At 39.6% G+C, this 49347-nt stretch carries 49 protein-coding genes and 3 pseudogenes; 29 read left to right on the plus strand and 23 right to left on the minus strand.

What is annotated here, in order from left to right:
- Positions 1-35 precede the first annotated feature (35 nt).
- The gene (locus HMPREF0027_RS03485) at positions 36-1490 is read right to left on the minus strand and encodes an aminoacyl-histidine dipeptidase (protein WP_005622311.1); all 1455 of its coding nucleotides are present in this window, start codon (positions 1488-1490) and stop codon (positions 36-38) included.
- A 176-nt stretch (positions 1491-1666) separates the two neighbouring features.
- Here HMPREF0027_RS03485 and gpt point away from each other — a divergent pair, with 176 nt between their 5' ends.
- The 3 genes from gpt (at position 1667) to tdeA (ending at position 4384) form a co-directional block, all read left to right on the plus strand.
- On the plus strand, positions 1667-2140 hold the full coding sequence (gpt, locus tag HMPREF0027_RS03490; protein ID WP_005622312.1) for a xanthine phosphoribosyltransferase: 474 nt from the start codon (positions 1667-1669) through the stop codon (positions 2138-2140).
- An 89-nt stretch (positions 2141-2229) separates the two neighbouring features.
- The gene (gene gmk / locus HMPREF0027_RS03495) at positions 2230-2853 is read left to right on the plus strand and encodes a guanylate kinase (RefSeq protein ID WP_005622313.1); all 624 of its coding nucleotides are present in this window, start codon (positions 2230-2232) and stop codon (positions 2851-2853) included.
- A 121-nt stretch (positions 2854-2974) separates the two neighbouring features.
- Positions 2975-4384 (plus strand): toxin/drug exporter TdeA, encoded by a 1410-nt coding sequence (tdeA, locus tag HMPREF0027_RS03500; RefSeq protein ID WP_005622314.1) that lies wholly within the window; start codon positions 2975-2977, stop codon positions 4382-4384.
- Between the two features lie 44 nt (positions 4385-4428).
- Here tdeA and HMPREF0027_RS03505 read toward each other — a convergent pair whose 3' ends face one another.
- The 13 genes and pseudogenes from HMPREF0027_RS03505 to HMPREF0027_RS03570 form a co-directional block, all read right to left on the minus strand.
- Complete coding sequence (locus tag HMPREF0027_RS03505; RefSeq protein WP_044024250.1) at positions 4429-4758, minus strand: RnfH family protein; 330 nt, start codon at positions 4756-4758, stop codon at positions 4429-4431.
- Positions 4718-5152: a type II toxin-antitoxin system RatA family toxin gene (locus HMPREF0027_RS03510; protein WP_005622316.1), complete on the minus strand. Its 435-nt coding sequence runs from the start codon at positions 5150-5152 to the stop codon at positions 4718-4720. Before HMPREF0027_RS03510 ends, HMPREF0027_RS03505 begins: the two co-directional genes overlap by 41 nt.
- Positions 5153-5200: 48 nt before the next feature.
- A complete protein-coding gene (modC, locus tag HMPREF0027_RS03515) occupies positions 5201-6256 on the minus strand; it encodes a molybdenum ABC transporter ATP-binding protein ModC (protein WP_005622318.1) in 1056 nt (351 codons plus the stop codon).
- Positions 6257-6259: 3 nt separating this feature from the next.
- Positions 6260-6949, minus strand: coding sequence for a molybdate ABC transporter permease subunit (gene modB, locus HMPREF0027_RS03520; protein ID WP_044024251.1), 690 nt, complete (start codon positions 6947-6949; stop codon positions 6260-6262).
- Between the two features lie 56 nt (positions 6950-7005).
- Positions 7006-7764 carry a molybdate ABC transporter substrate-binding protein gene (gene modA, locus HMPREF0027_RS03525; protein ID WP_044024253.1) on the minus strand — a complete coding sequence of 253 codons (759 nt, stop codon included), beginning with the start codon at positions 7762-7764 and terminating at the stop codon, positions 7006-7008.
- A gap of 76 nt (positions 7765-7840) precedes the next feature.
- Positions 7841-8602, minus strand: coding sequence for an ABC transporter permease (locus tag HMPREF0027_RS03530; protein WP_005622321.1), 762 nt, complete (start codon positions 8600-8602; stop codon positions 7841-7843).
- Between the two features lies 1 nt (position 8603).
- Positions 8604-9512 carry an ABC transporter ATP-binding protein gene (locus HMPREF0027_RS03535; protein WP_005622322.1) on the minus strand — a complete coding sequence of 303 codons (909 nt, stop codon included), beginning with the start codon at positions 9510-9512 and terminating at the stop codon, positions 8604-8606.
- A pseudogene (gene dnaX / locus HMPREF0027_RS11310) lies at positions 9512-11580 on the minus strand (DNA polymerase III subunit gamma/tau). Before dnaX ends, HMPREF0027_RS03535 begins: the two are co-directional and overlap by 1 nt.
- Before the next feature lie 45 nt (positions 11581-11625).
- On the minus strand, positions 11626-12165 hold the full coding sequence (gene apt / locus HMPREF0027_RS03550; RefSeq protein ID WP_005622325.1) for an adenine phosphoribosyltransferase: 540 nt from the start codon (positions 12163-12165) through the stop codon (positions 11626-11628).
- Positions 12166-12415: 250 nt separating this feature from the next.
- A complete protein-coding gene (locus HMPREF0027_RS03555) occupies positions 12416-13171 on the minus strand; it encodes a metal ABC transporter ATP-binding protein (RefSeq protein WP_044024254.1) in 756 nt (251 codons plus the stop codon).
- Between the two features lies 1 nt (position 13172).
- Positions 13173-14069 (minus strand): metal ABC transporter substrate-binding protein, encoded by an 897-nt coding sequence (locus HMPREF0027_RS03560; protein WP_005622327.1) that lies wholly within the window; start codon positions 14067-14069, stop codon positions 13173-13175.
- A gap of 67 nt (positions 14070-14136) precedes the next feature.
- Positions 14137-14472 (minus strand): TusE/DsrC/DsvC family sulfur relay protein, encoded by a 336-nt coding sequence (locus HMPREF0027_RS03565; protein ID WP_005622328.1) that lies wholly within the window; start codon positions 14470-14472, stop codon positions 14137-14139.
- Between the two features lie 55 nt (positions 14473-14527).
- Positions 14528-15193, minus strand: a complete 666-nt coding sequence (locus HMPREF0027_RS03570) for a Bax inhibitor-1 family protein (protein ID WP_044024255.1) — start codon at positions 15191-15193, stop codon at positions 14528-14530.
- A gap of 181 nt (positions 15194-15374) precedes the next feature.
- Here HMPREF0027_RS03570 and pgsA point away from each other — a divergent pair, with 181 nt between their 5' ends.
- From pgsA to uvrC, 4 genes are all read left to right on the plus strand, one after another.
- The gene (pgsA, locus tag HMPREF0027_RS03575; protein WP_005622330.1) at positions 15375-15926 is read left to right on the plus strand and encodes a CDP-diacylglycerol--glycerol-3-phosphate 3-phosphatidyltransferase; all 552 of its coding nucleotides are present in this window, start codon (positions 15375-15377) and stop codon (positions 15924-15926) included.
- Positions 15927-16047: 121 nt separating this feature from the next.
- The gene (locus tag HMPREF0027_RS12440; RefSeq protein WP_005622332.1) at positions 16048-16371 is read left to right on the plus strand and encodes a TonB-dependent receptor plug domain-containing protein; all 324 of its coding nucleotides are present in this window, start codon (positions 16048-16050) and stop codon (positions 16369-16371) included.
- Positions 16355-18031 (plus strand): TonB-dependent receptor domain-containing protein, encoded by a 1677-nt coding sequence (locus tag HMPREF0027_RS03580; RefSeq protein ID WP_244261834.1) that lies wholly within the window; start codon positions 16355-16357, stop codon positions 18029-18031. Before HMPREF0027_RS12440 ends, HMPREF0027_RS03580 begins: the two co-directional genes overlap by 17 nt.
- A gap of 157 nt (positions 18032-18188) precedes the next feature.
- On the plus strand, positions 18189-20021 hold the full coding sequence (gene uvrC / locus HMPREF0027_RS03585; protein WP_005622334.1) for an excinuclease ABC subunit UvrC: 1833 nt from the start codon (positions 18189-18191) through the stop codon (positions 20019-20021).
- Here the strand turns inward: uvrC and HMPREF0027_RS12080 are convergent.
- Complete coding sequence (locus HMPREF0027_RS12080) at positions 20018-20155, minus strand: hypothetical protein (RefSeq protein WP_005622335.1); 138 nt, start codon at positions 20153-20155, stop codon at positions 20018-20020. The two genes, uvrC and HMPREF0027_RS12080, sit on opposite strands and share 4 nt — an antisense overlap.
- A gap of 2 nt (positions 20156-20157) precedes the next feature.
- On the opposite strand from HMPREF0027_RS12080, the gene HMPREF0027_RS03590 reads away from it, so the two are divergent.
- The 17 genes and pseudogenes from HMPREF0027_RS03590 (at position 20158) to HMPREF0027_RS03670 (ending at position 34705) form a co-directional block, all read left to right on the plus strand.
- Positions 20158-21450 carry a nucleobase:cation symporter-2 family protein gene (locus HMPREF0027_RS03590; protein WP_005622336.1) on the plus strand — a complete coding sequence of 431 codons (1293 nt, stop codon included), beginning with the start codon at positions 20158-20160 and terminating at the stop codon, positions 21448-21450.
- 123 nt (positions 21451-21573) lie between these two features.
- Positions 21574-21891 (plus strand): thioredoxin, encoded by a 318-nt coding sequence (gene trxA / locus HMPREF0027_RS03595; RefSeq protein WP_005597935.1) that lies wholly within the window; start codon positions 21574-21576, stop codon positions 21889-21891.
- 189 nt (positions 21892-22080) lie between these two features.
- The gene (gene hflK, locus HMPREF0027_RS03600) at positions 22081-23265 is read left to right on the plus strand and encodes an FtsH protease activity modulator HflK (RefSeq protein WP_005622337.1); all 1185 of its coding nucleotides are present in this window, start codon (positions 22081-22083) and stop codon (positions 23263-23265) included.
- Between the two features lie 2 nt (positions 23266-23267).
- Positions 23268-24155: a protease modulator HflC gene (hflC, locus tag HMPREF0027_RS03605; protein ID WP_005622338.1), complete on the plus strand. Its 888-nt coding sequence runs from the start codon at positions 23268-23270 to the stop codon at positions 24153-24155.
- A gap of 190 nt (positions 24156-24345) precedes the next feature.
- Complete coding sequence (gene purA / locus HMPREF0027_RS03610; RefSeq protein WP_005622339.1) at positions 24346-25644, plus strand: adenylosuccinate synthase; 1299 nt, start codon at positions 24346-24348, stop codon at positions 25642-25644.
- A 186-nt stretch (positions 25645-25830) separates the two neighbouring features.
- Positions 25831-27279, plus strand: coding sequence for a tRNA uracil 4-sulfurtransferase ThiI (gene thiI / locus HMPREF0027_RS03615; protein WP_005622340.1), 1449 nt, complete (start codon positions 25831-25833; stop codon positions 27277-27279).
- 178 nt (positions 27280-27457) lie between these two features.
- Positions 27458-28599 (plus strand): annotated as a pseudogene (locus HMPREF0027_RS13095) (NADH-dependent flavin oxidoreductase).
- A gap of 100 nt (positions 28600-28699) precedes the next feature.
- Complete coding sequence (locus HMPREF0027_RS03625) at positions 28700-29575, plus strand: hypothetical protein (protein ID WP_005622344.1); 876 nt, start codon at positions 28700-28702, stop codon at positions 29573-29575.
- Positions 29576-29696: 121 nt separating this feature from the next.
- Complete coding sequence (locus HMPREF0027_RS03630) at positions 29697-30824, plus strand: site-specific DNA-methyltransferase (RefSeq protein WP_005622346.1); 1128 nt, start codon at positions 29697-29699, stop codon at positions 30822-30824.
- Positions 30825-31216: 392 nt separating this feature from the next.
- Positions 31217-31798: an alpha/beta hydrolase gene (locus HMPREF0027_RS12215; RefSeq protein WP_005622347.1), complete on the plus strand. Its 582-nt coding sequence runs from the start codon at positions 31217-31219 to the stop codon at positions 31796-31798.
- A 12-nt stretch (positions 31799-31810) separates the two neighbouring features.
- Positions 31811-32074: a hypothetical protein gene (locus HMPREF0027_RS12445; protein ID WP_005622348.1), complete on the plus strand. Its 264-nt coding sequence runs from the start codon at positions 31811-31813 to the stop codon at positions 32072-32074.
- Positions 32074-32304: a tautomerase family protein gene (locus HMPREF0027_RS03645; protein WP_005622349.1), complete on the plus strand. Its 231-nt coding sequence runs from the start codon at positions 32074-32076 to the stop codon at positions 32302-32304. Before HMPREF0027_RS12445 ends, HMPREF0027_RS03645 begins: the two co-directional genes overlap by 1 nt.
- Positions 32305-32309: 5 nt before the next feature.
- Positions 32310-32417 carry a tautomerase family protein gene (locus HMPREF0027_RS13100; RefSeq protein ID WP_420834417.1) on the plus strand — a complete coding sequence of 36 codons (108 nt, stop codon included), beginning with the start codon at positions 32310-32312 and terminating at the stop codon, positions 32415-32417.
- A gap of 6 nt (positions 32418-32423) precedes the next feature.
- Positions 32424-33218 (plus strand): DsbA family protein, encoded by a 795-nt coding sequence (locus HMPREF0027_RS11610; RefSeq protein WP_005622350.1) that lies wholly within the window; start codon positions 32424-32426, stop codon positions 33216-33218.
- 112 nt (positions 33219-33330) lie between these two features.
- Positions 33331-33747: an ester cyclase gene (locus HMPREF0027_RS03660; protein WP_005622351.1), complete on the plus strand. Its 417-nt coding sequence runs from the start codon at positions 33331-33333 to the stop codon at positions 33745-33747.
- 63 nt (positions 33748-33810) lie between these two features.
- Positions 33811-34206 carry a LysR family transcriptional regulator gene (locus HMPREF0027_RS03665; protein ID WP_005622352.1) on the plus strand — a complete coding sequence of 132 codons (396 nt, stop codon included), beginning with the start codon at positions 33811-33813 and terminating at the stop codon, positions 34204-34206.
- The gene (locus HMPREF0027_RS03670; RefSeq protein WP_005622353.1) at positions 34199-34705 is read left to right on the plus strand and encodes a LysR substrate-binding domain-containing protein; all 507 of its coding nucleotides are present in this window, start codon (positions 34199-34201) and stop codon (positions 34703-34705) included. Before HMPREF0027_RS03665 ends, HMPREF0027_RS03670 begins: the two co-directional genes overlap by 8 nt.
- A gap of 109 nt (positions 34706-34814) precedes the next feature.
- Here the strand turns inward: HMPREF0027_RS03670 and HMPREF0027_RS03675 are convergent, their stop codons facing one another.
- The gene (locus tag HMPREF0027_RS03675; RefSeq protein WP_005622354.1) at positions 34815-35357 is read right to left on the minus strand and encodes a carboxymuconolactone decarboxylase family protein; all 543 of its coding nucleotides are present in this window, start codon (positions 35355-35357) and stop codon (positions 34815-34817) included.
- Positions 35358-35509: 152 nt separating this feature from the next.
- Here HMPREF0027_RS03675 and HMPREF0027_RS03680 point away from each other — a divergent pair.
- Positions 35510-36100: pseudogene (locus HMPREF0027_RS03680) on the plus strand (Maf family protein).
- Between the two features lie 54 nt (positions 36101-36154).
- Here the strand turns inward: HMPREF0027_RS03680 and HMPREF0027_RS03685 are convergent.
- The 6 genes from HMPREF0027_RS03685 to yajC all read right to left on the minus strand — a co-directional run bounded on the left by HMPREF0027_RS03685 (position 36155) and on the right by yajC (position 42021).
- Positions 36155-37456 carry an NCS2 family permease gene (locus tag HMPREF0027_RS03685; protein WP_005622357.1) on the minus strand — a complete coding sequence of 434 codons (1302 nt, stop codon included), beginning with the start codon at positions 37454-37456 and terminating at the stop codon, positions 36155-36157.
- Between the two features lie 249 nt (positions 37457-37705).
- Positions 37706-38203, minus strand: coding sequence for a non-heme ferritin (ftnA, locus tag HMPREF0027_RS03690; RefSeq protein ID WP_005622358.1), 498 nt, complete (start codon positions 38201-38203; stop codon positions 37706-37708).
- Positions 38203-38709 carry a non-heme ferritin gene (ftnA, locus tag HMPREF0027_RS03695; protein WP_005622359.1) on the minus strand — a complete coding sequence of 169 codons (507 nt, stop codon included), beginning with the start codon at positions 38707-38709 and terminating at the stop codon, positions 38203-38205. Before ftnA (HMPREF0027_RS03695) ends, ftnA (HMPREF0027_RS03690) begins: the two co-directional genes overlap by 1 nt.
- 158 nt (positions 38710-38867) lie before the next feature.
- A complete protein-coding gene (secF, locus tag HMPREF0027_RS03700) occupies positions 38868-39842 on the minus strand; it encodes a protein translocase subunit SecF (protein ID WP_005622360.1) in 975 nt (324 codons plus the stop codon).
- A 10-nt stretch (positions 39843-39852) separates the two neighbouring features.
- Complete coding sequence (gene secD, locus HMPREF0027_RS03705; RefSeq protein WP_081456953.1) at positions 39853-41700, minus strand: protein translocase subunit SecD; 1848 nt, start codon at positions 41698-41700, stop codon at positions 39853-39855.
- A gap of 24 nt (positions 41701-41724) precedes the next feature.
- A complete protein-coding gene (yajC, locus tag HMPREF0027_RS03710) occupies positions 41725-42021 on the minus strand; it encodes a preprotein translocase subunit YajC (protein WP_005597904.1) in 297 nt (98 codons plus the stop codon).
- 191 nt (positions 42022-42212) lie between these two features.
- Here yajC and HMPREF0027_RS03715 point away from each other — a divergent pair, with 191 nt between their 5' ends.
- On the plus strand, positions 42213-42773 hold the full coding sequence (locus HMPREF0027_RS03715; RefSeq protein ID WP_005622362.1) for a YtfJ family protein: 561 nt from the start codon (positions 42213-42215) through the stop codon (positions 42771-42773).
- A gap of 61 nt (positions 42774-42834) precedes the next feature.
- On the opposite strand, the gene ubiG is transcribed toward HMPREF0027_RS03715, so the two are convergent.
- Positions 42835-43545, minus strand: a complete 711-nt coding sequence (gene ubiG, locus HMPREF0027_RS03720) for a bifunctional 2-polyprenyl-6-hydroxyphenol methylase/3-demethylubiquinol 3-O-methyltransferase UbiG (protein WP_005622363.1) — start codon at positions 43543-43545, stop codon at positions 42835-42837.
- A gap of 193 nt (positions 43546-43738) precedes the next feature.
- On the opposite strand from ubiG, the gene gyrA reads away from it, so the two are divergent.
- The 3 genes from gyrA (at position 43739) to HMPREF0027_RS03735 (ending at position 49309) form a co-directional block, all read left to right on the plus strand.
- A complete protein-coding gene (gene gyrA, locus HMPREF0027_RS03725; protein ID WP_005622366.1) occupies positions 43739-46426 on the plus strand; it encodes a DNA topoisomerase (ATP-hydrolyzing) subunit A in 2688 nt (895 codons plus the stop codon).
- A gap of 96 nt (positions 46427-46522) precedes the next feature.
- Positions 46523-48064, plus strand: a complete 1542-nt coding sequence (locus HMPREF0027_RS03730; RefSeq protein WP_044024257.1) for a type I restriction-modification system subunit M — start codon at positions 46523-46525, stop codon at positions 48062-48064.
- Between the two features lie 84 nt (positions 48065-48148).
- Positions 48149-49309, plus strand: coding sequence for a restriction endonuclease subunit S (locus HMPREF0027_RS03735; RefSeq protein WP_005622368.1), 1161 nt, complete (start codon positions 48149-48151; stop codon positions 49307-49309).
- The last annotated feature ends 38 nt before the right edge of the window (positions 49310-49347 follow it).

The raw sequence follows: 49347 nt of genomic DNA on the forward strand, positions 1-49347 counted from the left end.
GAAATTGTTTCTAGCCGTTTTATTTACTTATTTCATTATTTTGCTGGTGCTTGAGCAAGCAGTTTGGTCAATAATTTCCAATAAATCTCAACTGCAGGGATATGTACTTTCTCATCCGGTGAATGAGCGTTACGGATAGTTGGTCCGATTGAGACTAGATCCATATTTGGATAAACTTTTTTAATTAATCCGCATTCGAGACCTGCATGAATGACTTTAATTTTTGCTTCATAGCCCAATACTTCATCATAAATTTTCTTGGTTAATGGTGTAATGAGAGATGAAGTATCAGGTTCCCAACCTGGGTAATCGCCGCTAAATTCAGCATGAGCACCGGTGAGTGTCGCTAAAGAATTAATTTTAGCTCGTACTTCAGCTTTTCCACTTTCAATGAGAGAGCGAGCAAGAATCGTTGCTACTAGTCCTTTATTTTCGACTGTTAATACCCCAATACTTAGAGATGTTTCAACAACATTTTTTACTACATCACTATTACGGATAATGCCGTTTGGCAAGAGATTAAGTAAATGAATTGCTTTTTGAGTTGATTCGTTTGTGAAAATTTGCACCGGAACATCAGTTTCTTCTATCAGTAAAGTGAGATTCGGCTCCGCAAGTTTTAGTTCTGAACTTAAAACATCGGTTAATTGTGCTAAGCAAGCGGTAATTTTTGCTTGATTATTTGCATGGAATACAATCGTTGCCGAAGCCTCTCGAGGAATGGCATTTCGTACTGAGCCGCCTTTGATGTCGGCTAATTGAAAATCCTCTTGAGAGAGGGTCTCTGCTAGAATTCTTGCTAACAATTTGATTGCATTCACTCGCGTTGTATGAATATCACATCCGGAATGTCCGCCTTGTAAACCTTTTAAGGTAATATTTAGGGCTTTATCAAATTGCGGATATTGATATTCAAGCGGGAGTGCTAAGTTGATGTTTTCTCCACCTGCGCAGCCGATATAAATTTCGCCATTATCTTCCGTATCGGTATTGATCATAATATTTGATGTTAACCAATTCGGACGTAAGCCTAATACGCCTTCCATACCGACTTCTTCGCTCATTGTAAGTAATACTTCGATTTCTGGGTGGGCAATATCATTTGCTTTTAATACAGCCATACAAGACGCAAGACCAATACCATTATCTGCGCCTAGTGTTGTTCCTTTTGCTTTAACCCATTCACCGTCAATATAAGGTTGGATAGGATCTTTTAGAAAGTCATGTTTTGTTGCGGCATTTGCTTGTGGAACCATATCTAAGTGGGCCTGTAAGGCGATAGATTGACGATTTTCCATGCCGGCAGTGGCTGGCTTACGAATTAATACGTTTCCGGCTTCATCTCGTTCTGCAAATAATTGTTTTGATTTAGCCCATTCTACCAGTGTGTTGGCGAGTTGTTCTTCATGGTATGAAGGGTGTGGAATTGAGCACACTTTATCAAACCATTGCCATAGTAGAGTAGGAGAAAGATTTGAAATTTCAGACATAATAACCTCGTGAAAATAATGATAGCGTTTAAGTTTTGGTAAAAAATTGCAAAAAATAGACCGCTATTGATGAAGAATAACGGAAATGATAGCACGAAAGCGCTTTTTAGGTTAAAATAACGTAATTTTTTTATTCGGTGCCTTGTCACCGCTTTTTTTTATCTAGGATATTTTGTATGAGCGAAAAATACACAAACGAAAAATATGTTGTAACTTGGGATATGTTCCACATGCATGCGCGTAAATTAGCCGAGCGTCTTTTACCTGCATCGCAATGGAAAGGCATTATTGCAGTAAGTCGCGGTGGTTTATTTCCGGCTGCGGTACTTGCACGTGAATTAAGTATTCGCCATGTTGAAACTGTATGTATCTCTAGTTATGATCATGATGAACAAGTTGAATTAAAAGTATTACACGCAGCTCAAACAGATGGAGAAGGCTTTATTGTTGTGGATGATTTAGTTGATACAGGTAATACCGCAAAAGAAATTCGTAAAATGTATCCAAAAGCAAAATTTGTCACTGTATTCGCTAAACCAGCCGGTGCTCCATTAGTGGATGATTACGTAGTTGATATCCCACAAGAAACATGGATCGAACAACCTTGGGATTTAGGTATTACATTTGTTCCACCTTTAGCACGTCAGTAATTAAGAACGTAATGAAAATGGATAATTGAGAATCTACAGCTCGGTTATCCATTTTTCCATTTTCTGTTGTCTATTATTAATTAAACATTATGAGTTTAGGTAATCTTTATATTCTTTCTGCACCTAGTGGTGCGGGTAAATCTTCATTAATCAATGCACTGTTAGCTGATCTACCTCGTTCGGAAGTTCAGCTTTCTATTTCCCATACTACGCGTAATCCTCGCCCAGGTGAAGAAAATGGAGTGCATTATTATTTTACAAGTCACGCGGAATTTGAAGCATTGATTGAGAAAGGGCATTTTTTAGAATGGGCTGAAGTGTTCGGTAATTATTACGGCACGTCTTTGCCTATGATTGAAAAAAGTTTAGCTCAAGGTATTGATGTCTTTTTAGACATTGATTGGCAAGGTGCTCGTCAAATTCGTCAGAAACTTCCAAATGTAAAGACTATATTCATTTTGCCACCTTCCCGAGCGGAGTTAGAAAAACGTTTGTTTGGTAGAGGGCAAGATTCTGCGGAGACCATTGCAAAACGAATGGGGGAGGCAATTTCAGAGATGTCTCACTATAATGAGTTTGATTATGTCATTGTGAATGATGATTTTCAGACTGCCTTAGGCGAATTAAAAAGCATTTTAACTGCAGAGCGTTTGAAGTTAGATACTCAGGCTCTCCGACATCAGCAGCTTATTGAGCAATTACTCTCAGCATAATAAATAGTCAATTTTTGTAAAAGATTTCAATAATGAATTGATCTTTATAGTAACTGGCAAGGAAAAAGAGATTTCTTTAAAATATTCATTTTTCTTATTGTCCTCGTTTCAAGGAAATTACATGAAACTTTCAAAATTAGCTTTAACACTTTCAGTTGCACTTGCTTTATCTGCTTGTTCAACGAATATGAGTAAAGACGGGTCTCTTGAGCAGGCACAAGCAACCTATCAACAATACCAAGAGATAACAAAACAATTTCAAATCAACGAACAATGGTGGAGAAGTTATAACGATAACCAACTTAACACCGTTATTGATCAAGCGATTGCAAATAACTTAGATTTAGCGAAAAGTGCCATTGCAGTAAATAAAGCGCTTTATAATGCAAATTTAGTTGGAGCGAATTTAGTTCCGACCTTTAGTGGCTCGGGCTCTGCTTCAGCAGCAAAAAAAATACATTCCACAGCTCAAAGCGGTATAGGGCTTGGTCAAGCTTCAACTGGTACATCTACTATTTCTAATACTGCAGCATTTAATTTAAGTTATACCTTGGATTTATGGCGTCGTTTAGCGGATACGGCAAGTGCCGCTGAATGGGAGCACAAAGCCACGATTGAGGATTTAAAATCTGCACGTCTTTCACTGATCAACTCAGTGGTGACAACATATTATCAAATCGCTTATTACAAAGATGCTATTAGCGTGATTGAACGTACAATTAAGAACTACGAACAGATTTCACGCATCTTAAATAATAAGTTAGCAGCTGGTGCAATCGACCGTTTAGCAGTAGAGCAAGCACAGCAAGCGACATTAAATGCTCGTAATAACTTAATTGCTTATCGTACGAATTTAAAAACAGCGGAACAAACACTACGTAATTTATTGAATCTAAAACCGAATCAATCACTACCTTCTCGTTATCCAAGTATTTTAGCGGTGAAATTACAAGGTGTAGATTTAAATGTACCGGTTTCTACAATTGCAAACCGTCCGGATGTAACTGCTCGTTTAAATCGTTTACGAAGCGCATTTAATAGTTTAACCGCTACAGAAAAAAGTTGGTTTCCAACCGTTACTCTAGGTGCATCAATTTCCGGTAATGCAGCAAAAGCATATAATGTGGCAGATAATCCAGTGGGTAATGGTGTTCTTTCATTTGACTTACCATTCTTAGATTGGAATCGAGTTAAGAATAATGTAAAAATTTCAGAGTCTGATTATATGACGGCGAAATTAAATTATGAGCAAACGTTAACAAGCGCATTGAATGAAATTGATACGCACTATTATACTTATGAGCAAGCTCGTAGCAGTTATGCAACTTTACAAAAAGCGTATGAACATGATAAGCGCATCAGCACTTATTATAAAAATCGTTATGAACAAGGTGCATCGGAATTCCGCGAGTGGATTGCAGCAATGAATACCGAGCTTAGTTCTCAGCTTTCGATTTTGAATCAAAAATATACGATTCTTTCAGGCGAGAATACGGTGTATCAATCAATGGCGGGTAAATATATTCGCTAAGAAAAATAAAGCACGAAGAGCAGTTTACTTTTCGTGCTTCTTTCTTATTTTTTGTTTTGTTCAGCCGCTCGCTTACGGCGGATTTCTTTCGGATCAGCAATTAATTGGCGGTAGATTTCAATTCGATCACCATTTTCCACAATATCGGTTAATTTTGCTGGACGACTAAAGATACCAACTTTATTGGTTCTCAAATCGATTTCGGTATATTTTTCTAAGATACCAGATTGCAAAATCACATTTTGAATTGTTGTTGTGCTATCAAGTGTCAGCTTTTTAAGAAAATAACGTTCAGGATAGGCGTAAGCAACTTCAACAATAATCTTTTCTGATTCAGACACCGTAAACCTCCTTGGCTCTCTGTTTAAACGCATTGACCATTTTTATGGTCATTTCGTTAAACACTTTCCCAAACACCATACCAACAACAGGATTTGAGAACTCGAATTCAAGTTGTAAGCTGATTTTACAGCTTTGTTCATCAAAGGGTTGGAATGTCCAAACACCTTGTAAATAACGAAAAGGACCTTTAATTAATTTCATTTCAATACGTTCATTCGGGCGCATTGTGTTATGTGTGCTGAAGGTTTGGCTAATACCTAATTTTTGAATATGTAGCTCTGCCTCTAGTTCTGTTTCACCACGACTAATGGTTTTAGAGCCTACGCAGCCGGATAAAAACTGTGGATACTTTTCATAATCGTTAACGAGCTGATACATTTGTTCTGCACTATAAGCGACAAGGGATGATTGGTTTACTACTGGCATGGTTTCTCTCTCAAATAAGCGGTCGTATTTTACTAAATTTTTGCATTTCTACAAAGAAACGCTTTTGACTTGTAAATAGATATATTGCCCTTCTTTTAATGCCAATTCATCAAATGACCATAAGCTAATGCTAGCCCATATTATGTCGTTATCAACTAAGACGGCAATATCCACTCGTTCACTTTGCTCAATAATCTGCATAATTTTGCCTTGTAAGATATTGCGAATAGAGCTTTGGCTCGGCTTTTCTAAACTGATAGACACATCTTTGCTGGCAATAGTAATGCGTAATTTATCACCGATTTGATGATGAGGTGTTTCGTTAATCCAAATTTGTTGCGTGCCAAGATTTAAACTAACCATTTTGTAAGTAGGTTGGTAGGAATGAATCGTTAATTCTAATAAGCCAACTTTTTGTGAATCTGGTTGCCAAGCCATAAAAGCAGGGTGGTGCCACACGTTAGTAACACTATCGAAAAGCATAACTTTACCTTGTTCGAGCAAAATAAGGTTATCCGCCAAACGAATAATCTCATCTAAGCTATGGCTGACATATAAAATCGGAATTTCAATTTGGGCGGCAAGTTTGCTCAAATAATTCATCAATTCGTGCTTGCGTGGCAAATCAAGCGCGGATAACGGTTCGTCCATTAGTAATAATTGCGGGTCGCTTAATAGCGCTCGACCGATCGCGACACGCTGTTTTTCGCCTCCAGAAAGGCTAGCCGGAAAACGAGTGAGTAAATGCTCAATACCAAGTAATTGTACGATTTGCAAAAAGTGAGCGGAATCCGACCGCTTGTAGCCGTATTTTAGGTTCTTTTCAACGGTGTAGTGTGGAAAAAGTCGGTGTTCTTGAAATACATAACCGATTTTTCGCTTTTCCGGAGCAAGGTTGAGTCCTTGCTCGCTATTGAATAAGGTTTGTTGATTAAGTCGGATATAGCCTTTTTGTGGTGTAGATAAACCTGCAATTAAATTGATTAGACTCGATTTACCCGCACCGGAACGTCCAAAAATAGCGGTAACGCCTTTATTCGGAATATCTAACTTTACCGCTAACTCAAGTTGTCCGAGTGTCTGATGTAGATTTAATTGAAGCATAAGTTAATTTAGTAAACGTTTCTGCTTTTCAGCAAACCATTCGGAAGCAAACAGTGCAATTAAGGAAATCATAATCGAAACGGCACATAAACGTGCGGCAGCCAGTTCGCCGCCTGGTGTCTCGATAAAAGTAAAGAGTGCGGACGGAATGGTTTGGGTTTGATTCGGAATATTGGAGACAAAGGTGATTGTTGCCCCAAATTCGCCCAATGAACGAGCAAAACCGAGTACGGTTCCGGCGATAATACCCGAATAAGAAAGCGGCAGAGTGAGTGTAAAAAAGACTTTTAACGGAGAAGCACCTAAGGTTCTGGCGGCTTGTTCCAATTTCGGATCAACCGCATCTAATGTCAGGCGGATCGATCTAACCATTAACGGAAATGCCATCACCATTGAAGCAAGTACCGCACCTTTCCAAGAAAAACTGAACGAAAATTCAAACCATTGCCATAAATACTGACCGATTACACCTTTTTTGGCCATCGAAACCAATAATAAATAGCCAATCACGACCGGCGGTAAAACCAGAGGTAAATGAACGATACCGTTTAATAAGTTTTTACCCCAAAATTGTTTGCGAGATAATAACCAAGCGATAAATATGGCAAATGGTAGTGATAGTACAACCGCCAGTAAAGCCACTTTCAAGCTTAAGAAAATAGCATCAAGTTCTTGAGGGGTAAAATTGAACATCATTTCAACCGTAGATAAGCAGAAAAGGAATAGCGTTAGCTATCCCTTTTGTCGAATTAATTAATCGGATAAAAACCGGCGGCTTCAAATTTCGCTTTGGCTTTCGGCGTTTTTAGGAAATCTAAAAATGTTTTAGCTTGTACTTTATCACTCACTGTAGCAGCCGGATAAATTACTTCACCATAGCTTTTGTTTGGAAAAACTGCGATTACTTTCACTTTATTAGAAACTTTCGCATCGGTAGAGTAAACAATACCGAGTGACGATTCGCCCCGTTCGACAAACGAAAGTGCATCACGTACATTTTTGGCTCGGGCAAGTTTAGGCTCAATTTGCTGCCATAAGCCGTAATGTTCTAGCGCTTTTTTTGCATATTTGCCTGCCGGTACATGAGCCGGATCACCGACCGATAAATAGCCATTTGCTAAAATTTTGTCAAAATCGACCGCTTGTATATCGCCTGCCGTTAATGAACTGTCTTTTGGTGCGATTAAAACAAGATCATTTTTAACGAGATAACGGATATTTTGCGTTTTTGTGGGCTGTTTTTCTTTTAGATAGTCCATCCATTTCAGGTCGGCAGAAATAAACACATCTGCCGGTGCATCTTGTTCGAGCTGTCTAGCTAAAACTGAACTTGAAGCAAACGAGAAAATGACTTTGTCATCAGGATATTGTTTAGCAAAATCTTGATTGATTTCTTGTAATACATTGGTCATTGATGAAGCGGCGAAAACGGTAATATCTGTTGCCAATACCAAACTGGATGAAAAAAGCATATTACCGATTAGGAAAAGTTTTGTTAATGTTTTCATTGGGTCTCCTTTTATATAATCATGCGAAACAAGCGGTTTAATTTCTCGTATTTTTTGCAAGTCTACATAACTTATTTTAAGAACGTAGGCCGGTACCTTTCTCTATCAATGAAAAAGCAAACCAATATAAAATAACGATAAAGCTACTCAATACTGAAAAAGTATAAACCACAGAAACATCCGTAATACCAAGGAATCCGTAGCGGAAACCGTTGATCATATACACAATCGGGTTAAATTTTGATACGGCTTGCCAAAATTCTGGTAGTAATGAAATAGAATAAAATACACCACCTAAATAAGTGAGCGGTGTAAGTACGAATGTCGGAATTAAGCCGACATCATCAAAGGATTTAGCATATACCGCATTGATTAAACCGCCTAATGCAAAGGAGATGGTCGTCATTAATAGCGTCAGCAAAATGATTGCCCATGAATGAACGTCGTAAGATACGAAAAAGAGCGAAACCAGCATGACTAAAATGCCTGCCAATCCACCTCGAATAATACTTCCCGCAACATATCCCCAAATAATATCGTGACTGGAAAGTGGCGAGACGAGTAATTCTTCATAGGTTTTAGTGAATTTACTCAGGAAAAATGACGATGCGCTATTAACATAAGATGCGGTAATTGCCGTCATCATTACAAGTCCGGGCGCAATAAATTGCATATAGCTTACACCGCTCATATCGCCGATACGACCGCCGATTAATTTTCCGAAAATTAGGAAGTAGAGTGTCGTGGTAATAATAGGCGGAACAAGCGTTTGTTTCCAAATACGAATCACTCGGCATGATTCTTTGCCGGCAAGAGTGAGGAATCCTGTTAAATTCATTTTAATTCGCCATTTTCATAAACAATTCTTCTAAACGATTGGATTTGTTACGCATACTTGAGACTTCAAATCCTTGTACTGCAATTTGTTGGAACAGATTGGTTAAACCTTGTTCTCGCTGCACTTCAACTTCTAAAGTGTTCTCATCAAGCCATTTAAACGGATAGCTATGGATGACAAGCGGTTGATTTTCCGATTTTTTTTGCAAATCTAGCACAAAAGTTTCGGTTTCTAATTTGGCAAGCAAGGCTTTCATTGAAGTATTTTCAACCAATAAACCGTTTTGGATAATCCCGATATGACGGCAAAGATTTTCGGCTTCTTCCAAATAGTGAGTAGTTAAAATAATGGTTGTGCCTTGTTGATTCAGTTCACGTAAAAAGTCCCATAAACTACGGCGTAACTCAATATCCACCCCAGCGGTTGGCTCATCTAAAATCAGTAATTTCGGATTATGCATTAAGGCTCTGGCTATCATTACTCGGCGTTTCATACCACCGGAAAGCTCGCGAGTAAAATGGCTTCGTTTTTCCCAAAGATCGAGTTTTTTCAACCAAATTTCAGCTCGAATTAAGGCTTCTTTATGTGAGATACCGTAATAACCGGCTTGCTGAGTCAGAACATTAATCACTTTTTCAAACTGATTGAAGTTAAATTCTTGCGGCACGAGACCGATTTGCTGTTTAAGCTGAATTTTTTGCGTATCAAGATCATAACCGAAGACTTTTACGCTGCCACCGGTTTTATTCACGAGGGAGCTAATGATACCAATGGTAGTTGATTTTCCGGCACCGTTATGACCAAGCAATGCGTAAAAATCACCTTGTTCGACAATAAGATCGATTCCTTTAACTGCCTGTACACCGGTCGGGTAGGTTTTGATAAGATTCGTAATTTCTAGGGCTTTCATTATTCTTTATTCTCTGCAACGGCGCGAATCGTACTTTCGTCTATTTCCGCATCAAATGTTTGGCGTAACAGCATTAATTTTTCATCATTGCTAAGCGCTTTTTTGGCTTCGAGGGTTAAGTTTTCAAAAATGGCACGGCGAATTTCTAGCGGTGTTTTATGTTCCGCACTTTCGCCAATACTCAATTCATAGCTAAAGCCTTTTTCTTGTAAGGCAGTCGCTAGACTCTGACGAGATTCGGCATTATCTAAATGTGCCATTGCAAGTTTAAGGATTAATTTAAGTTGTTCACCTTGTTTTTCGGCCAAATAGCTATTTAGTGCCACTTGACGAGATAACCCGCCGAGTTTTAACTCATTCACAATCTGGCACCACTCATCCTGTTCACAAGATAATGCAATCGTCTTTGCGACTAATTCCGGCGTGCGTTCTTGCAAGATCGCTTGTTTGATATCGGATGGCTTAGTACTCTCATTTTGAGTTTCTAATTCGGGATTGAGCCACGTCCAGCGATACTCTTCATCACTTAACGGTTTTGCCGCTTGTTGTGTTGGTTGAGGCTGAGATTGTACTTGTTGCTCGGTTGCCAAGTTCATAAAACGCTCTTGTAAACTTGGCATTTTTTGTGGATTTGCTCGGCTTGTGGATGGAATAGCCGGTTTAACTAGCTCAGATTTTTTTTTTCGTTTTGAGTAAGTTGTGCCTGAGTTTGTTGTAACTGTTTACGAGCTTGCATTGCCGCTAGAGCAGGTGATACCAGTACTGAACTGCTTTCAGCCGCACTTACGTTTGGCTGCTGGTAAGCGGTCGAATTTTCTGACATTTTTGCAACAGGCGATGTTGCAATATTTTGTACAGAATTAACCGCTTGTGACGTATGATTCTGGTTTAAACGGGCTTTGAGTTGTTCGATATTTTGTTGTGAGGTTTGCGTTACAGCTGAGGCTGTTGTTTGAACAACTTCTCTTACCGGTTGGCGATTGATTTCTTCCACTCGTTTAGGATGGAAAGCCAATGCACGTAAAATTGTCATTTCGACACCGGCACGTTGTTCCGGCGCAAATTCCAATTCTTTTTTACCATTGAGCATTAACTGATAGAAAAATTGTACGTCTTCAGGTGCAATTTGTTTGGCTAAAAAATGCAGCTGAGTTTGTTCCTGCCCACTATTTTTGAGCAACTGTAGCATTGCAATTTGATGTAAAGTTTGGGCAACGTCAGAGAGTAATTGTGACCAATCAACGCCTTTTTCAGCAACAGATTGAATCACTGACATCGCTTTTTCACCATCGGCTTGTGCAAGTGCAGTGACTAATTCGATTGGCTGGTGATCATCAATTAAACCGAGCATCTGCTGCACGATAGGCAAGCTAATATTCGCATTGCTTACCACAATTGCTTGGTCGGTTAAACTTAATGAATCACGAATACTGCCTTGAGCCGCTTTTGCTAATTTTTCCATAGCGGCTGACTCGTAGGGAATATTCTCCTGTTGTAGGATAAATTCGAGATGGTTGGCGATCTGAACTTGATCCAATGCACGCAAGTGGAATTGCATACAACGGGATAAGATCGTAATCGGCAACTTTTGAGGATCTGTCGTGGCAAGTAAGAACTTCACATATTCAGGTGGTTCTTCTAGCGTTTTAAGCAGGGCGTTGAAGCTGTGACGAGAGAGCATATGCACTTCGTCAATTAGGTAAACTTTAAAGCGTCCAACGGTCGGTTTGTATTGAACGTTGTCAAGCAACTCACGTGTGTCTTCGACCTTGGTACGTGAAGCTGCGTCAATTTCAATCAGATCAATAAAGCGACCTTCTTCGATCGCTTTACAATTTGCGCATTCACCGCAAGGTGTAGCGGTGATACCGGTTTCGCAATTTAAGCCTTTTGCAAATAGGCGTGCAATTGAGGTTTTACCTACACCACGTGTACCAGAAAACAGGTAGGCGTGATGAAGTCTGCCTTCACGCAGACCATTTTCTAATGCAGATAAAACGTGTTGTTGTCCGACAACTTCAGAAAAACGTTGCGGACGCCATTTACGGGCTAAAACTTGATAACTCATTGCGACTCTTATTTATTACGGAATAGTATTCCGTACTAAGAAATATTAATGACGGGCAAATTCAACTAATGTGAATGAGTTGATACCTTCTTTTTCTAGACGTTCTTTACCGCCTAAATCCGGTAACCAAATCACAAATGCAGCGTGTTCTACTTTACCGCCTAAGCGACGAATTAATTTTGCCGTAGCGTCAATCGTACCGCCGGTTGCTAATAAATCGTCTACAACTAATACGTTGTCACTTTCTTTTACTGAATCTAAATGGATTTCCAGCGTATCTTCACCATATTCTAAAGAATAAGATTGTGAAATAACTTCACGTGGTAATTTTTTCGGTTTACGAACTAATACAAAAGGTACGCCCAACGCAAGCGCTACCGGTGCACCAAAGATAAAGCCGCGAGATTCTGTTCCAACGACTTTAGTAATACCTTTATCTTTAAATTCAGCAACGATCGCATCTACGGTTGCCTTGAATGCTTCCGGCACTTCTAATAATGAGGTAATGTCACGGAAAATAATACCTGCTTTCGGATAGTCAGGAATAGATTTGATAGATGATTTGATTAAATCTAATTGGTTCATGGTTAGACCTTAAAAAATAGCAAGATAACCTGAAGAATTTAGCAAAACTGAGCAAAATTACAAGGGAAATTTGAAAAGACCGGCGATTTCCTCTAAAAATGAGCAAGGAAATAGTAATTCTTCAGCACTTTATTCTTTTCTAAGCGGTTATTTTTGAAGACTTTTTGCAAAAAATACAGAAAAAAATACAGAAAAAAAGACCGCTTGTAGCAATTAGAGCATACTGTAGCAGTCTTTTGCTGTGATGCGTTTATACAATATCTTTAGCAAGATAATGTAGTACACCGCCAAAGACTTTTTCCAGATTTTCGGTAGTAAAGGTGGTTTCGGTTTTTCCGGCAGCAAGTAAGGTACGATTGATCATCAATACTTGATCGCAAAAGCTAGGCACGCTATTTAAATTGTGTGTTGAAACTAAAACTAAATGTCCTTCGCTACGCAGTTGCTGCAACAATTCAACGATGGCATTTTCGGTTTTGACATCAACACCGGTAAACGGCTCGTCCAGTAAAATAATCTGACTTTCTTGTGCCAATGCTCGAGCAAGAAACACTCGCTTTTTCTGTCCGCCAGAAAGCTCACCGATTTGTCGGTGTTGCAAATGGCAAATGTCCACTCGTTCCATTGCCTGCATCACTTTTTGTTTATCAAGAGGTGAAGGACGGCGTAGAAATCCCATATAGCCATACCGACCCATCATCACTACATCGTAAACGGAAACAGGAAATTGCCAATCGACTTCTTCACTTTGTGGCACATAAGATACTAGATTTTGTTTCAAAGCTTGTTGAATTGGCATCTGGTTTAACAGGATTTTGCCGGTTTGAGGTTTGACTAATCCCATTAAACTTTTAAATAGCGTAGATTTACCACCGCCATTCACACCGATTAAAGCACAAATTGTGCCGTCTTGAATCTGAAAGGATACGTCGTGTAAGGCTAAATGCCCGTTATTATAACGGACACTTAGCTTTTCAACAGAAATAGAGGTTGGAATGGATGCCATATTATTTTTTGCTTTTTTCAAAACCGTCAACAATTGTGCTGATTGTCACTTTTAATAAATCCAAATAAGTCGGTACAGCGCCGTCTTTGGTTGAAAGTGAATCGACATATAATACACCGCCGTATAATGCGCCGGTTTCTTTTGCCACTTGTTTTGCCGGTTTATCCGATACGGTACTTTCGCTGAAAACAACAGGGATATTGTTAGCTTTTACGCCGTCGATCACCTTTTTCACTTGTTGTGGAGAACCTTGTTCTTCAGCATTGATTGCCCATAAATAAAGTTCTTTTAACTGATAATCTTGTGCTAAATAACTAAATGCGCCTTCACTGGTTACTAACCAACGTTGTGCTTCCGGAATAACAGATAGGCGTTGGCGTAAAGGCTCTGCAATAGCTTTGACTTTTTCAGCGTAAGCTTTAGCATTTTGGTTATAGCTTTCGGCATTTTTCGGATCGTATTTCACTAATGCGGCACGAATATTTTCAATATATTGCAGAGCATTCGCTGATGACATCCACGCATGCGGATTCGGTAAGTTTTTATATTCACCTTCAGTAATTGCAATTGGCGTAATGCCTTCGGTCACAACAACAGCCGGTTTACCTTTTACGTTTTCAAAGAAACGTTCAAACCAACGTTCTAAATTCATACCGTTCCATAAGATAAGGTCAGCTTTTTGTGCTTTAGCAATATCTTTAGGTGTTGGTTGATAGTCATGAATTTCTGCGCCAGGTTTGGTAATAGATTCTACAACCGCTTTATCACCGGCAACGTTTTGTGCAATATCTTGGATAACGGTAAAGGTAGTAACAACTTTGAACGATGCAGCCATTGAGAGGGCAGCACTCATACCTAATGTGACCACAAATGCTTGTTTTAAAAATGAAAGTTTCATAGTTTCTCCTTTTTATCATGAATTTTCACTTATGATGAAATTGAGAATGAATCTCAATTAATTATAATTATAAACATTTAATCGGTTTAGGTAAACCGGCAATTTTAGTTGCTTGTTTTGCCGGACCGTCAGGAAATAAACGTTGTAAATAACGGCTATTGCCTTTCTCTTCACCGAATTTTTGCGCCATTGCTTTAACTAGCATTCGGATTGCCGGCGAAGTTTTGTATTCTTGATAGAAATCGCGTACTAGAAAGATAATTTCCCAGTGTTCATTTGTCAGAACAATTTGTTCTTTCTTGGCAATTTCAATCGCAAGCGCTTCCGACCAATCATCAAGGTTAGTTAAGTAACCTGAAGCATCTGTTGGATATTTTTGTTGGTTTAATTCAATGTAATACATAAAAAATAAAAGTGCCACAGGTGTGGCACTTACTCTCTCTCAAATTTGTTTTAAATTAATCGTCGCTACCTAATACACCGAAGATTTGTAATAGGCTTAAGAATAAATTGTATAGAGATACGTATAAATCCACGGTTGCACGGATATAATTTGTTTCTCCACCATGAATAATATTACTTGTACCAAGTAGAATCGCACCGCTTGAGAACACCACAAATAATGCACTCATTGCAAGGCTTAATGCCGGAATTGCTAAGAAAATATTTGCGATGATACCAACAAGTAACACTACAAATAATGCCATCATCATACCAGATAAAAATGACATATCTTTTTTAGTGGTCAACACATAAACAGAACAAGCAAAAAATACTAATGCGGTTGCACCAAGTGCAAGAACCACAACATCACCTAAACCGGCACCGATATAGCGGTTTAAAATTGGGCCTAGGGTATAACCTAAAAAGCCGGTTAACGCAAATACGCTTAAGATACCCGCACTGCTATTTGCCGTTGCATTAGTCAAGAATAATAAACCGTAGAAACCGATTAATAACCCCCACCACGGTAATGCAGGGGCATTCATTGACATCGCAACAAAAGCAACTACTGCTGAGAAGGCTAATGTCATTGAAAGTAATAAATAAGTATTACGTAGTACTTTGTGAGTGCTGAGTAATGATTCATTACTTGTTGCACCGCTAATTACACGATTTTCCATATTGTTTCCTTTAAGTTGAATAAAATTGTTATTTGTATATGGAAAAACTTCCATAAATCAAGTGTAAATTAGCGACAAATTTACCTAAAGTCAATTGACTTTATCTATGCAATAGTTAAAAATTTTCTTATGAGTGTGGTACACTTGAAAGACCAAATATTTACTTTGCAAGCACTTCTATATGAAACTAAATTTTCCTACCTATTTAACCTTATTTCGGGTAATTCTAATCCCTTTATTTGTGGTTGCTTTTTATTTACCTGTCGGTTGGTATGCACCTGAAATTTCAACGCTTATTTTCTTTATCGCGTCTATTACCGATGCTTTTGACGGTTATTTAGCTCGTAAGTGGAACCAAACTACACGTTTGGGAGCCTTTTTAGATCCGGTTGCGGATAAAGTATTAGTTGCAGTAGCATTGGTCTGTGTTGTGGAATATTACCATACATGGTGGATTACTATTCCGGCGGCAATTATGATTGCACGAGAAATTATTATTTCCGCATTAAGAGAGTGGATGGCGGAGCTTGGAGAACGTGCGAGTGTAGCGGTTTCCGTATGGGGCAAATTTAAGACGACAGCGCAAATGTTAGCGCTTGGCGGAGTGTTATGGCGATTTAACTTAGCTATGGAAATTCTCGCTTGGATTCTACTCTATATTGCGGCGGGACTGACGTTATGGTCGATGATTCAATATTTGAAAGCCGCAAAAGGTAGTCTGTTAAGATCATAAGGATAATTTAGATAAATAGGGCAGGAGAGTATCCTGCCTTTTGTTTATGTATAGCTTTTGTTGAAATGATAAACATTTTTATTTAAAATTAAATTGAAATTTATTTCAAAGGAGACAAATAATGCATAAACATAAAAAAACAATTTTTCAATTAAGCTTAATTAGCCTAGCCGTTAGTGGCTATGCTTCCGCGAATCAAGCGTATTTAGATACTGTTGAAGTTCAAGCCCAGCCTACCGTAAACCACACTCGAAATATTAGTAATTTACGTGAATTATTAGCGAACCGCACTGATGTTAATATTGGTGGTGGTAGCGTTTCCGCACAATATATTTCGATTCGAGGAGCTGGGCAAGATCGTATCGGTATGGTTGTCGATAATACCTCAACAATGGTATCACCAAGGTCGTTTTCAATTAGATCCTTCTATGGTGAAATCAATTAAAATTGATAAAGGGGCTGGGGCTGCGAGTGCTGGTATTGGGGTAACGGATGGCGTTATTCGTGCCGAAACTGTTTCAGCCAAAGATTTATTGAAAGATGGTAAACCTTTCGGGGCAAGAATTGGTTCGGAATATAATAGCAATCAAGGCGCTAACGGTTCACTTTCACTTTATGGACAGGCTAATCAGTTAGACGTCTTGCTATTGGGAAGTTGGGGAAATGATAAAAACTATAAGGCTGGTCGAGGTTATTCTGATGCGGTTAATACTAATAGCCGAATTGTAAATAATACTGCCCGTCGTCAAGGTAATTATTTAGCTAAATTTGGCTATGATCTTACGGAACAACACCGAATTGGTGCAAGTTTCCGTCAAGAAGCCTTCTATGGTAATGGACAAGATCGTTTTGAAATGATTTTTAATAGTCGCCCAGTAAATGCAAATACGACGACACGTACTTACAACTTAGAATATACGGGTAAAGATCTCGGGGTAGCGAGAGATATTAAAGCGAATGCGTTTTATATTGATGGAAGAGATCAACGTGAAGATTATCAAAAAGATAAAAAAGATAAAAAAGATAAATTAACAGGCTATCAACGTTCTTCTAAAACTAAAACGCTTGGAGCTAATTTAGGGCTTACCAGTGAATTAAGTAATGAACATCTATTGAAGTATGGTGTGAATCTTCGTAAAGAGCAGACGAGTAGCCAAAACTCATTCGGTCATATTAAAGGTGAACAAAAATCTGAGTATGGGTTATATGCTGAAGGTATTTGGTCTTTAGGCAAGGTGCTCACTTTAACAACAGGCTTACGTTATGATCACTATACTTTAGATACGGCAGGTAAAGTAGATGAAAAAGGTATGCCGATTGCCGGTAAGAAGTCAGTATCTGATAATAAATTGAATCCAAGTTTCGGATTGATTTGGGATGTTACGCCGAATTTTGTTTTAAATGCTAAGCTAAATTATGCAAGTCGTAGCCCTATTTTAGCATCTGCCTATACAGTAACTGATAATCGAGGTTCATTAGATAAAGCAAGAGGTTTGCGTTTTATTGATCCTAATTTAAAGACTGAGAATGCACGTTTAGCTGAAATTGGGTTTGAATGGAAATACTTTGATTTTAGTTTAAAAGGGAACGTGTTTGAGCAAAGAGTGAAAAACTTCTATCAAACAAAAGATAGTATCATTAGTAATGCGGGAACGTTAAAAACCAAAGGTTATGATGCAGAATTAGATTATCAATGGAACGGTTTAAAATTAACTGCCGGCGTGGCTTATGCTGATCCTAAAACGGATTTTGCACTTTCTAATGATCCACTGAATATCATCCCTCAAGGTCGTCAATGGAGTACTGGTATATCTTATAAATTTGCGGAACCAAGTTTAGAGCTTGGTTGGTTAGGTCGTTATGCACAATCTAAAGAATATCAAACTGGCTCAGGCGAAAAAGCAGAAACGAAAAGACGTATCGGATATGGTGTACATGATATTTTTGTTAATTGGCAGCCTCTTAACCAAGATAACTTTAACGTGAATTTCACGGTGAAAAACATTGGTAACAAATTCTATCGTAGCCATAGCCAAAGAAATACAGCGATTACGCCACCAAGCCCAGGACGTGAATTTAAATTGGGTATGAACTATAGCTTCTAAGAAATTAGTTTTTGGCAAAATCCATTTGCAAAAGCGGTTATAAATATAACCGCTTTTTTGCTTCTATTTGGCGTATTTTATAAGCAAGTACCCTAATAGCCAAATATTGGTTATCATAGACTTAATTTCTTATTTAACTCGATACTCAATTTTGTTTATGTTTGATGCTAAAGCCTTTCTTGTCGATGTCCCTCATCTTCCCGGTGTTTACCGTATGTATGATGCGAAAAATACCATTATCTATGTCGGTAAAGCCAAAGATCTCAAAAAACGCTTATCCAGTTATTTTCGTAGTCAACTCGCCAGTAAGAAAACCGAAGCGTTAGTTGCTAACATTCATCATATTGAAACTACGATAACCCATTCGGAAACGGAAGCGTTATTGCTTGAACATAATTATATTAAAGAGAATCAGCCGAAGTACAACGTGCTTTTGCGTGATGATAAATCCTATCCGTATATTTTACTCACGAAGCATCAACATCCTCGAATTACTTCGTTTCGTGGTAGTAAAAAAATTGCCGGTGAATATTTTGGTCCTTATCCAAATGCTGGGGCAGTGCGTGAAACGCTAAACTTGCTGCAAAAACTGTTTCCGATTCGCCAATGTGAAGACAGCTACTATAAAAATCGTTCTCGCCCTTGTTTGCAATATCAAATCGGACGTTGTCTTGCCCCTTGTGTAGAAGGTTATTACTCGCAAGCAGAATATGATAACCAAGTGAATTTAGTCCGTTTGTTTTTACAGGGCAAAGACGGACAAGTGGTTGAGCATTTGGTACAAAAAATGGAAAGTGCCGCGGAAGATCTGGATTTTGAAGGTGCAGCTCGTTTTCGCGATCAGATTCAATCGGTACGAGCGGTACAAGAAAAGCAATTTGTCTCTAACGAACGTTTGGACGATCTGGATATTATTTCGATTGCTTATCAGCACGGCATTGCTTGCGTACATATTTTATTTGTGCGCCACGGTAAGGTATTGGGCAATCGTTCCTATTTTCCTAAAGTGCCGAACAATACCGATTTAACTGAGTTGGCGGATACCTTTGTTGGTCAGTTTTATCTACAGATGAACCAACATCGCACGATACCGAATCAAATTATTATCGATCAGCCGTTAAGTGAAGCGACCACATTAGCTAATGTGCTGTCGGAACAAGCGAGACATAAAGTTAGTATTGCCGATAAAAATATTCGTGGCGATAAAAGCCGCTATTTGGCATTGGCGAAAACCAATGCGGAAGCCGCTCTTACTTTACAACTTAAACAAGATACGCATATTCGCCAGCGTTATGACTCACTCAAGGCATTACTCAATTTAGCGGAAATCAAACGGATGGAGTGTTTCGATATTTCTCACACAATGGGTAATCAAACGGTAGCTTCTTGTGTTGTATTTGATGAACATGGGCCGTTAAAATCAGATTACCGCCGTTTTAATATTGAAGGTATTACCGGTGGTGATGACTATGCGGCAATGGAGCAAACCCTATTAAAACGCTATGATCGTAATTTGGAAGAAGAAAAAATCCCAGATATTATTTTTATCGATGGCGGTAAAGGGCAGCTTAATCGAGCGTTAGAAACCTTTGCTTCGTTAAATGTCAGTTGGGATAAGCGTAAACCGTTGTTAATTGGTGTGGCGAAAGGAGTAGAGCGGAAAGCCGGTTTAGAAACCTTATTGATCAGCAAATGGGATAAGGAAATTCACTTACCGCCGGACAGTCCTGCTTTGCATTTGATTCAACATATTCGTGATGAATCACATAATCATGCGATTACCGGACACCGCAAAAAACGCCAAAAAGCCTTTACGGAAAGCGGATTGGAATCAATAGCCGGTGTAGGAGCAAAACGTCGCCAAGCGTTACTGAAATACCTCGGTGGAATGCAAGGCGTGAAATCCGCTACGTTAGAAGAAATTCAATCCGTTCCCAGCATTTCAAAACAACTTGCTGAAGTGATTTTTGATACGTTACAAAATAGCTAAGTAGCAAGCGGTCGAATTTGTAGAATTTTTTGCAAATTTAACCGCTTGTTTTTACTACATTTACCTAAAGCAAACGTTTGCGCAATCGTTTGTGAGAGCGTATAATTCGCCCCAATTTTTTTAGTTTGAGGCATTTATGCAAAATTTACGTTATCCTGTTGATTCCAAACCACCTTTCGGATTAACCCTTCTTCTTGCGGCGCAACACCTTTTAGCCGCGCTTGGCGGCATTATCGCTGTGCCACTTGTTATTGGTAATGTACTTAAACTTCCGACTCCGGATACGATTGTATTAGTGAATGCGGCATTATTGGTTTCAGGGATCGTAACTATTATTCAATGCCAAGGTCTCGGCCCGATTGGCTTACGTTTACCAAGCGTGATGGGAACCAGCTTTACTTTCGTGGCGGCGGCGCTTGCAATCGGTTTTAGTGAACATGGTGTTGCCGGTATTATGGGCGCATCGTTAGTCGGTTCGTTAGTGATGATCATCGGTAGTTTCTTTATGCCGTATGTGCGTAAATTATTCCCGCCTGTCGTTACCGGTGTGGTGGTCATGATGATCGGTTTAAGCTTAATTCCGGTTGCGGTGGATTGGTTCGCCGGCGGTCAAAAAGGCGATGCGCATTATGCGGATCCGGCAAATCTTGCGATGGCGACTTTTGTACTTGTGCTGGTTGTGATTTTAGTGCAATGGGGGAAAGGTATTTTCTCGGCGGCAGCAATCGTGATCGGTATGATGGTCGGTTATGTAGTGGCGTTAGCATTAGGTTGGATCAACTTTGATGCGGTTAAAAATGCAGAGAGTTTTGCTATTCCACAGCCGTTGCATTTCGGATTAGCATTTCCAATTTCAGGTATTATCGGGATGTCGATTGCTTATTTAGTGACAATTGTTGAATCAAGCGGTAACTTCTTAGCTTTAGGTAATGCTACGCAAACTGAAATTACCGGTAAGCATTTACGTGGCGGGGTATTATGTGACGGTTTAGGTTCTGCGTTTGCGGCAATTATGTCAACCACGCCATTCTCATCATTCGCCCAAAATATTGGGGTCATTTCGTTGACCGGTGTGGCAAGCCGCTATGTGGTAACGATTATGGGCGTATTACTGGTTTTAGCCGGTGTATTCCCTTGGTTCGGTGCATTAATCGTTTCGATTCCTAGCCCTGTTTTAGGCGGTGCGGGCTTAATGATGTTTGCTATGATTATCGCCGCCGGTATCCAAATGTTGGATAAAGTGGAACGTTCAAAACGTAACGGTTTAATTATTGCGATTTCAATCGGTTGCGGTTTAGCGGTGACGACTCGTCCCGAATTATTAGATAAGTTACCGAGCTTCTTTAAAGAGGTATTCGGCTCGGGCATTACGGTCGGATCACTACTTGCATTAGTGCTAAATCTGATTCTTCCTGAGGATAAGGAATAAATAATTAGTGTAATTGGAAAAACTTATTTGAAATTAGGTAAGTGAAGCCTTATCTTACGAAATAACTTAACGTCACGGTCAAGTGGCGTTTTCTTTTTAGATTATCAATTAAGGAAACAAATTATGACATTACAAGTTACTGACGCAACTTTTGAACAAGAAGTTTTAAAATCGGACGTTCCGGTATTATTAGATTTTTGGGCGCCATGGTGTGGTCCTTGCCGTATGGTGGCACCAATCTTAGACGAATTATCAGAAGAGTTTGCCGGTCGTGCAAAAATTGCTAAAGTAAATGTGGATGAGAACCAACAAATCCCTGCACAATTCGGTATTCGTTCAATCCCAACATTAATTCTTTTCAAAAATGGTGAAGTGGTTGCAACGCAAGTTGGTGCATTACCAAAATCACAATTAAGTGCATTTGTTGAACAAGCACTTTAATTTTTATTTCGAGAAAGGGCGAATTTGGTTCGCCCTTTTTCATTTGCAAAAAAATTGTTAAAAAAGACCGCCTTAGGCTAATAAAGCCTAGCAATATCAAGCACAAATAGGTACAATCTTCCAGTTACACTTTTTTACAATTGGTAAGAGTAGATTCGAGGGCTTAGCCCCTATTCTTTGGAGAAATTTATGTCGTGGAATGAACCAGGCAATCAACAAGACCCGTGGGGTAAGCCGGGTCAAAAGAAGCCTGAGCAGCAAGGTTCACAACAAGAGCCAAATAAGCAAAATAATCGCCAAGAGCCGCCGGATTTAGAGGAAGCTTTTAGTTCTTTATTAAAGAAAATGGGTGGTAATAAAGATAATAATTCAGCGCCTTCGCAAAATTTTGGTAAATTTCTACCGCTTGCTTTGATTTTCGCAACCATTGTATGGGGCGTATCAGGCTTTTATACGGTTAAAGAAGCCGAGCGTGGCGTAGTAACCCGTTTCGGTAAACTTCATAACATCGTGATGCCGGGTTTAAACTGGAAACCGACCTTAATTGATGAGGTGACGCCGGTAAATATCGAGCGAGTTTCTGAACTGAAAACCAGTGGCTCAATGCTGACACAAGATGAAAATATGGTACAGGTTGAAATGACCGTTCAGTACCGTGTTGAAGATCCGGCTAAATATCTGTTTAGCGTGCGTGATGCGGATGATAGCTTAAAACAAGCGACCGACAGTGCGTTACGTTATGTGATCGGTCATATGTCGATGGACGATATTTTAACTACCGGTCGTGCGACAGTACGTGAGAAAACTTGGCAAACCTTGCGTGATATCATCAAGACTTATGATATGGGGTTATTAGTCACTGACGTAAACTTCCAATCTGCTCGTCCGCCGGAAGAGGTGAAAGACGCATTTGATGATGCGATCAAAGCACAAGAAGACGAGCAACGTTTAATCCGTGAAGCGGAGGCTTATGCGCGTGGTCGTGAGCCGATTGCACGTGGTCAAGCACAACGTATCGTAGAACAAGCAACCGCATATAAAGATCAAATTGTATTGGAGGCGAAAGGTGAAGTAGAGCGTTTCTCTAAACTTTTACCGGAGTATAAATCATCACCGAAAGTAATGCGTGAGCGTTTATATATCGAAACGATGGAAAAAGTAATGAAAAACACGCCGAAAGTGATTATGGATGGTAATGGCAATAATTTAAATGTGTTACCAATAGATAGATTATTGGCTAAACCGGCTGCTTCTGAATCAGTAAGACAAGTCGCGCCTATCGTTATTCAGCAACCGCAAGTTGTACCTCCAGTTCAAACGCATTCTGTGCCGAATTCACAAAATGCAGAACCAGTACGTAAAGGGAGATTTTAATAATGCGTAAATTATTATTACCTGTTTTAGCGCTTGTGGGATTTATCGTACTTTCTTGCGTAACGATTGTGCCAGAAGGCTATCGTGGCATTATGCTGCGCTTTAATAAAGTGCATCGTGACGTAGACCAAAAAGTGGTGGTTTATGCACCGGGTTTACACTTTAAAGCACCGTTTATTGATAGCTTAAAAGTGTTGGATGCACGTATTCAAATTTTAGATGATCAAGAAGATCGCTTTGTGACGGTTGAGAAAAAAGACTTATTAGTTGATTCTTACGTAAAATGGCGTATCAGCGATTTCGGTCAATTCTATACCGCAACTGGCGGTGATGCGCAACGTGCTTCGGATCTGTTAAAACGTAAAGTAGGTGACCGTTTACGTTCTGAAATCGGTTCTCGTACGATTAAAGATATTGTATCGGGTTCTCGCGGTGAATTGATGGTGGGAGCACAAAAAGCATTAAATGACGGTGATGACGGTGCTGAGAAACTTGGTATCGAAGTGGTTGACGTACGTGTAAAACAGATCAACCTACCGAATGAAGTTTCATCTTCAATTTATCAACGTATGCGTGCAGAACGTGCTGCAGTTGCAAGCGAACATCGCTCGCAAGGTGAAGAAAAAGCTGAAATTATTCGTGCCGAAGTAGATAAGAAAGTGGTTCTTATTGAAGCGCAAGCGAAGAAAACAGCTGAAACTTTACGTGGTGAAGGTGACGCACAAGCTGCAAAAATTTATGCGGATGCATTCAACCAAGAGCCGGAGTTTTATAGCTTCGTACGTAGCTTAAAAGCATACGAAAACAGCTTTGCGAAAGATCAAAACAATATGATGCTACTTAAATCGGATAGCGAGTTCTTCCGCTTTATGAAAGCACCGACAAAATAACTGTATCTATAAGGCCCGATCTATATCGGGTCTTTAATTTTTCATTTACTACAGCGAAAATACCGAAAGGCGCATAGTGAACAAGCGGTTAAATTTGCAAATTTTGCGAGAAATTGGACCGCTTGTTTAGTGTTTTTTGTGTATTCCGTAGTAGAAAATCCATTCATACTAACAAAAAGAGGCAATTCCTATGGGTAAAAGTGTTGCTATTCTCGGCACTCAGTGGGGCGATGAAGGGAAAGGTAAAATCGTAGATTTATTAACAGACCGTGTAAAATACGTGGTTCGTTATCAAGGTGGTCACAACGCAGGCCATACCTTAATTATCAATGGTGAAAAAACTGTTCTTCGTCTTATTCCAAGCGGTATTTTACGTGATAATGTAACTTGCTTAATCGGTAACGGTGTAGTGCTTTCTCCTGAAGCACTAATGAAAGAAATGGGTGAATTAGAAGCACGTGGTATTAACGTTCGTGAGCGTTTAAAAATTTCAGAAGCTTGCCCATTAATTCTTCCTTACCATGTTGCAATAGATCACGCGCGTGAAGCGGCATTAGGCAAAAATAAAATCGGTACAACCGGTCGTGGTATCGGTCCGGCATACGAAGATAAAGTTGCTCGTCGTGGTTTACGTGTAAGCGATTTATTTGATAAAGAAGCCTTTGCTGAAAAATTAAAAGATATTTTAGATTACTATAACTTCCAATTAGTACATTACTATAAAGTTGAGCCGGTAGATTTCCAAAAAACTTTAGACGATGTATTTGCGGTAGCTGATGTGATTAAAGGTATGGTTGCAGATGTAACAACTTTACTTCACGAAGCACGTAAAGAAGGCGTGAATATCTTATTCGAAGGTGCGCAAGGCACAATGTTAGATATCGACCACGGTACATATCCGTTTGTAACCAGTTCAAATACTACTGCAGGTGGTGTTGCAACCGGTTCAGGTTTTGGTCCTCGTAATCTTGACTACGTGTTAGGTATCATCAAAGCATACTGTACTCGTGTTGGTAGTGGCCCATTCACCACTGAATTATTTGATGAAGTTGGTGCGGAAATCGCACGTAAAGGTAATGAATTCGGTGCGGTAACTGGTCGTCCACGCCGTTGTGGTTGGTTTGATGTGGTAGCAGTGCGCCGTGCAGTACAAATTAACTCGATTTCAGGCTTCTGTATGACAAAATTAGACGTATTAGACGGCTTTGAAGAGTTAAAAATCTGTACTGCATACAAAATGCCAAACGGAGAGATCGTAGAATATGCACCGATGGCAGCGAAAGATTGGGAAGGTGTTGAGCCGATTTACGAAACCATGCCGGGCTGGTCTGAAAACACCTTCCGTGTAACTAAACGTGAAGAATTACCACAAGCAGCGTTAGATTATATCAAACGTATTGAAGAGCTTGTTGGTGTGCCGGTTGATATTCTGTCAACTGGTCCGGATCGTGTTGAAACAATGATCTTACGTGACCCATTTGCGGCGTAATTTCGTTTAAATTTTAAGTCGTTTTCTTACCACGGAAAACACGGAGTTCACGGAATTTTCTGTGCATTCTGTGCTTTCCGTGGTAATTGTTTTTTGATACTTGTCTGAGAAGCAGTTAAATTTGCAAATTTTTAGCGAAATTTAACCGCTTGTTTGGGCAATTTTTTTCTGTAGTGAAACCGAAAAATGAAATTTATTATTAAACTTTTCCCTGAAATTATGATTAAAAGCGATTCGGTTCGTAAACGCTTTATCAAAATTCTGACTTCAAATATCCGTAATGTGTTATTGCGTGAAACTGAAAATGTGGCGGTGATTCGTAACTGGGATTTTATTGAAGTGCGTGCCAAAGTGGTGGAAGAAGCACCGATGGTGTTGGAGTTACTGAAACGTACACCGGGTATTCACCACATTTTAGAAGTGGAAGAAATGCCGTTTACTACGATGCACGATATCTTTGAAAATACATTGGCAAAAGTACGGGATGAGTTAGAAGGCAAAACGTTCTGCGTGCGTGTACGCCGTAAAGGTAAGCACGAATTCCGTTCGTTAGATGTAGAAAAATATGTCGGCGGCGGTTTAAATCAACATATTGAATCGGCTCGTGTGAAATTAACCAAGCCGGATGTAACCGTGCGTATTGATATTGATGGCGATAAAATGTTGCTGATCAATGCTCGTCATGAAGGTTTAGGCGGTTATCCGATCGGTACGCAAGAAGATGTATTATCGCTTATTTCCGGCGGCTTCGATTCAGGCGTATCAAGTTATATGCTGATTCGCCGTGGCTCGCGTGTACATTACTGCTTCTTTAATTTAGGCGGTGCGGCGCACGAAATCGGTGTAAAACAAATGGCGTACCATATTTGGAGCCGTTACAGCACTTCACACAAAGTCCGTTTTGTGGCGATTAATTTTGAAAATGTAGTCGGCGAAATTTTAGAGAAAGTCGATAATGGTCAAATGGGCGTGGTGTTAAAACGTATGATGGTGCGTGCTGCAAGTAAAATTGCCGAGCGTTTCGATATTCAAGCGATCGTGACCGGCGAAGCGTTAGGTCAGGTTTCCAGCCAAACCTTAACCAACTTACGTTTAATAGACAAAGCGTCTGACACATTGGTATTACGTCCGTTGATCACGCACGATAAAGAGCAAATTATCGCCATGGCAAAAGAAATTGGTACCGATGATATTGCTAAATCTATGCCGGAATTTTGTGGCGTTATCTCGAAAAATCCGACCGTGAAAGCAATTGAAAGCAAAATTGTGGAAGAGGAAGGGCATTTCAATTTTGAAGTGTTGGAACAAGCAGTTGCAAACGCACAATTCCTTGATATTCGTGAGATTGCTCAACAAACGGAACAAGAGGTTGTGTTGGTTGAAACTACTTCTGAATTAACGGAAAACGATATTATTTTAGATATTCGTAGCTCGGAAGAAACCGATGAAGCTCCGTTTAGTTTGGATGGCGTAGAAGTAAAATTAATGCCGTTCTATAAACTTTCAAGCCAGTTCGCTTCGTTGGATCAATCGAAAAACTACTTACTTTATTGCCAACGTGGAGTAATGAGCAAATTACAAGCGCTTTATCTCAAAGAGAATGGCTTTAGTAATGTAAAAGTGTTCCGACACTAATTATTTTAGCAACTTTAAAAGCGGTCATTTTTTGCAAAAAATTTGTAAAATTTGACCGCTTTTTTTATCAGCTATATTTTCCAATTTGGCAAAACTCATTTAATTTCTCGTTGCTTTTTCATCAAGAATAAATCCATAAAATAGTTCTCAACAAAGCAATCATATATGGAGAACTAAAATGAATCCTAAATACAGCCCATTATTTACCCCTTACACACTCAACAATGGCGTAGAAATCAAAAATCGCCTAACTGTTGCCCCTTTAACCATTTACGATTCTGGCGAAGACGGCGAGATGACAGAAGCTGGTCGCTGTTTTTGGCAGAACCGTTTTGAAGGTTTTGGCTTGTACATTATGCCGTTTACTAACGTTCACCCAAGTGGTATTGGCTTTGAAAGCCCAAATGCTTTTGATGAACGCCACTTACCTACCTTGCGTGAATATGCGGAAATAGCCCACGCACAAGGAGCAAAAGCGGTGGTACAGATTGCCCATTCTGGCAGTCGTGCCGAACGTTCGATGACCCAAGGACACGATGTGCTCGCCCCAACCGGCGATCTGTACGGACGTTTTCCTCGATGACAGAGCAGGAAGTGTGGGAAATGGTGGACAGTTTCGCCTATGCCGCAGAATTAGTGATGAAAGCAGGCTTTGACGGTGTTGAAATCCACGGTGCAAATGGCTGGCTCATTCAACAATTTATGTCGGCGGCAACCAATCTACGCACGGATTACTGGGGCGGAAATTTGGAAAAACGAATGCGTTTTCCGCTCGCGATTGTGGATAAAATTGATGAAATGCGTAAAAAATATAACCGCCCTGATTTCATCATTGGCTACCGTTTCTCGCCTGAAGAACCTGGTGAAGACGGCATTATGATGAAAGAAACGCTCGCATTAGTGGACGCATTGTTGGAAAAACCGTTGCAATATCTGCACATTTCATTGTGGGATTTCTACAAAAAAGTTCGCCGTGGGGCGGATACCAACCTTACCCGAGTGCAAGTGGTACACGACCGTATCAACGGACGAATGCCGTTCTTTGCCTCGGGCAATCTCTACACCGCAGATGATATGCTTAACGCCTACCAAACAGGCTGGGTGGAAAGTGTTTCAATCGGTAAAAGCATTATGCTCAACCCGAATCTCGTGGAACTGATCCAGACTGGACGAGAAGCAGAAATTGAAAGTACCTTCGACTGGGAAAAAGCGGATTACTACCGCTACACCCCAGCAATGCTACAAGGCACAATGGCTGGCACGGATTTCTTCCCACCGTCAAAACAAAATGGGGTGAGATATAGGACTAATTATTTTTAAATGAATGCTGTCGCTGATCTTATCGGTATAGAATGTGCCCTATTGCGTGATTCAAATTGGGTGCTAAAATGTGTTATCTATTTAAATAGGGGAACATTTGATGAAGAATTTTAGAGACTATACTGCAGATGAACGTAGAAATTATATAACTTTATCTAGTGGTGAATATTATCCTGACATCTTAGTTGATGCTTGTAATCTATATACTCCTGTACTTGAAACCTTTTCTCGATTATTAAAAACCTCAGAAAGTTCAAAAGCATTATTATTAAATATATCTAATACTCAAAATCAATGGATGCGTATTCAACTTTGCAGAGTGTTTAGAAAATATGTATCTCCCGAAACTCCTGTAGAGATGCTTAAAAAGAAAAATCAGGCTAGTAAAATTTGTAATGATTTTGGTGATGGATTTAGACCAATTCCACTAGTGCAAAAGAAATTTGATTCAAGACCTTTACCTGATGAGGCATTATGTGCCGTTCTTTGGGAATATAAAGATCGAGGAAAAAAAGGATATGATTTAACAGATAAATTTTTTGATTTAATCCAAATAAAGTTTCCTGATTTGTTAATTTGGGGGCCTCGCGGAGCAGGTAGTGATGTCCAAGCTATAGATCTTTGGAATGATTATCCAAATAATAGTAGACCGCTTGATTTTGTTATTTCTTCACAAGATAAAAAAATTATTTATGCTGTTGGGTTAGCTAGATATGATGGTGACCGTGGCGGAGCTCAAGAAGATGACAGAACTGGGGGATATAAAAATTGCTCAGATGAAATTTTAGAATATATAAAATCTAACAATTTGAAAACAAAAATTATTTTTTTAAATGATGGACCGGGATTATTATTAGGCTCAATGTGGGAAGATTATTCTAAAATAGAGGAAAGACATCCTAATAATGTTAAAGTAATTACTCTCCGAATGCTAGATGATAGATTGTCGGAATCTTGGTTGAAAGGGGAAGATTAATAATGGCTGTAGGAATACCATCTAATAAAAAAATAAACGTAAAAAACAACCAATTACTATTATATATAATGGGAAAAAAGAAGAATCTGAAATTCTTAATTTTGATTATAAAGAATTTCATGTGATAGATGATAATGATGTCAATAATCAAAATAAACTATTCTTTGGTGATAACTTAGATAGTATGCAATATCTATTAAATAATGGATACAGTGGCAAAATTAATCTTATTTATATTGACCCACCATATGCAACATCACACAACTTTAAAAATAAAGACCAGCAACATGCGTATAGTGACACATTAGAAGGTGCTGAATTTGTTGAGTTTTTAAGAGAAAGATTAATTTTGATGAGGGAATTATTAGCTTCTAATGGATCTATTTATCTTCATTTAGATAGCAATATGGCCTTTACTATGAAGTTAATAATGGATGAAATTTTTGGTGAAAAGAATTGTAGAGCTTTTATTACAAGGAAAAAATGCAGTACCAAAAATTATACAAGAAATACTTTTGGTAATATTTCAGATTATATAATGTTCTATACGAAATCTGACAAATATACTTGGCATAGACCATTTGAGCCTTGGGAATTGGAAAAAATGATAGAACAATACCCGTATATTGATAAGCAAGGTAGACGTTATAAGAAAGTACCTATTCATGCTCCCGGAGAAAGAAATGGAGCTACGGGACAGGCTTGGCGTGGTAAGCTTCCACCAAAAGGAAAACATTGGCAATATACGCCAGATAAGTTGGATGAATTGGATTCAGCTGGAGAAATTTACTGGAGTTCTACAGGAAACCCAAGAAGAATGGTTTTCTGTAACCCTGATCAAGGTATTCCTATTCAGGATATTTGGCTTAATTATAGAGATTCCATTAATCAAGCACAGAAGACAACAGGTTATCCAACAGAAAAAAATTTTGATATGTTAAAGCTTATTATTGCATCGTCATCAAATCCAAATGATTTAGTTATGGATTGTTTTTCTGGTAGCGGAACTACATTAGGAGCAGCATTTGAATTAAATAGAAATTGGATAGGAATGGATAACAGCTTAGAAAGTATCAAAGCTATATTCAAACGTTTCAGAAATGGGTTAGATGCATATGGGGATTATGTAAATCCACAAAAAACTAATCAACAGCATCTAAATTTACTTGAATCATGCGAATTTTCAGTTTTATCTAATATAGAAAACTACCCTGTAGTTAAAGATGTCTTAAAAATGAATGGATTTTAGTTACTATTGCCTGAAGTGTTTTTCAGGCAATAGTTTTATCCTCCTAACAAAAACGCCCAAACTAATCTGGAGACAACTTGAATATAAAATTTTTCATTCTGCCTATGTAGCACAAAATAAATTTCCTTTGTACCAATAGAGTTTGAGTTGTTGGAGATAATTTGGACGGTTAATCATAGTAAAATCTTTTTGGTTATACTCTAAATTACTGCAAATTTTACTATTTTATTTTGGTTATAACCATAAAAAGTTTTGATTGTTTGGTTTTTCAGACGGTATTTTTTGCTCATATATTTTCCAAATAAGAAAAACTCATTTAACTTTCCATTGCTTTTTCATCAAAAATAAATCCCTATAATTAACCGCACTTTAATGATTTTAGGGAGCAAAAAATGAAAAAACTCAACATCGCTACTCAATCAGGTACGGTATTGCACGGTGTACTGTTCCCAGCAGAAACTAAAGCGAAAACTATCGTTATTGCGATTACAGGTATTCACGGTAACTTTTATTCCAATCCGTTTTATTACAACATTGGGGAAACCTTGAGCAAGGCAGGGGTGGATTTTCTTTATGCACAAACTCGCAATGCGTTCGGCAAAATGCAAGAAGTGAATGCCTTAACCAATGAGCCTGAAATCATCGGTTCGTTTAATGAAGATTTTGTAAAAACCATTGAAGATTTGACCGCTTATCTTGATTTTGCCGAACAGCAAGGCTATAAAAATATCGTGCTGGCAGGGCATTCATTGGGAGCGAATAAAGTCATCTATTATTTGAGTGAAACGCAAGATCCACGAGTGAGCAAATTTCTGTTACTCAGCCCCGCTAATGTTACCCATTTAACTAATTTTGTTGGCGAGCCTGAGCGTGCCTACATTCGCCAAATGGTCGAAAAGGGTCAAGGGCAAAAATTGCTACCTTTTGAGCTATTTGGCTGGTTGCCTGCCACGGCGGATACCGCCTATCAATAGCTGTATAGCCCGTTGCTGAATAATGTCCACGTGGAAACAGATGGCGATTTTTCTCAAGTGGAAAACATTTCCCATTCGGGAGCTTTGTTAATCGGTACGCTTGACCGTTTTACTTATGGTGATCCAAGTGGTTTTTTACGCAATATCAATGCTCACTTCACGAATAGCCAAGCAAACGAGCTGATTTTTATCGAAAACACAGGGCATACTTATCAGCAAAAAGAGCAAGAACTGGCGGATAAAATCCGTGATCTGCTGACAACTTGGGGGATTTAATGACATTTCTATTTTTAAAGACGAATGTAACGATTTCGCTAGAACAAGAAGCTAAGCTAAAAACCGCTTTCGGCAAGGCGATTGCGTTAGTACCAAATAAATCGGAGGCGGTGTTGATGATGGAATTGCAAGACAACGCCCGAATGTGGCTTCGTGGCGGTCAGCCACCAATGGCGTTTATCAAGTTGAGCTTGTTTGCCAACCCACAGCATTTGGGCTATCAAGATTGACGGCTATGCTCACTCAACAAGTAGCAGAAATTTTGCCGATTCCGCCCGAAAATGTGTATCTCCAATTTGACGACATTCAGGCGTGGGGCGTGAATGGGTTTTATCTTGAGTAACAAAATATGCTGAAAATAACTGTCTTTACCGATCCGATGATGGGGCTTTCCTACGAAAGCGAGCCGTTCTTACGCCAGTTAGAAACCTATTTTCCCCATCAACTTCAATTTGCCTATGTAATGGGCGGTTTGGTGCGAAATGTCGCTGACTGGCTACTGCCGAATGGAACCCTAGCCGAATATAACGCCCGCCTTGCTCGCATTTACGAGGCGGAACAGGCGATTTCAGGCTTGCCGATTTCAATGCCGAATCTCAATTTATTTACCGCTGAACGCCCTTCGTCCCTGCCGTTAAATTTAGCATATAAAGCGGTACAGTTGGCGGATAGTTGCAAAGCAGACGCTTTTTTATACCGCTTGCGATACGCCACCATTGTGGAAGTTCGCCCAACCAATGATTTAAACGAGATTTTAGAGGTTGTGCGAGCGGTTGGCATTGATGAAGCGCTGTTTTTACGCCATTTTCAAGACGGTTCAGTCCAAGCACAATTAGAACATGATTTTGCGTTGAAAGATCGCTTAGGTGTGCGTGGCTTACCTGCCTATCTGTTTGAATTTGAAGGGAAAAAGCTATTGGCAAATGGCGTGCTGAATTTCGCTCAATTTACACAAATTATCCGCCAAATTTCAGACGGCAAATTGCAACCCCAAGCCCCAAAATTTACCCCAAAAACGCTCTCGGCATTACTCGCTAAGCACCCTGTGATTTCGCTGATTGAGTTGCAATATGCTTTCAATGTTAGTGAAGTAGAAGTGCGGTCAGTTTTGGCGGACTTTGAAAAGCGTGGGGAAATGGAATAGTTGAATGGGTGGTTTTTACAGGCATCATTTGTATAGGGGATAAAAAGTTGTATCAGTTTATAAATTTTTAGATAATGCCTAAACACTAAATCCATTATTTTAAGGAGTTGTTATGTCCCAATTGGATCTTAATGCCCTAATTACCCGTTTAGAAACGGCAATTAACACCGCAGATGAAAAGTTATTAAATGAATTAGTCGATGAAACCGCCCCTTTTTACACGCCCGTTTCGCCTGATCCTATTTATGGCGCAACTGGCTTTTTGGCGGTAGTGAATTTAATGCGTGCGAGTTTTCCAGATGTGCAATGGAAAAAGGAAGAAACGATTGTTCAAGATCACAAAAGTGCGGTGCGTTGGACTTGTAGCGGCACCCATCAGCACGAATTTATGGGCATTCCCGCCACGGGTAAACACTTTTCGATTAGAGTAATGAATTTTTATACATTTAATCCCCAAGGAAAAATCATTAGCGACATTGCAGCAGAAGGAATGATTGGCATTGTGCGTGCAATTGGGTTGTTATCATAAAGTGCAAAATATTTACATATAAGCGGTCATAATTTGTAATTTTTTTGCAAAAGAGAACACAAAATGGACAGAGTCCAAACCTTGCAAGTTTTTACCCACGTGGTGGAAACAGGTAGTTTTTCTAAAGCGGCAGATCAGCTAAATCTGCACGTTTCCGCAGTTTCCAAAGCGGTGAAGTATTTGGAAAATCAGCTTGGTTTACGCCTGCTTAACCGCACGACTCGTAGCCTAAAATTAACAGCAGAAGGCGAAGCCTTTTATGAAAAAGCGCAATTTTTATTAGCCGAGTTAGAGGAAACATTTCAGGATTTATCAGGCGTGAGCCAGCAAGCAAAAGGCAAATTACGTATTGAAATGCCGACTGTTGTCGCCCCTTTTGTGATTGCTAAATTGCCCGATTTTCAACGCTTGTATCCGGAAATCCAGCTGGTGATCACGGTAAGCGATCAGTTTGAGTAACTTAGTTAATGACGGTTTAGATTGCACCATTCGCTTAGGCGAGCTGGCTGATGCCAGCTATATCGCTTGCCGTTTAGCCAATGTAGCAATGCAAACTTGCGCATCGCCAAACTATCTTGCTCTACATGGCATGCCTGAAACTTTGGCAGATTTAGCACAGCATCACGTTGTACATTATGTTTCAGGCCAGCAGGGGAAAATTATGCCGTGGAAATTTCTTGGGCAGTCAGAGGAAGTAGAACAATTCAAAAACACCCACGCTACACAAGTAAATGACTCAAACGCTCTATTATTTACCGCACTTTCAGGGCTTGGCATTGTGCAAATGCCTGATCTGTTACTTCGCCCTTACTTAGCTCGTGGTGAGCTTGTACCGATTTTGACAGAGGTGCAAACTCCAACTCGCCCACTTTGGATTATTTACCCTCAACGCCAATTTATTCCAAAGCGTTTAGCGGTGTTTATTGAGTGGCTCATGGCATTAGAATGGAATGAATAATCAGTCGCTCAAACTAATAATTGAGCAGATCATTGCTTTACTTTTTAGCTGAGGCATTTGGTTTAGAAATAGAAAAGAAAAAAGTGCGACACCGCGCACCTTATGAAGATTAAGCAAACGCTTGTAATTCTGGGTTGATTGGGGTTTCAGCGATATTGTTCACGTAGTTACATAATGTCGCTAAGCTCACGCCTAAAATCACATCAATCGCATTTTGTTGGTTATAACCGGCAGCAAAGAATTCATTAAGTTGTGCTTCGGTTAATTTTGCTTTTTGTAGCATTACCGCAAGTGTGAAACGTGCTAACGTATCTAATTTCGGATCTGAAATACGTGCGGTTGCTCGAATTTGATCAACGATTTCTTTTGGTGCGTTTAACGCTTTTAAAGAAATTTTAGTATGACCGGCAACACAGAATCCGCAACCGTTAACTGCTGCTGCCGTAATTTGTACCACTTCACGCTCAAGCGGTGTTAAGCTGTTACGACCATTAATACCACCTACCGTACGATAAGTTTCTAATGCAGTTGGAGCATTAGCTAATACGCCGATTAAATTTGGAATAAAACCGTTGGCTTGTTGGACTGCTTTTAATGCTTCTTGTGCTGCTTCCGGTGCGGTTTCAATCGTATGAATTTGAAATTTTGACATATTATAAGTTCCTTATAGGGAGTAATCTATTTTGTTGAATGATAAAGGTTAAACTCCCTTAAACGCAAAGATTTTTTAACATTTTATGCATATAAATACCTATTTTATATAACAAAAACTTCTATAACGAATGAGAGAAAGGATTGACGATAATGAAAAATAAACATATTTACCTTGCATCAAATAGCCCGCGCCGCTGGGAATTGTTACAAAATTTAGGCTTAGATTTGCTTCGTTTATCGAGTGAAATTGATGAATCGCCGCAAGCAGATGAAAAAGCGGATGAGTATTGCCTACGGATTGCCAAGTAGAAAAACCAAGCGGCACAAGCGGTTAGAATTGCGGAAAATCTTGCAGAACACCCGATACTTACTGCGGATACAACGGTTTCAATTGACGGCAAAATTCTCGGTAAACCGAAAGATGAACAAGACGCTTTTGCGATACTAAAAATGTTATCGGGCAGAACGCACCAAGTATTTACCGCTGTTTACATTAGTTATCAAGGTAAAGAAGTGGAATGTTTACATACCAGTGAGGTGAGTTTTAGAAGATTAATCGATGCTGAAATTCACCCTTATATTGCGACTGGTGAGCCGATGGATAAAGCCGGTGCTTACGGTATTCAGCAGTTTGGTGGGGTATTTGTCGAGAGATTGTCGGGGAGTTTTACCGGTGTGATGGGGTTACCGGTGTTTGAAACTGCCGAATTATTGAAGCAATTTGATTTGCAAATTTTTTAAAAAATTAGACCGCTTGTAACCTTGAACAGAGCCAACAAGCGGTCTTTTTTCGAATTAAATTGCTAATTCAAATGCGTAGAAAGCAACTAATGCAATCGCAATGATTACCGTACCTACGTTGAGTTTTTTGAATTCGCCCGAAATGATACGACCGATCACTAATGCGGCAAAACCAAGCATAATACCGGTGACGATATTAGCAGTTAATACAATAAATACCGCACAAACTAAGCCTGACATTGCGCCGACGAAATCATCGAAATCCAGTTTTGAAACGTTACTTAACATTAATAAGCCGACGTACATTAATGCTGGCGCTGTTGCATAACCCGGTACTAAGAACGCAAGCGGTTGGAAAAATAACATTAATAAGAAACCGATACCGACAACTACTGCCGTTAAACCGGTTTTACCGCCTACCGCCGTACCTGCTGCTGATTCAATATAAACCGCTGCCGGTGCTGTACCGAATAAACCGGAAAGTACAGAGCCTAATGAGTCTGAAGTTAGCGCCTTATCACCGTTAATAATCTGACCGTCTTTATCTAATAAATTCGCTTGTCCCGCTACCGCACGAATTGTACCGGTTGCGTCAAAAATCGCCGTCATCACTAACGCAAATACGACAGGTAAAATCGCAGTATTTAACGCACCCATTACATCAAGATTTAAGAATTGAGAATTTTCTCCAAAGCTAGGCATTTTGAAGAAATCGGCATATTTTACTTTCGGGTCAAACACTAAACCGATGATTGTGATCACAATGATCACCCATAAAATGCTGCCTTTAACTTTTAAACGCTCTAAACCGATAATTGCGGCTAAGCCAAGTAAAGCCATAATTACCGGGAATGAGGTGAAATCGCCCATTTTTACCGGTAAACCTGCTTGATTGCCAACCACTAAGCCCACGCCATTCGCTGCGATTAGTAGTAAAAATAAACCGATACCGATACCTGCACCGTGTGCAATGCTTGCCGGCAGGTTACGTAAAATCCACGCGCGGATGCCGGTCACTGAAATGAGAGTGAATAATACCCCCATTAGGAAAATTGCACCGAGTGCAATCGGAATCGAGATTCCTTGACCAAGCACTAAGCTGAATGCGGTAAATGCGGTTAAAGAAATCGCACAGCCAATCGCCATTGGCGCATTTGCCCATAAGCCGATTAAAATTGAGCCTAAGCCTGATACTAAACAGGTTGCGATAAATACCGATTCAGCCGGAAAACCTGCTTGGCTTAACATTCCCGGTACGACAATTACCGAATATACCATCGCTAAGAATGTGGTTAAGCCCGCAATAATTTCTTGGCGAGTATTGGTGCCACGTTCTTCAAACTTAAACAAAGACATAAAATGAAAACCTCAAATAACTAGAATAAAAATTTTAAGGGGCGAATTTTACATAAGTCGGACTCAATAAGCAAACGGTTAGGCAAACGTTTGCTTAAGATCCGCTAAATAAGCGGTCTGATTTTCTTAAAAATTTGCAAATTCCTCTTAAAAAGAGAGGACTTCACGAAAGATTCCATGAAGTCCGTGTATTCTGAGGTCACAAGTTGCAAAATTTTTGGGAAATTTGACCGCTTGTAAAGAGCTTAATTAGTGAGCTGAAGCGAGTTGTTCTAGATCTTTATCAATGTAATATAACGCTTTGCCGTCTTCGCCTAACAGTTTGAATTTATTTAAAATTGAATTAAATAAGAATTCTTCTTCGTGTTGTTCGGCAACATACCATTGTAAGAAGTTAAACGATGAGTAATCTTTTGCTTCAAAAGTCACTTCCACTAATTTGTTGATTGAATCCGTTACGTGTTTTTCGTGTTCTAATACGATTTTAAATAAAGATTTTAACGAATCGTATTCGGCTTGCGGCGCTTCAATCGCATAAATTTCTGCTAATGAACCGGTTTCATTTAAATAAGTGAATAAGCGGCGCATATGTTCCATTTCTTCGGTTGCGTGCGCTTTTAAGAATTTTGCCGCACCAGGGAAACCGTTGTTATCCGCCCATGCCGACATTTGCAAATAAACATTTGAAGAATAAAATTCTAAATTTAATTGGTCGTTTAATTGTTTAATAATTGCAGGTGATAACATTATGCAGCTCCTTGTTCGTGATCTAAAGTTTCTAAGTCTTTATCGATGAAGTAAAGTGATTTATTGCCTTCGCCTGCCACTGCAAATTTGTCTAAAATTTCACCGAATAATTTTTCTTCTTCATGTTGTTCTGCAACATACCATTGTAAGAAGTTGAAGGTAGAATAATCTTTTGCAGCGAATGTCACTTCAACTAATTCATTGATTTTTGCAGTAACGTGTTTTTCATGCGCAAGCACTTCATCAAATAACTCTTTTAGTGAAGCATATTCTTTACGAGGCGCTTCAATTTTACCGAGTAACGGTAAGCCGCCAGTTTCACTTACATAGTTAAATAATTTTTGCATATGTTCTAATTCTTCATCTGCATGATGAAGTAAGAAGTTTGCCGCACCGGCAAAACCGTTTTTTGAGCACCATGCTGACATTTGTAAATAGACGTTCGAAGAGTAGAACTCTAAGTTAATTTGTTCATTGAGTTTATCAATGATTTTTTGTTGTAACATTTTTTACCTCTAATCCAATATTAAAAATTTGTTAAATAATGAGAGCTAATTTCATTACGAAATCCAGATACGACAAAGGGGCGGAAAAATTTCCACCCCTTTGAATAATTGCGTTAATTATACACGATAATTTGCTAAGAAACTATCCCTCTTAGTAATTAGTAATCAACAAATGCTTGTTGGTCTGCACCTTCTTTTTCTACAACCGGTTTTACCATGTGTTCACGATTTAAACCAAGTTGTAATGCGACACCAATCGCAATATAAATTGATGAGTAAGTACCGAAGCCGATACCAATCAATAATGCGAGTGAGAAGCTATGAATCGTTGGGCCCCCGAACCAATATAATGAAGCAACTACGAATAACGTTGTTACTGAGGTCATTAAGGTTCTTGAAAGCGTTTGACTTAATGAAATATCAATCACTTCTTGTGAACTTACACGACGAATTTTACTAAAGTTTTCACGTACACGGTCAAACACTACGATAGAGTCATTCAATGAATAACCTACTACGGAAAGAATTGCTGCCACGAAGGTTAGGTCAATCTCGATCTGTAAGAATGAGAAAATACCGATAGTTACCAATACGTCGTGGAATAACGCTAGAATACCGCCGATCGCTAAACGAATTTCGAAACGAGTACCAACGTAAAGCAATAACATACCGAGCGTTGCAAGCGTTGCCCAAATTGCACCTTGAGTAAGTTCTTCACCCACATTAGGTCCTACGAATTCAACACTTTTAATCGTTGCCGAAGGGTCTAAATCTTGATGTACAAGATCCATAATCTTGTTACCTAAAGACATATCCCCCGCAGATGCCGGTAAGCGAATCATCAGCTCTTTTTGGCTGCCGGTGGTTTGCACTAACGCATTACCATAACCGTTTTGTTCCAATAAACCGCGTACTTTGCCTAAATCGGCAGGTTGTGAGAAGGTGGTTTCGATTACCGTACCACCGGTAAAATCTAAACCCCAGTTAAACCCTTTGGTGACGATAGAGAAAATACATAATGCGGTGACGACTAATGAAAAGACGAAACCGACATAACGATATTTCATAAATGGAACAAGTTTGTACGGCAGTTTAATTTCCGACGCATCTTTTTCTGTTTGCATAGTTGCCATTTATTCCACCTTAAATCCAAAGTTTTTTCACACGTTTATTGCCGCCGTACACCCAGTTAACAAGCATACGAGTACCAGTAATTGCGGTGAACATTGAAATCATTACCCCAAGTGCAAGGGTAATTGCGAAGCCTTTTACTGGGCCTGTACCCACTGCATATAACACTAAAGAGGTTAAAATCGTGGTTAAGTTTGAGTCGAAAATCGAAGTGAAGGCTCCATTGTAACCTTCGTGAATTGCTTGTTGAACTGAACGCCCGTTGCGCAATTCTTCTTTAATACGCTCGTAAATTAACACGTTAGCATCCACTGACATACCTACCGCAAGTACGATACCGGCGATCCCCGGCATGGTGAGTGTTGCGCCAATTAATGACATTAAGCCGATGGTTAATACCATATTTACAGTAAGCGCCGCTGCGGCAAAAAGCCCGAACACTTTATAGTAAATTAAACAGAATGCGATGGTTAAGATTAAGCCATACATACCGGCTTCCATCCCTTTTGCAACGTTATCCGCACCTAATGAAGCACCGATAGTACGTTCCTCTACGATGACAATCGGCGCTATTAACGCACCTGAACGTAAAAGAACCGCAAGGTTTTGTGCTTCTGCCGGTGAGTTAATACCGGTAATTTGGAATTGGCTGCCAAGACGTGAATTAATGGTTGCCACATTAATCACTTCTTCGTGTTTTTCTAAGATTACTTTACCTTTTGCATCTTTACGACCAGAGTCTTTAAACTCGCTGTAAAGGGTCGCCATCGGTTTGCCTACTGCACTTTTGGTAATTTCCGCCATCATATGACCGCCTTCCGCATCAAGGTTAATGCTTACTTGCGGTAAACCGCGTTCATCTTTACCTGATGTCGCATCGATAATATGTTCACCGCCTAAAGACGGTTTACGGCGTAATACAACAGCGCCGCCATCACGGCTGAATTTTAATTCTGAGTCGGCAGGTACAATACCTCGAGCAGCAGATTCAGGGCTTGCCTTGGCATTCACTAAGCGAAACTCAAGCGTTGCAGTTGCACCAAGAAGTTCTTTAGCACGAGCAGTATCTTGTACACCCGGCAATTCAACTACGATACGGTCTGCACCTTGACGTTGAATAGTTGGCTCAGAAACACCTAGTTCTTCCACACGTTTACGTAAGATCGATAAGTTTTGTTCGATTGCTGTATCGCGAGAAGCAGATAAGCCTTCTGCGGAAGGTGCAAATGATACGGTAGTCGTATCAATAAATGAGGCTTCGAGCGAAGTATGCTGACGGCGTACAAAACGAGCTGCTTTTTCAGCCGTATCCGCATCGGCAAATTCAATTACAGTTGCAAAATTTTCGCCTTTTTTAACCGCTTTATACTGTAATTTTTCTTTACGTAATTCACTGCGTAAGCTGTCTTGTAAACTCTCTTGTTGTTTTGTTAACGCCGTATTCATATCCACTTCCATTAGGAAGCGCACACCGCCACGTAGGTCTAAGCCTCGTTTCATTGGGCTACCGCCGATATCGGTTAACCAACTTGGTGTTGCCGGCGCAAGGTTTAGTGCAACAGAGAATTTGTCACCTAAGACATCAGAAATTTTTTCTTTGGCAGGTAATTGTTGTTCATCATTTTCAAGTCGAACTAAAATCGAGCCGTTCTCAAGAACGGCTGATTTCGGTGTGATATTCATTGATGACAATGTTCCCTGAACTTGAGCGAGCGTTTCGCTCGTGGCTTCTTGACCTCGCGTACCTGAAATTTGTACTGAGGGATCTTCGCCGTATAAATTTGGAAGAGCGTATAAACCACCGATGAGTATCACGATGATAACCATCAGGTTCTTCCATAATGGGAAACGATTTAACACAATAAATCCCCTAAGATAGGAAAATTAAGAAAGGGCTTTCATTTGACCTTTTGGTAATACCGCAACAACATAGTTACGAGAAATCACCACTTCAGTTGTATCGTTTAATGCGATAACGATGTTTTCGTTTTCCGCACTTACTTTAGTGATACGACCGATTAAGCCGCCGTTTGTTAATACTTCATCACCTTTTGCAAGGTTAGAAAGTAAATCACGTTGTTGTTTTTGGCGTTTCGCTTGTGGGCGATAAATCATAAAGTAAAAAATAAGACCGAATACCGCTAAAATTACGATCATTTCTAATCCGCCGCCTTGTTGCATAAAAGCTCCTTAAATCAATAGGTTAGTGTTTAAAAGATAAATTTCCCACATAAATGGGAAATTTGGTGGTTAAAATAGCATATAATCAAGTATTTAACGAGAGGAAAATGTTAGTGCCAAGATTTTCTTTTTACAGTAAGATTCGAATATTGCGTTAAATTTCATAAAATTCAACTCACAAAGGAAAAATAATGAAAAATTCTTTTAAATTGGCCGTACTTTCTTCACTTTTATTTGCGAATGTCGCTTTTGCGCATAATGTACAACTCAATGCGGCATTACCGAGCGTTACGGTTATGAAAGATGGCGAATTAACGTTGAATGGTAACAAAGTAAGTTATAAAAACTGGCAGTCATCAAACTTAAACGGTAAAGTGCGAGTGGTTCATCACTTTGCCGGCAGAAGCAGCGTAAAAGATAAAAATAAAGTTCTGATTGAAGCAATTAAATCGGCAGGTTTTGATCGTACTAAATATCAAACTGTCACCATTGTGAATGCGGATGATGCGATTGTTGGCACTGGTGTGTTTGTAAAAAATAGCGTTGAAGACGGTAAAATTGAAAATTCGCACAGCCAAGTGGTATTAGACCAAAACGGTAGTGTAAAAAATGCGTGGGGTTTAAAAGCGAAAGAAAGTTTTATCGCAGTATTAGATAAAACGGGTAAAGTACAATTTGTTTCGGAAGGTAAATTATCTCCAACACAAATTAAGCAAGTGATTGATTTAGTTAAACAATTAACTACCAAATAAAAAACTAAGGGCGTTATGGAACGCCCTTTTTTGTTGCAGAAAATTATGGAAATTTGACCGCTTATTTGGCGGTTAAGAACGCAATATAATTGCAGCTTACATCATTGTTTAACCAAAATTTTTCAGTTAGAGGATTAAAATGATAACCTTTCATTTCTTGGCAGTGAAGTTCTGCTTGATCGCACCAATTCAATAATTCTGCCGGTTTGATAAATTTTTCAAATTCATGCGTACCTTTCGGCAATATTTTTAGGACATATTCTGCCCCAATAATGACTAGCATATAAGCCTTAAACGTGCGGTTAATTGTGGAGAAAAACAGTACGCCGTTCGGTTTAAGCAATGCTTTACAACTCTGAATAATAGAAAGCGGATCAGGCACGTGTTCCAACATTTCCATACAAGTAATCACATCGAATTTCTCGGCATGACAAGCGGTCTGATTTTGCACAAAATCTTCAATTGTAGCTTGTTGGTAATCAATGGTTAAGCCGCTTTCTTCGGCGTGTTTACGTGCAATTTCAAGCGGTTCGGTCGTCATATCAATACCGGTAACATTGGCACCAGCTCTTGCCATCGCTTCACTTAAAATGCCACCTCCACAGCCGACATCCAGCACCTTTTTGCCAAATAAACCGTTTGATTTTTGTTGAATATAGTCTAAGCGTAACGGATTGAGCAGATGAATCGGTTTAAAACTACCGTTCGGATCCCACCAAGTGGCTGCCATTTTTTCAAATTTATCAAGTTCTTGTTGGTCAATATTACGCATTACGGCCTCTGGAAAGATGAATAGAAAAGTCAAATTGCAAAATAAATAGCAAATTTGACCGCTTCCTTACATTTTCAACTTTCAATTTTCAACTTTCAACTGTTTTTTATGCTATAATCGCTCGAATTTTTCGCCCTCTACTTTCCAAGTAGTTTGGGGCAATCTTTTTTATAAACGTGATTAGGAAATTTCAATGAGCGAATTAGCCAAAGATATTACCCCCGTCAGTATCGAAGACGAGTTAAAAACGTCTTATCTCGACTATGCGATGTCTGTTATTGTCGGACGTGCGCTACCCGATGTGCGTGATGGTTTAAAACCGGTACACCGCCGCGTGTTATTCTCAATGGATCAAAACAGCAATACGTTTAACCGCTCGCACGTAAAATCTGCACGTGTGGTGGGTGACGTAATCGGTAAATACCATCCGCACGGTGATTCTGCTGTGTATGACACCATTGTACGTATGGCACAGCCGTTCTCACTTCGTTATATGTTGGTTGACGGTCAAGGTAACTTTGGTTCGATTGACGGCGATGCGCCGGCGGCGATGCGTTATACCGAAGTGCGTATGCAAAAAATTACGCAGGAATTATTAACGGACTTAGATAAAGAAACCGTGGATTACTCGCCGAACTATGACGGTAAAGAGATGATTCCGGACGTGTTACCGACCAAAATCCCTGCGTTATTAGTAAACGGTTCATCCGGTATTGCGGTTGGTATGGCGACCAATATTCCACCGCACAACTTAAATGAAGTGTTGGACGGTTGTTTAGCCTATATTGAAAACGAAGAAATTTCGATTGAAGAATTAATGCGTTTTATCCCAGGACCGGATTTCCCGACAGGGGCGATTATTAACGGTCGTAAAGGGATCGAAGAAGCATATCGTACCGGTCGTGGTAAAGTTTACGTGCGTGCTAAAGCAAGCGTAGAAACCACGGAAAAAGGTCGTGAGCAAATTATTGTTACTGAGCTTCCATATCAAGTAAACAAAGCGAAACTGATCGAGAAAATTGCCGAGTTAGTGAAAGACAAGAAAATCGAAGGCATTAGCGGTATTCAAGATCACTCGGACAAAAAAGGTATCTCAATCGTTATTGAAGTAAAACGTGATGCAGTGGGCGAAGTGGTCTTAAATCACCTTTACTCATTAACTCAAATGCAAGTAACGTTTGGTATCAATATGGTTGCGCTTGATCACGGTCAGCCGAAAGTATTGAACCTAAAACAAATTATCGAAGCATTCGTGAAACACCGCCGTGAAGTGGTGACACGCCGTACCATTTTTGAGTTACGCAAAGCGCGTGAGCGTGCGCATATCTTAGAAGGTTTGGCGATTGCGTTAGCCAATATCGATCCTGTTATCGAATTAATCCGTAACTCAAAAACAGCGGATGAAGCGCGTGAAGGTTTATTAGCGCGTGCGTGGGCATTGGGTAATGTTGCACCAATGTTAGAAGCTGCCGGCGTAGATGCATCACGTCCGGAAGATTTACCGGAAAACTTAGGCGTACGTGACGGTCAATACTATCTTTCTGAAGCACAAGCTCGAGCGATTTTAGAATTACGTTTACACCGTTTAACCGGTTTAGAGCATGAAAAAATCGTTGATGAATATAGAGCATTGCTCACTGAAATCGGCGAATTATTACATATTCTAAGCAGCGCAGAACGCTTAATGGAAGTGATTCGTGAAGAATTAGAAAAAGTGAAAGCAGAATTCGGTGACGAACGTCGTACCGAAATTACAGCGGCTTCGGGCGATATCAATATGGAAGATTTAATTGCTCAAGAAGACGTGGTAGTCACACTTTCTCACGCAGGTTATGTGAAATACCAACCGCTTTCAGATTACGAAGCACAACGTCGTGGCGGTAAAGGTAAATCTGCGACTAAGATGAAAGAAGACGATTTCATCGAGAAATTATTAGTGGTGAATACCCACGATACGATTTTATGTTTCTCAAGCCGTGGTCGTTTATATCAATTAAAAGTGTATCAATTACCGCAAGCAAGTCGTGGTGCACGTGGCACACCAATCGTAAACATTCTGCCGTTAGTGAAAGAAGAAAACGAGCGTATCACTGCGATTTTACCGATTCCGAACGGTGAGTTTAGTGCGGATAAATTTATCTTTATGGCAACCGCAAGCGGTGTAGTGAAGAAAGTAAGTTTAGATGCGTTCAGCAACGTGCGTTCAAGTGGTCTAATTGCATTAAAACTTCGCGAAGGCGATGAGTTAATCGGCGTTGATATTACCGATGGCGAGAGCGAGATTATGTTGTTCTCGGCGCAAGGTCGAGTGGTACGTTTCGCAGAAAAAGCGGTGCGTGCAATGGGACGTACCGCAACAGGTGTTCGAGGCATTAAACTTGCTACGACAGAAATTTCAAGTGAAGAAATTGAAGATGCGGAAATCGTAGAAATTGAAAACGAAGAAGCGGATGAGTCTTCAGTAAGTCTTGATACCGACCGTGTGGTTTCACTTGTGATTCCTCGTACGGAAGGCGATATTCTAACGGTAACGCAAAACGGTTTCGGTAAACGTACCGTGATTGGTGAATATCCGGTTAAATCTCGTGCAACTAAAGGTGTAGTTTCTATCAAAGTGAACGAGCGTAACGGTAAAGTGGTTGCGGCGGTTCAAGTTGAAAAAGCGGATCAAATTATGTTGATTACCGATGCCGGAACGCTAGTGCGTACCCGAGTAGCAGAAGTCAGCCTCGTTGGTCGTAACACCCAAGGCGTCCGCATTATCCGCACCGCAGATGATGAAAGCGTAGTAAGCGTAGAACGAGTCTGTGAACATGATGAAGACGAAAACAGCGAAGCGTTAGACAACGTAGAAAGCACAGAAACTTCAACAGAAGCCTAAACAAAGGGCGTAAGACCCTAAACAAGCAGTCGGATTTTGGTAAAATTCTGCAAAAATCCGACCGCTTTTGATTATCAGAAGAGAAAGGAAAATAACATGACAGCAATTCAACAAAGAGCAGAACTTCAACGCCGTATTTGGCAAATTGCTAATGATGTTCGAGGCTCGGTCGATGGCTGGGATTTCAAACAATATGTGCTTGGCACACTTTTTTACCGTTTTATTAGCGAAAATTTTGCCAATTACATTGAAGCGGGCGATGAAAGCGTGAATTACGCTAAATTGCCTGATGAAATCATCACACCTGAAATCAAAACGGATGCCATAAAAACCAAAGGGTATTTTATTTATCCAAGTCAGCTATTCAAAAACGTAGTGGCGACTGCGAACACCAATCCAAACCTTAATTCTGAACTTAAACAAATTTTTAGCGATATTGAAAACTCCGCTACTGGCTATCCTTCCGAACAGGACATCAAAGGCTTATTTGCTGATTTTGATACCACCAGCAACCGTCTGGGCAATACCGTTGCCGATAAAAACAGCCGTCTAGCCGCTGTATTAAAAGGCGTTGCCGAGTTAGATTTTGGTGACTTTGAAGATAATCATATTGATTTATTCGGTGATGCTTACGAGTTTTTAATTTCCAACTATGCTGCTAATGCTGGTAAATCAGGTGGCGAGTTCTTTACACCACAATGCGTTTCCAAGCTAATTGCTCGACTGGCTTTATACGGACAAGACAAGGTCAATAAAATTTATGACCCTGCTGCTGGTTCGGGTTCTTTATTATTGCAAGCGAAAAAACAATTTGATGAACATATCATTGAAGAAGGATTCTTCGGGCAGGAAATTAATCACACCACTTATAACCTTGCCCGTATGAATATGTTTTTGCATAACATCAACTACGACAAGTTTGATATCGCCCTTGGCAACACCTTAATGAATCCGCAATTTGGCGATGATAAACCTTTCGATGCCATCGTTTCTAACCCGCCTTACTCCGTGAAATGGGTTGGCTCCGACGATCCCACATTGATTAACGATGAACGCTTCGCCCCTGCTGGCGTACTTGCACCAAAATCCAAAGCGGATTTTGCCTTTATTTTACACGCATTAAGCTATCTTTCAGGCAAAGGCAGGGCGGCGATTGTCTCCTTCCCTGGCATTTTTTATCGCGGCGGTGCGGAACAAAAAATTCGTCAATATTTGGTGGATAATAACTATGTGGAAACCGTGATTGCACTTGCACCAAATTTGTTTTTTGGCACCAGTATCGCAGTGAATATTCTAGTGCTTTCCAAACATAAACCTAATACCCAAACCCAATTTATCGACGCCAGCGGTTTATTTAAATCCGCCACCAATAACAACATTTTGGAAGAGGAACATATTGAGCAAATTCTCAAACTGTTTGCCGATAAAGAAGATGTACCGCATTTGGCAAAATTAGTTCCCATTGAAGAAATCGCCCAAAATGACTACAACCTTGCGGTGAGTTCATATGTGGAACAAAAAGATACTCGTGAAGTAATTAATATTGATGAACTCAATGCTCAAATTCGCAAAACTGTAGCCAATATCGACCGCTTGCGTGCCGAGATTGACAAGATTGTGGCAGAGATTGAGGGATAAAATGTAGGGTGGGCTTTAGCCCACCAATTTACGATAACACATGGTGGGCTAAAGCCCACCCTACGAGGAACAATAAAAAATACAATGAAAAATAACCGCACTTTTTTAGAAAAATTATTAGATGGAGCTGAAGTTGAGTGGAAGCCTTTAGATGAAGTTGCTAACATTGCTAATAATGTAAGAAAACCTGTTAAATCATCCTTACGAATATCAGGAAACATTCCATATTATGGTGCAAATAATATCCAAGATTATGTCGAAGGATATACTCACGAGGGCGAATTTGTATTAATTGCTGAAGATGGTTCTGCTAGTCTAGAAAATTACTCTATTCAATGGGCTGTAGGTAAATTTTGGGCAAATAACCACGTCCATGTAGTGAATGGCAAAGAAAAATTAAATAATCGTTTTTTATACCATTATTTAACTAATATGAATTTCATTCCATTCTTAGCTGGAAAGGAACTTGCAAAATTAACAAAAGCTAAACTGCAACAAATTCCAATCCCCATCCCCCCACTCTCCGTCCAAACCGAAATCGTAAAAATTTTGGACGCATTGACAGCACTTACCAGCGAGCTTACCAGCGAGCTTATACTACGCCAGAAGCAGTATGAATACTATAGGGAGAAATTGTTAAGTGAAGAAGAGCTTGGGAAGGTTGGGTTTGAGTGGAGGAATTTGGGAGAAATTTGTAAAAAAGTATCATCTGGAGGAACTCCTTTATCTACTAAGGATGAATACTATAATGGCAACATCCCTTGGTTAAGAACTCAAGAAGTTCAATTTAATGAAATATGGGATACAGAAGTAAAAATCACTCAAGACGGATTAAATAATTCATCAGCTAAATGGATTCCTGAAAATTGTGTAATAGTTGCTATCTCTGGAGCAACTGCAGGTCGCTCAGCAATTAACAAAATAGCTTTAACAACCAATCAGCACTGCTGTAATTTACAAATAGCTCATGAATATGCAAATTATCGATACGTTTTTCATTGGGTCTGTAAAGAGTACGAAAAACTAAAATCCTTAGGACAAGGTGCTCGTGCTGATTTAAATTCAGGAATTATCAAAAACTATCCCATAGCACTACCTCCACTCAAAGAACAACACCGTATCGTTTCAATCCTCGATAAATTTGAAACCTTAACTAATTCCATCACCGAAGGATTACCTTTAGCGATTGAACAAAGCCAAAAGCGGTATGAATATTACAGAGAATTGTTATTGAATTTCTCGTAACCCGTAAGGTGGGCTTCAGCCCACCAATTAATCATAAC

Origin of the sequence: Actinobacillus ureae ATCC 25976 (assembly GCF_000188255.1) — a bacterium.
GTDB classification, from domain to species: Bacteria; Pseudomonadota; Gammaproteobacteria; order Enterobacterales; family Pasteurellaceae; genus Actinobacillus; species Actinobacillus ureae.

What these genes read in the sequence shown, in the direction of transcription:
- hflK (WP_005622337.1), top strand. Translation starts at nt 22,081, where the DNA reads ATGTCGTGGAATGAACCAGGCAATCAACAAGACCCGTGGGGTAAGCCG.
- purA (WP_005622339.1), top strand. Translation starts at nt 24,346, where the DNA reads ATGGGTAAAAGTGTTGCTATTCTCGGCACTCAGTGGGGCGATGAAGGG.
- pgsA (WP_005622330.1), top strand. Translation starts at nt 15,375, where the DNA reads ATGAAACTAAATTTTCCTACCTATTTAACCTTATTTCGGGTAATTCTA.
- thiI (WP_005622340.1), top strand. Translation starts at nt 25,831, where the DNA reads ATGAAATTTATTATTAAACTTTTCCCTGAAATTATGATTAAAAGCGAT.
- HMPREF0027_RS03530 (WP_005622321.1), bottom strand. Translation starts at nt 8,602, where the DNA reads ATGAATTTAACAGGATTCCTCACTCTTGCCGGCAAAGAATCATGCCGA.
- HMPREF0027_RS03505 (WP_044024250.1), bottom strand. Translation starts at nt 4,758, where the DNA reads ATGCGTTTAAACAGAGAGCCAAGGAGGTTTACGGTGTCTGAATCAGAA.
- HMPREF0027_RS11610 (WP_005622350.1), top strand. Translation starts at nt 32,424, where the DNA reads ATGCTGAAAATAACTGTCTTTACCGATCCGATGATGGGGCTTTCCTAC.
- HMPREF0027_RS03625 (WP_005622344.1), top strand. Translation starts at nt 28,700, where the DNA reads ATGAAGAATTTTAGAGACTATACTGCAGATGAACGTAGAAATTATATA.
- ubiG (WP_005622363.1), bottom strand. Translation starts at nt 43,545, where the DNA reads ATGCGTAATATTGACCAACAAGAACTTGATAAATTTGAAAAAATGGCA.
- HMPREF0027_RS12215 (WP_005622347.1), top strand. Translation starts at nt 31,217, where the DNA reads ATGAAAAAACTCAACATCGCTACTCAATCAGGTACGGTATTGCACGGT.
- HMPREF0027_RS03665 (WP_005622352.1), top strand. Translation starts at nt 33,811, where the DNA reads ATGGACAGAGTCCAAACCTTGCAAGTTTTTACCCACGTGGTGGAAACA.
- HMPREF0027_RS03565 (WP_005622328.1), bottom strand. Translation starts at nt 14,472, where the DNA reads ATGTATTACATTGAATTAAACCAACAAAAATATCCAACAGATGCTTCA.
- modC (WP_005622318.1), bottom strand. Translation starts at nt 6,256, where the DNA reads ATGCTTCAATTAAATCTACATCAGACACTCGGACAACTTGAGTTAGCG.
- HMPREF0027_RS03660 (WP_005622351.1), top strand. Translation starts at nt 33,331, where the DNA reads ATGTCCCAATTGGATCTTAATGCCCTAATTACCCGTTTAGAAACGGCA.
- HMPREF0027_RS03730 (WP_044024257.1), top strand. Translation starts at nt 46,523, where the DNA reads ATGACAGCAATTCAACAAAGAGCAGAACTTCAACGCCGTATTTGGCAA.
- gpt (WP_005622312.1), top strand. Translation starts at nt 1,667, where the DNA reads ATGAGCGAAAAATACACAAACGAAAAATATGTTGTAACTTGGGATATG.
- HMPREF0027_RS03715 (WP_005622362.1), top strand. Translation starts at nt 42,213, where the DNA reads ATGAAAAATTCTTTTAAATTGGCCGTACTTTCTTCACTTTTATTTGCG.
- trxA (WP_005597935.1), top strand. Translation starts at nt 21,574, where the DNA reads ATGACATTACAAGTTACTGACGCAACTTTTGAACAAGAAGTTTTAAAA.
- gmk (WP_005622313.1), top strand. Translation starts at nt 2,230, where the DNA reads ATGAGTTTAGGTAATCTTTATATTCTTTCTGCACCTAGTGGTGCGGGT.
- uvrC (WP_005622334.1), top strand. Translation starts at nt 18,189, where the DNA reads ATGTTTGATGCTAAAGCCTTTCTTGTCGATGTCCCTCATCTTCCCGGT.
- modA (WP_044024253.1), bottom strand. Translation starts at nt 7,764, where the DNA reads ATGAAAACATTAACAAAACTTTTCCTAATCGGTAATATGCTTTTTTCA.
- HMPREF0027_RS12080 (WP_005622335.1), bottom strand. Translation starts at nt 20,155, where the DNA reads ATGCCTCAAACTAAAAAAATTGGGGCGAATTATACGCTCTCACAAACG.
- HMPREF0027_RS03510 (WP_005622316.1), bottom strand. Translation starts at nt 5,152, where the DNA reads ATGCCAGTAGTAAACCAATCATCCCTTGTCGCTTATAGTGCAGAACAA.
- HMPREF0027_RS03485 (WP_005622311.1), bottom strand. Translation starts at nt 1,490, where the DNA reads ATGTCTGAAATTTCAAATCTTTCTCCTACTCTACTATGGCAATGGTTT.
- HMPREF0027_RS03580 (WP_244261834.1), top strand. Translation starts at nt 16,355, where the DNA reads ATGGTGAAATCAATTAAAATTGATAAAGGGGCTGGGGCTGCGAGTGCT.
- HMPREF0027_RS03570 (WP_044024255.1), bottom strand. Translation starts at nt 15,193, where the DNA reads ATGGAAAATCGTGTAATTAGCGGTGCAACAAGTAATGAATCATTACTC.
- apt (WP_005622325.1), bottom strand. Translation starts at nt 12,165, where the DNA reads ATGAACCAATTAGATTTAATCAAATCATCTATCAAATCTATTCCTGAC.
- hflC (WP_005622338.1), top strand. Translation starts at nt 23,268, where the DNA reads ATGCGTAAATTATTATTACCTGTTTTAGCGCTTGTGGGATTTATCGTA.
- tdeA (WP_005622314.1), top strand. Translation starts at nt 2,975, where the DNA reads ATGAAACTTTCAAAATTAGCTTTAACACTTTCAGTTGCACTTGCTTTA.
- ftnA (WP_005622359.1), bottom strand. Translation starts at nt 38,709, where the DNA reads ATGTTACAACAAAAAATCATTGATAAACTCAATGAACAAATTAACTTA.
- HMPREF0027_RS03735 (WP_005622368.1), top strand. Translation starts at nt 48,149, where the DNA reads ATGAAAAATAACCGCACTTTTTTAGAAAAATTATTAGATGGAGCTGAA.
- HMPREF0027_RS03675 (WP_005622354.1), bottom strand. Translation starts at nt 35,357, where the DNA reads ATGTCAAAATTTCAAATTCATACGATTGAAACCGCACCGGAAGCAGCA.
- yajC (WP_005597904.1), bottom strand. Translation starts at nt 42,021, where the DNA reads ATGCAACAAGGCGGCGGATTAGAAATGATCGTAATTTTAGCGGTATTC.
- HMPREF0027_RS03555 (WP_044024254.1), bottom strand. Translation starts at nt 13,171, where the DNA reads ATGGCATCCATTCCAACCTCTATTTCTGTTGAAAAGCTAAGTGTCCGT.
- secF (WP_005622360.1), bottom strand. Translation starts at nt 39,842, where the DNA reads ATGGCAACTATGCAAACAGAAAAAGATGCGTCGGAAATTAAACTGCCG.
- HMPREF0027_RS03685 (WP_005622357.1), bottom strand. Translation starts at nt 37,456, where the DNA reads ATGTCTTTGTTTAAGTTTGAAGAACGTGGCACCAATACTCGCCAAGAA.
- HMPREF0027_RS13100 (WP_420834417.1), top strand. Translation starts at nt 32,310, where the DNA reads ATGCTCACTCAACAAGTAGCAGAAATTTTGCCGATTCCGCCCGAAAAT.
- modB (WP_044024251.1), bottom strand. Translation starts at nt 6,949, where the DNA reads ATGTTCAATTTTACCCCTCAAGAACTTGATGCTATTTTCTTAAGCTTG.
- ftnA (WP_005622358.1), bottom strand. Translation starts at nt 38,203, where the DNA reads ATGTTATCACCTGCAATTATTAAACAATTAAACGACCAATTAAATTTA.
- gyrA (WP_005622366.1), top strand. Translation starts at nt 43,739, where the DNA reads ATGAGCGAATTAGCCAAAGATATTACCCCCGTCAGTATCGAAGACGAG.
- HMPREF0027_RS03560 (WP_005622327.1), bottom strand. Translation starts at nt 14,069, where the DNA reads ATGAAACTTTCATTTTTAAAACAAGCATTTGTGGTCACATTAGGTATG.
- HMPREF0027_RS12440 (WP_005622332.1), top strand. Translation starts at nt 16,048, where the DNA reads ATGCATAAACATAAAAAAACAATTTTTCAATTAAGCTTAATTAGCCTA.
- HMPREF0027_RS03590 (WP_005622336.1), top strand. Translation starts at nt 20,158, where the DNA reads ATGCAAAATTTACGTTATCCTGTTGATTCCAAACCACCTTTCGGATTA.
- HMPREF0027_RS03535 (WP_005622322.1), bottom strand. Translation starts at nt 9,512, where the DNA reads ATGAAAGCCCTAGAAATTACGAATCTTATCAAAACCTACCCGACCGGT.
- HMPREF0027_RS03645 (WP_005622349.1), top strand. Translation starts at nt 32,074, where the DNA reads ATGACATTTCTATTTTTAAAGACGAATGTAACGATTTCGCTAGAACAA.